This window comes from Streptomyces sp. BBFR102 (assembly GCF_051397025.1).
Lineage (GTDB): Bacteria > Actinomycetota > Actinomycetes > Streptomycetales > Streptomycetaceae > Streptomyces.
In genome coordinates this window covers 4,464,809-4,521,804 of sequence record NZ_CP195757.1, presented here as the reverse complement: position 1 = coordinate 4,521,804, position 56,996 = coordinate 4,464,809, and the positions used below count along the sequence as shown (strand labels likewise).

The following is a 56,996-nucleotide window of genomic DNA, read 5'->3' as shown; positions in this document are numbered from 1 at the left end:
ATGTCGGGGGCGGAGCCGTGGACCGGCTCGAACATCGACGGGAACGCGCCCGTCGGGTTGATGTTGCCGGAGGCGGCCAGGCCGATGCCGCCGGTGACGGCCGCGGCGAGGTCGGTGATGATGTCGCCGAAGAGGTTGTCGGTGACGATGACGTCGAACCGCTCCGGCTGGGTGACGAAGAAGATCGTCGCGGCGTCGACGTGCAGGTAGTCGGTGGTGACGTCCGGGTACTCGGCGGCGACCTTGTCGAAGGTGTTCTTCCACAGGTGGCCGGCGAAGACCAGCACGTTGTTCTTGTGGACCAGGGTCAGCTTCTTGCGCGGCCGTGCCTGGGCGCGGGCGAAGGCGTCGCGGACCACGCGCTCCACCCCGTACGCCGTGTTGACGCTGACCTCGGTTGCGACCTCGGCGGGGGTGCCGGTGCGCAGCGAGCCGCCGTTGCCCGTGTAGGGGCCCTCGGTGCCCTCGCGGACCACCACGAAGTCGATCTCCGGACGGCCGGCCAGCGGGGTGGCGGTGTTCGGGAAGAGCTTCGAGGGGCGGAGGTTGACGAAGTGGTCGAAGGCGAAGCGGAGCTTCAGCAGCAGGCCGCGCTCAAGCACACCGGAGGGGACCGAAGGGTCGCCGATGGCGCCGAGGAGGATCGCGTCGTGCTCCTTGAGCACCTCCAGCTCCGCGTCGGGCAGGGTCTCCCCCGTGCGGTGCCAGCGGCGCGCGCCGAGGTCGTACTCCTTGGTCTCCAGCTTCACGTCCTCGGGGAGGACCGCGTTGAGGACCTTCAGCCCCTGGGCCACGACCTCCTGGCCGATGCCGTCACCGGGGATCACTGCGAGATTGATGCTGCGAGACATGGTCGCACCCTACCCCTCGTCCCACGAGGTGACATGGATCGTCCGGGATGCGGACACCTGGCGCGCCGGGGCAGGCCGTGCGGGCCCGCCCGTGACCGGAGGGGCCGGGCGGGCGCGGACGGAGGGGGAGGCTCAGTGGCCGGTCGAACCGCCGTTGTCGCGACGGTCCAGGGCGCGCTGGAGCGCGGCGGCGGCGTTGCGGCGGTCGGCCTCGGTGGCCCCGTGGGCGCGGCGGGGGCGGCGGGCTGCGGAGGTCGTCTCTGCGGACATGGGCAGACTCCTTGGGGATCGCTGGGATCACTGGGGCCGGACGGTTTCGCCGTGCGCGACGGACGGCGCCGGACCTGGGGAGTGGGCACACGCTTCGGAGCGGGACGCTTCGGAGCGCGTCCGGGAACCGGTGGCCGCACCCCCCGCGACCCGCGGGCCGACGGCCGGGTGGGCCGCCGCAACGGATCGCGCGGGAGGTCGAGGCGCCGGAAGGGACAGGGCTCCGGGCCAGCAGGGATTGCCTGCTCCGGGCACGGAGGCACACCCGTCATTCGCTGGTTCCAGCGAGACGTTCGGCTCCCCCAAAGCTAGACCTGCGGCCCGCTCCTGTCTCCACGGTTACTCGGACTTCCTACTATCTGAGACGGCTTCCTCGGAACGCGCCCTCGAAGCGCCGCTTCCGCGCCCCCTCCACGCCAGCTCACGCCGGGTTTGCACCCGTCGGAGGGGTGGCCGCCGACCGGGTGACGCACCCCTTGCGTCCCGCCGCGCCCGACGCCCGGCACGCCCCGCTGATCGGCGCCGCAGCCGGCCGCTTGGGGCGTGGCGGCGCCGCACCGCTCCCGGTGTCAGCCGTGGGGCCGCCCCGTGGCCCGTGCCCGCAGGCGAGCGACGGTGGCCTCGCTCACCCCGCCGCCGGCGAGGTGGGCGGCGGCGTCGAACGAGCGGGCGACCTTGAGCATCTCCGCGTACGGGCTGGTGGCGTGGCGCCGGTAGGCGGCGGCCAGTTCGGCGGCCTCCTCGGCGCGGCCCATGGCGGCGAAGACGGGGGCCATCCGCTCCTCGCTGAGGGCGTAGTCGGCGGCGATCTCCTCGGGGGCGGCGCCGGCGAGGGAGAGGAGGAGCAGGGAGACGAGGCCGGTACGGTCGCGTCCGGCGGCGCAGTGGAAGGCGACGCCGCCCGGCGCGGCGGCGGCGAGGGCCTGGGCCACAGCGGCCGTCCGCTCGGGGAAGTGGCCGAGGAAGGGCCGGTAGTAGAGGGGGGTCCCCCAGCGCCAGTCGGTGAACCAGGGCTCCCAGAAGGCGGTGTCCTCGATGCCGTCGAGCGGGACGCGCACCGTGGTGATCCGGTCGGGGCGGGGCGCGGCGTCGGTGCCGAGTTCGTCGTCGTTGCGCAGGTCGAGGACGGTGCGTATGCCGTGGGCGCGGGCGGCGGCCCAGCCGTCGGCGGTGAGCTTCTCCACCGAGTCGGCGCGGACGAACGCGCCGGGGGCGTGGCGGCCGAGGCCACCGAGGTCGCGGACGTTGAAGCAGCCGTCCCACTCCAGGTGGCGGTGGGTGTGCGGGCCGGGCGGCGCGGTGGCGGTCATGGCGGGGTTCCCCTCCCTCGTCACCGGGCGGCCCGTGCGGCGCCCGGACAGCCGCAGCGTAGGAGAAGTCGGCGCCGGGCATGACACCGCCCCCGGCCGGTCGGGGGAACCGGGCGGGGGCGGAGTGCGGGGGGACCGCCGCGCCGGGCGGCGGTCCGGCGGGCGGAGGTCAGCCCATGTGCGGGTAGCGGTAGTCGGTCGGCGGGACCAGCGTCTCCTTGATGGCGCGGGTCAGCGTCCAGCGCATCAGGTTCTGCGGGGCGCCAGCCTTGTCGTTGGTGCCGGAGGCACGGCCGCCGCCGAAGGGCTGCTGGCCGACGACGGCGCCGGTCGACTTGTCGTTGATGTAGAAGTTGCCGGCGGCGTAACGCAGCTTGTCCATCGTGTAAGCGGCGGCGGCACGGTCGCCCGCGATGACCGAACCGGTCAGCGCGTAGTCGGAGACCGACTCCATCTGGTCGAGCATCGCCTCGTACTGGTCGTCCTCGTAGACGTGGACGGCGAGGATCGGGCCGAAGTACTCGGTGGTGAAGACCTCGTTCTCCGGGTCCGTGCAGGCGATGACGGTCGGGCGGACGAAGTAGCCGACCGAGTCGTCGTAGGTGCCGCCCGCGACGACGGTGCAGGTCGGGTCGGCGGCGGCGCGGTCGATGGCGGCCTTGTTCTTGGCGAAGGACCGCTCGTCGATGACGGCGCCGATGAAGTTCGACAGGTCGGTGACGTCGCCCATGGTGATCGCGTCGACCTCGGCCGCGAACTCCTCCTTGAAGCCGTTGTTCCAGATCGAGGCCGGAACGTAGGCGCGGGAGGAGGCCGAGCACTTCTGGCCCTGGAACTCGAAGGAGCCGCGGGTCAGGGCGGTCTTGAGGATCGCCGGGTCGGCGCTCGGGTGGGCGACGACGAAGTCCTTGCCGCCGGTCTCGCCGACGAGGCGCGGGTAGGTGCGGTACTTCTCGATGTTGTTGCCGACCGTCTTCCACAGGTGCTGGAAGGTCTTGGTCGAGCCGGTGAAGTGGATGCCGGCCAGGTCGCGGTGGTTGAGGGCGACCTCGGAGACGGCGAGGCCGTCGCCGGTGACCAGGTTGATGACGCCCTTGGGCAGCCCAGCCTCCTCCAGCAGCCGCATGAGCAGCACGGCGGCGTGGGTCTGCGTCAGGGACGGCTTCCACACGACGACGTTGCCCATCAGCGCGGGCGCGGTCGGCAGGTTGGCGGCGATGGCCGTGAAGTTGAACGGCGTGATCGCGTAGACGAAGCCCTCCAGCGGGCGGTGGTCCATGCGGTTCCACACGCCCGGGGAGTTGGCCGGGGGCTGCTCGGCGAGGATCTGGCGCGCGTAGTGCACGTTGAAGCGCCAGAAGTCGACCAGCTCACAGGGGGTGTCGATCTCGGCCTGCTGGGCGGTCTTCGACTGGCCGAGCATGGTGGAGGCGGCCAGCGTCTCGCGCCAGGGGCCCGACAGCAGCTCGGCGGCGCGCAGGATGATCGCGGCGCGGTCGTCGAAGGACATGGCGCGCCAGGCCGGGGCGGCGGCGAGGGCCGCGTCGACGGCGTCCTGTGCGTCCTGCTCGGTGGCGTTGGCACCGGTGCCGAGGACGGCCTGGTGGTTGTGGGGCTGGACGACCTGGAACTTCTCACCGGCGCCGAGGCGCTTGACACCGCCGATGGTCATCGGCAGCTCGATGGGGTTCTCGGCCAGCTCCTTGAGCTTGGCCTCCAGACGGGCCCGCTCGGGGGAACCGGGGGCGTAGCCGTGGACCGGCTCGTTGACCGGGGTGGGGACCTTGGTCACTGCGTCCATGGGTCTCGTGACTCCTTTGGTGCGGTTGGGATCTGCCGTCGGGAGGGACTCAGCCCTTGGTGAGCGTCGAGCGGAGGAAGAAGAGGAGGTTGGCGGGCTTCTCGGCGAGGCGCCGCATGAAGTAGCCGTACCAGTCGGTGCCGTACGCGGTGTAGACACGCATGCGGTGGCCCTCGGCGGCGAGGCGGCGCTGCTCGTCGCTGCGGATGCCGTACAGCATCTGGAACTCGTAGTCGTCGAGCTTGCGGCCGGCTCGGTGGGCCAGCTCCTGCGCGATGGCGACCAGGCGCGGGTCGTGCGAGCCGACCATCGGGTAGCCCTCGCCCTCCATGAGGATGCGCAGCACGCGGACGTACGCCTTGTCGATGTCGGCCTTGTCCTGGTAGGCGACCGAGGCGGGCTCCTTGTAGGCGCCCTTGACGAGGCGGACGCGGCTGCCGGTGGCGGCCAGGCGGCGGGCGTCGTCCTCGGTGCGGAAGAGGTAGGACTGGATGACGCAGCCGGTCTGCGGGAAGTCCTTCCGCAGCTCCTCGTGGATGGCGAACATCGAGTCGAGGGTGGTGTGGTCCTCGGCGTCGAGGGTCACGGTGGTGCCGATCGCGGCGGCGGCCTCGACGACGGGGCGCACGTTGGCGAGGGCCAGCTCGTGGCCGTTCGGGAATCCGGCTGCGGCCCCTCCGCCGAGGGTCGCGCCGGGCGACGGGAGGCACTGGCCGAACATCGAGAGCTTCACCGACATCTCGGCCTTGGTGCCGAGGCCCAGCACCTTGAGGCGGTCGATCAGCTCCAGGTAGGCGTCGCGGGCCGCGGTGGCCTGCTCCGGCGTGGTGATGTCCTCACCGACCACGTCCATGGTCAGCTCCAGGCCGCTCGCCACGGCCTCCTGCACGATCGGCACGATCGCGTCGACCGTCTCGCCCGGGATGAACCGGTTGACGACCTGCTTGGTGACAGGGGCAGCCGACACGAGGCGGCGCATATTGTCGCTGCGCGAAGCGGCGAGGATCACGGGACCCAGCATCGGGCACCTCCACAACTTGCACGAGAGATGGGCCGCCCCCGGCCCGCGATCCACCCTTGTGGGGCATACGGCGCGGGTGCGCCCGCACGGGGCACATCGGGAACAGCATGTTCAACCACCCCGAATCTAAGGATGCCGCTCCCCGTCAGCCATCTACAGCTGTCACGCATCCTCGGCCGCGATCTCAGACATATGTATGAAGCGGGGCGCGCGCCGGGTCACAATGGGGGGGTGCGCAGCGACTACCAGGACCTGGTCGACGAGATCTCCGAGCTGCTCGGCGCCCCGGCCACACTGGAGAACCGGGACTTCGAGCTGATCGCCTTCGGCTCCCACGAGGGCGGCGGCGACCTGGACACCACCGCCCTGGACCCGGTCCGCACGCGCTCGATCCTCACCCGCCGCTCCACCGCCCAGGTCCGCACCTGGTTCGAGGCGTACGGCATCGCCCGCGCCACCGGCCCCGTGCACATCCCGGCCTCCCCGGAGGCAGGCGTGCTGCGCGGCCGGATCTGCCTGCCGGTACGCCATCGGGGGATCGTGCGGGGGTACGTCTGGCTGCTGGACACCGATCCGCGCCCCTCGCCCGAGCAGCTCGACGCGGCGATGGCGGTCACCACGCGCATCGGTACCCTCCTCGCCGACGAGGCGACCGCCGGGGAGGACGTCACCCGCGAGTTCCGGGCGGTGCTGACCGCGGCGCCCGGCTGGCAGCACGACCAGGCGCACGCCGCGCTGCGCGCCGCCCTCGGCTCCGAGGCCGACCGGCTGCACGCGGTGGTCTGCGTCGGCCCGTGGCCCTTCGAGGAGCAGCCCGGCGTGGGCCGCCTGCCCGGCGCGGCGGCGCTGTGCGTCCTGCCCGCACCGCCGGGGAGCGAGACGGCGTTCGGGGCCCCCGCCGCCGCCCCCGGGGCCGGACCGGGCGGCGAGCCCGGCTCCCCCGCACCCGTCCCGGCGGTCCTCGCCGCACTGGTGCGGCTGCGTACGCCGGGTGCGCTCGGCCCCGCCGAGACCGCCGCCGAGCGCCTGCGCGCGCTCTCCGGCGCTGCCGCCGCCGGGGTGGGCACGCCGCGCGGCGGTATGGCCCAGACGGCGCGCGCCTGGCGCGAGGCGGTCGCCGCGGCGCGCGCCGCCCACGCCGAACCCCGGCTGGGCCCGGTCGCCCACTGGTCCGCCCTCGGCCCGTACCGCCTGCTGACCGCGCTGTCGGCGCCGGCGGCGAACGACCCCGCCACCGCCCCGCTGCTGACGGCGCCGCACCGGGATCTGGCCCGCACCGCCGAGACGTACCTCGACCACGCCGGGCAGGCCGGCCGCACCGCCGCCGCCCTCGGCGTCCACCGCCAGACCCTCTACTACCGCCTGTCCCGCATCGAACAGCTCACCGGCCTCGACCTGGACGACGGCGAGGACCGGCTCCTGCTCCACATGGCCCTGAAGGCGGCGCGGCTCTGACGGCGGGGCACGGCCCGCACCGCGGCGGCCCGCGCCGGCGAAAGCCCAGGTCGCCCGCCCCGTACGGGGCGGCCCCGCGCCCCGATAGGCTCCCCCCGTGACCAGCGCGCACCCCACCCCCCGACCCGCCACCAGGAGCAGGACCGGCACCAAAGGGGTGGCCCGCGCCGACCGGGAGCGGCAGATCGTCCGCCTCGCCGTCGAGGAGTTCGGGGTGCAGGGGTACGCGCGGGCCTCGCTGGCGGTCGTCGCGGAGCGGGCCGGGATCTCCAAGCCGCTGATCTACACCTACTTCGCCTCGAAGGACGGCCTCGCCGCCGCGAGCGCCCACTACGCGGGGAGCCTGCTGGTGAGCGAGGTGGAGGCGGCGCAGACCGCGACCACCGCCGAGGTCCGGGCGCTGGACACACTGGGGGCGATCTTCTCGGTGATGGATCACTGCCGCCGTGCCTGGTCGGTGGTGCACGACCCGACGCTGCCAAGGGGCGGTGCGGCGCACGCCGCGGCGGCCGAGTACCGCGAGCGGCTGGCCGGGATGGGCTCGGTCGGCACCGCGGAGATCCTGCGCGTGGCGGGCGACGACGACCCGCTCGACCACGACCTGCTGAGCACGGTGTGGCAGCACGTCGTGACGGCGGTCGTCCAGTGGTGGCTGGACCACCCCGAGCAGACGGCCGCCGACATGTCGGCCCGCGCCGCCCGGATGCTCCACATCGTCCTGGGCTCCCGGGCCTGACCTGACCCCTCCTCCACACCGGCCGCGCGGCCTCGGGCGCCCCGGCTGCGCAAACCGTTGACCGCGAATTGACCTGTGAGTAACTTACTCCCGAGTCAAATTCCGGCAGGCCGACCCCCCGAGGAGCCGCGATGCTGTCCGACCTGTGGGACGTGATCAACACCCCGTTGCTCTACGCCGCCCCGTTCTTCGCCCTGTTCGCCGGCATCGAACTCGCCTCCTTCGCCCTGCTGGACCGCCGCGAGCCCTCCGCCGGACACCCGGCTCAGGACCGCCCGAAGGGCCACGCCTGGCCGGACTCCCGCACCAACCTGGTGATGGGCCTGGGTTCGCTCGTCTCCACCGCCGTGCTGAAGGCCGCCACCCTGGTCCTCTTCGTCTACCTCTACGCGGCCCTCGCCCCCTGGCACCTGCCCACCGGCGCCTGGTGGAGCTGGGTCCTGCTGCTGGTCGCCGTGGACCTCGCCTGGTACACCAACCACCGCTTCTCGCACCGGGTGCGGATCGGCTGGGCCGGGCACCAGGCGCACCACTCCAGCGAGTACTTCAACCTCACCACCGCCGTGCGCCAGAAGTGGAACCCCTGGTCCGAGGCGATCTTCTGGGCGCCGCTCCCGCTGCTCGGCTTCGCCCCGTGGACCATCTACGTGGCCTTCTCCTTCAACCTGATCTACCAGTTCTTCACCCACACCGAGGCGGTCGGCAAGCTCCCCCGCCCCGTCGAGTTCGTCCTCAACACCCCGTCGCACCACCGCGTCCACCACGCGAGCGACCCGGAGTACCTGGACAAGAACTACGGCGGCGTCCTCATCGTCTGGGACCGCCTCTTCGGCACCTTCCAGGAGGAGCGGCACCGACCCACCTACGGCCTGACCAAGCCGGTGGACACGTACAACGTCTTCAAGCTCCAGTACCACGAGTACGGCAGCATCCTCGCCGACGTCCGCTCGGCGAAGCGGCTGCGCGACAAGCTTGGCTACGTCTTCCGGCCGCCGGGGTGGAAGCCCGCGGCCCCGGCCGGGAGCGAGGGCGGCGGGGCGCTCGCGCCGGCCGGGGGGAGCTGAATTCTCCCCCGCCCGGTCGGCGTCCCGGTGGTACGGTGGCGCAGCCCGTTCCGGGCCCCGACCGAGGAGGTGAGACCGATCCCCGTGCGTATCCACCGGGTGCTCCCGTCCGTCTCGCCGTCGGCCTCACGCCGCTAGAGCCGCGCGGAAGCACACCGAAGGCTTCCGAAAGGCTGTCATGTCCGGCTCCTTCAGTACCGCCTCACCGCCTGACTTCCCCTCCGGAGCGGACTCCTCCGCTCCACGGCCCCCGCTCCCGCCCGCCGCCGTCGACGCGGCCACCGCCCGCCTGCGCGCCGCCGGCTGCGTCTTCGCCGAGGAGGAGGCGGCCCTGCTGGCCGAGGCGGCCACCTCGGGCGAGGGCGACCCCCTGACCACCATCGGCCGTCTGGTGGAGCGGCGGGCCGCCGGGCGGCCACTGGAACACGTCGTCGGCTGGGCCGAGTTCGCCGGACTGCGGATCGCGGTCGGCCCCGGCGTCTTCGTCCCACGGCGCCGCACCGAGTTCCTGCTCGCCCTCGCCCGTGACCTGCTGGCCCGCACCCCGGGCCCCGTCCCGGTCGTCGTCGACCTGTGCTGCGGCTCGGGCGCGGCGGCTGCGGCGCTCGCCGCCTCGGGCCGCCGCGCCGAGGTGCACGCCGCCGACATCGACCCGGTGGCCGTCGGCTGGGCCAGCCGCAACCTGGCGGGCGCGGGCGAGGTCCACGAGGGCGACCTGTACGCGGCGCTCCCCGCCGCCCTGCGCGGCCGGGTCGCCGTCCTCGTCGCCAACGTCCCCTACGTGCCGACCGCCGACCTCCCCCTGCTGCCCGCCGAGGCCCGCACCCACGAACCCCGGGTCGCCCTCGACGGCGGCGACGACGGTCTGGCGGTGCTGCGGCGGGTCGCCGCCGGGGCACCGGAGTGGCTCGCCCCGGGCGGCACCCTGCTGGTGGAGACGACCGGGCGGCAGGCGGAGACCGCCCGCAAAGTGCTGGCCGCGACGGGCCTGGCCCCGGCCCTCCACCACGACGAGGAACGCGCCGCCACCGTCCTCACCGGCACCCGCCCCGCCTGACCACACGCCGCAGGGCCCGTACCACCGAGGCGGTACGGGCCCTGCGGGCTGCTGCGGGGTGCGGTCAGTCGCTGAGGTCGACCGCGCGGGCCACCGACGCGCCGATCTCGCCGGCCAGTTCGGTGAGGACGGCCTGCGAGACGGTGTCGTCCACGGTCAGCACGGCCAGCGCCTCACCACCGACGGTGGCGCGGGAGACCTGCATGCCGCCGATGTTGACGCCGGACTCGCCGAGGACGCGGCCGACGGTGCCGACGACACCGGGACGGTCCTCGTACCGCAGGACGACCATGTGGTCGGCGAGGGAGAGGTCCACATCGTGCTCGCCGATGGCCACGATCTTCTGGAGGTGCTTGGGCCCGGCCAGCGTGCCGGAGACGGAGACCTCCTGACCGTCCGTGAGGGTGCCGCGGACGGTGACCACGTTGCGGTGGTCGGGCGACTCGCTGCTGGTGGTCAGCCGCACCTCGACGCCGCGCTCCTGCGCGAACAGCGGGGCGTTGACGTAGCTGACGGTCTCGTCGACGACGTCCTCGAAGACACCCTTGAGGGCGCTGAGTTCCAGCACCTTCACGTCGTGCTGGGTGATCTCGCCGTACACCTCGACGTCCAGGCGGGTGGCGACCTCGCCGGCCAGCGAGGTGAAGATGCGGCCGAGCTTCTCGGCGAGCGGCAGGCCCGGGCGGACGTCCTCGGCGATCACGCCGCCCTGGACGTTGACCGCGTCGGGGACCAGTTCGCCGGCGAGGGCGAGGCGGACCGAACGGGCCACCGCGATACCGGCCTTCTCCTGCGCCTCGTCGGTGGAGGCACCGAGGTGCGGTGTGGCGACGACCTGGTCGAACTGGAAGAGCGGGGAGTCCGTGCAGGGCTCCTTGGCGTACACGTCGAGCCCGGCGCCCGCGACGCGGCCCTCCTTGAGGGCGGAGGCGAGGGCCTCCTCGTCCACGATGCCGCCGCGTGCGGCGTTGACGATGCGGACGGACGGCTTCACCTTGTGCAGCGCCTCGTCGCCGATGAGGCCGAGCGTCTCCGGCGTCTTCGGGAGGTGGACGGTGATGAAGTCCGCGACCTCCAGCAGCTCGTCCAGGCTCAGCAGCTTGACACCCATCTGCGCGGCCCGCGCGGGCTGCACGAAGGGGTCGTACGCGACGATCTTCATGCCGAAGGCCGACATGCGCTGGGCGACCAGCACGCCGATCCGGCCGAGGCCGACCACACCGAGGGTCTTCTCGGCCAGCTCCACACCGGTGTACTTGGAGCGCTTCCACTCGCCGTTCTTGAGCGCCGCGTTCGCCTGCGGGATGTTGCGGGCGGTGGCGACGATCAGGCCGCAGGCCAGTTCGGCGGCGGTGACGATGTTGGAGGTGGGGGCGTTGACGACCATCACGCCGGCCTTGGTGGCGGCGGAGACGTCGACGTTGTCCAGGCCGACGCCGGCGCGGGCGACGACCTTCAGCCTCGTGGCGGCGGCGATGGCTTCCGCGTCGACCTTGGTGGCGGAGCGGACGAGGATCGCGTCGGCATCGGTGATGGCGGAGAGCAGCTCGCCTCGGTCGGCGCCGTTGCACTGGCGGATCTCGAAGTCCGGGCCCAGCGCGTCGACGGTGGCCGGCGACAGTTCTTCAGCGATGAGTACGACCGGTTTGGCGGGGTTCGAGCTCACGTGAGTCCTCACAAGTCCCATTGCGGACGGCCGTCCCGACGGCCGCATGCGGTGGAGGGTGCTAGCCGCGTGGAGAGACGCACGACGCTGTGGGCCTGCAAACGCGTATGTCTGTGCAGTGTAGTGGTGCCGGGATGGTCGCCATCCCGCCTCGGCGGAAGGATCACCCCTACGAGGCTGGACATCCTGTCCGAACCGCCGACGGCGTCCCGCGCACACTCCGGCAAGCCGCACCCGGCGGACGGGAACGGCGCGCGGCACCACCGTACGCCGGTGCGCCGGGGCGGTGCGAACGGGTCCGCACCGGCGTGCGCGGGGGCGGGCCGGGACGCTCCGGCCCGCCCCCGCGGAGGGCTTACGCCTCCTCGTCGACCCAGCTCATGAGCTTGCGCAGCTCACGGCCCGTGGTCTCCAGGAGGTGGTTCTCGTCGGCCTTCTTGTACTCGTTGTACTTGGGCAGGCCGGCCTGGTACTCGGCCATCCAGTTGTTGGCGAAGGTGCCGTCCTGGATGTCGGCGAGGACCTTCTTCATCTCGGCCTTGGTGGCGTCGGTGATGATCCGCGGGCCGGTGACGTAGTCGCCCCACTCGGCGGTCTCCGAGATGGACCAGCGCATCTTCTCCAGGCCGCCCTCGTACATGAGGTCGACGATGAGCTTCAGCTCGTGCAGGCACTCGAAGTAGGCGATCTCCGGCTGGTAGCCCGCCTCGACGAGGGTCTCGAAGCCGGCCTTCACCAGGGCGGAGGCGCCACCGCAGAGGACGGCCTGCTCGCCGAAGAGGTCGGTCTCGGTCTCCTCGGTGAAGGTCGTCTTGATGACGCCGGCACGGGTGCCGCCGATGGCCTTCGCGTACGACAGGGCGAGCGCGAAGCCGTTGCCCGAGGCGTCCTGCTCGACGGCGACGATGCAGGGCACGCCGCGGCCTTCCTCGTACTGGCGGCGGACCAGGTGGCCCGGGCCCTTGGGGGCGACCATGCAGACGTCGACGCCGGCCGGCGGCTGGATGAAGCCGAAGCGGATGTTGAAGCCGTGCCCGAAGAAGAGCGCGTCGCCGTCCTTGAGGTTGTCCTTGACGGACTCCTCGTAGACCTTCGCCTGGATCGGGTCCGGGACGAGGATCATGATGACGTCGGCCTCGGCGGCGGCCTCGGCGGGCGTCACCACGCGCAGGCCCTGCTCCTCGGCCTTGGCCTTGGACGTGGAGCCCTCGTGGAGGCCGACCCGGACGTCGACGCCCGAGTCGCGCAGCGACAGCGCGTGGGCGTGCCCCTGGCTGCCGTAACCGAGGACCGCGACCTTGCGGCCCTGGATGATGGACAGGTCGGCGTCGTCGTCGTAGAACAGCTCGGCCACTGGGTATCTCCTTGGTGTGCTGATGATGCGTCCCACCGTACGGCGGGCGGGGTGGTGGACGTGTCCGGGTCTCGCGATGCGGGCGGCGCGGGCCGCCCGTACCGGGCGAACGAGAGGTGTCCTCGCGGGGATGCGCGCGGGGCGTGCGCGCCGATGTGCGCGGCGCGGGGCGCCCGTTACGCGCTGCGGTCCAGCGCGCGCAGCGAGCGGTCCGTGATGGAACGCGAGCCGCGGCCGACGGCGATGGTGCCGGACTGGACGAGTTCCTTGATGCCGAAGGGTTCCAGCATCCGCAGCATGGCCTCCAGTTTGTCGCTGGAGCCGGTGGCCTCGATGGTGACGGCCTCCGGGGAGACGTCCACCGTCTTCGCGCGGAAGAGCTGGACGATCTCGACGATCTGCGAGCGGGTCTCGTTGTCCGCGCGGACCTTGGCGAGGACGAGTTCGCGGTGGATGGCCGAGCCGGGTTCCAGCTCGACGATCTTCAGGACGTTGACCAGCTTGTTGAGCTGTTTGGTGACCTGTTCCAGCGGGAGTGATTCGACATTGACCACGATGGTGATGCGGGAGATGTCGGGGTGTTCGGTGGTGCCGACGGCGAGCGAGTCGATGTTGAAGCCGCGCCGGGAGAACAGGGCGGTGATCCGGGCGAGGACACCGGGCTTGTTCTCGACCAGGACGGAGAGGGTGTGCTTGGTCATGGACGTCGTTCTCTCTCTGCGTTCGGCGCGGCTCAGTCGTCTTCGTTGTCGCCGAAGTCGGGGCGGACGCCGCGGGCGGCCATGACCTCGTCGTTGGAGGTGCCGGCGGCGACCATCGGCCAGACCATGGCGTCCTCGTGGACGATGAAGTCCACGACGACGGGCCGGTCGTTGATCGCGTTGGCCTTGGCGATGACCGCGTCCAGCTCGTCCGGCGACTCGCAGCGCATGGCGACGCAGCCCATGGCCTCGGCGAGCTTGACGAAGTCGGGGACGCGGGTGCCGGTGTTGGGCTGGTCGGCGCCCTCGGGGCCGGCGTGCAGGACGGTGTTGGAGTAGCGCTGGTTGTAGAAGAGGGTCTGCCACTGGCGGACCATGCCGAGGGCGCCGTTGTTGATGATGGCGACCTTGACCGGGATGTTGTTCAGCGCGCAGGTGGTCAGTTCCTGGTTGGTCATCTGGAAGCAGCCGTCGCCGTCGATGGCCCAGACGGTGGCGTCGGGGCGGCCGGCCTTGGCGCCCATGGCGGCCGGGACGGCGTACCCCATCGTCCCGGCGCCACCGGAGTTGAGCCAGGTGGCGGGCTGTTCGTACTCGATGAAGTGGGCGGACCACATCTGGTGCTGGCCGACGCCCGCGGCGAAGATCGTGCCCTCGGGGGCGAGCTGCCCGATCCGCTCGATGACGTGCTGGGGGGCCAGCATGCCGTTCGCCGACTGGTCGTAGCCGAGCGGGTAGGTCTCGCGCCAGCGGTTGAGGTCCTTCCACCAGGCGGCGTAGTCGCCGGTGCGGCCCTCGGTGTGCTCGGCCTGGACGGCCTGGACGAGGTCGGCGATGACCTCGCGGGCGTCGCCGACGATCGGCACGTCGGCGGCGCGGTTCTTGCCGATCTCGGCCGGGTCGATGTCGGCGTGGACGACCTTGGCGTACGGGGCGAAGCTGTCGAGCTTGCCGGTGACGCGGTCGTCGAAGCGGGCGCCGAGGGCGACGATCAGATCGGCCTTCTGGAGCGCGGTGACGGCGGTGACCGCACCGTGCATGCCGGGCATCCCGACGTGCTGCGGGTGACTGTCGGGGAAGGCACCGAGCGCCATCAGGGTGGTGGTGACGGGGGCGCCGGTGAGTTCGGCGAGGACCTTCAGTTCGGCGGTGGCCCCGGCCTTGAGGACGCCGCCGCCGACGTACAGCACGGGGCGCCTGGCGGCGGTGATGAGCTTGGCGGCCTCGCGGATCTGCTTGGCGTGCGGCTTGGTGACCGGGCGGTAGCCGGGCAGGTCCGTCTGCGGGGGCCAGCTGAAGGTGGTCTTCGCCTGGAGGGCGTCCTTGGCGATGTCGACGAGAACGGGCCCGGGGCGGCCGGTGGAGGCGATGTGGAACGCCTCGGCGATGGTGTGCGGGATGTCCTCGGCCTTGGTGACCAGGAAGTTGTGCTTGGTGACCGGCATGGTGATGCCGCAGATGTCCGCCTCCTGGAAGGCGTCCGTACCGATCGACTTGGCGGCGACCTGACCGGTGATCGCGACCAGCGGGACGGAGTCCATGTGCGCGTCGGCGATCGGGGTGACCAGGTTGGTGGCACCGGGGCCCGAGGTGGCCATGCAGACCCCGACCCGGCCGGTGGCCTGGGCGTATCCGGTGGCCGCGTGACCCGCGCCCTGCTCGTGGCGGACCAGCACGTGGCGCACCCGGGTGGAGTCCATCATCGGGTCGTACGCCGGCAGGATGGCGCCGCCCGGGATGCCGAACACGGTGTCGGCGCCGACTTCCTCAAGAGAGCGAATGAGGGACTGCGCACCCGTGACGTGCTCGACGGGCGCGGACTGCGGTCCGGAGGAACGGGGCCGCGGCGTCGGATGAGCCCCGGTGGCCTGCTCGGTCATCTGCGTGTCTCTTCTCGAAGCTGAGGGTGTGTGCGAGGTCTGGGCGGTTCTGTGCGGGTTTCCCCCCATCGCCCGGTGGGTTCTTTGCGGGCTTTTGGGGTCACCTGTGCAACAAAAAACCCCTCGTGCCGGGTGGCAAGCGAGGGGAGCGCGTCGGATACGTTCGCCGGACGGGTGTCCTGGCTTCAGCCGACGCGCTTTCCAAGTACGAGAATTCGGGTGCGCATGGCACTGACCCTCTCCCCGTCGCGTGGTGACTGTCAAGTAGGTGGGACAGGAGTCTCATGATGTGGGCCGACGGGGCGGGTACCGCGCGGCACCCCCGCCCCTGCCGCCTGGGCGATCACGGCCTGGGCACCGCGCCGTGTGACCAGGCTCGCACCGCTTCCGGACCCCTGCGGCTCGCTCCCGGGGCCGACCGGAGCCGCCGGGACGAGTGCCGCGTGCGGCGGCTGCGGGGCGGGTACGACCGGCCCCGTGGGGAGCGCGTAGGGACCGTGGGTGAGGGAGCGGCGCAGGCGGTACTCGTCCAGGTGCCCCGCGAAGGCCATGCCCTGGGCGTGGGTGCAGCCCATCGCCCGCAGCGCCACTACCTGCTCGGGCCGGTCGACGCCCTCGGCGACGCTCTGGAGACCGAGGTCCGCGGCGATCCGCAGGACGCCGGCGGTGATCTTGTGCTGGCGGGCCGACTCGACGACGCCCTCGACCAGGCTCCGGTCGAGTTTGAGTATGTCGACCGGGAGCCGTCGCAGGGCGTCGGCCGCCGCGTGGCCGCCGCCGAAGCCGTCCAGGGCGATGCGGACGCCGAGTCGGCGCAACGCGGTGAGGCGCTGCTCCAGGGCATCCTGCGGGATGCCGCTGTCACTGTCGGCCAGTTCCAGGACGAGACCGCCGGAGGGCAGCCCGTAGCGGGTCAGCAGCGCCTCGACGGCATAGGGGGGTGCCGCCCGGTCGAGCAGGCGGCGGGCACCGAGGCGGACGACGACGGGTGCGGCGTGGCCGGAGCGGTGGCGCTCGGCGGCCTGGGCGATGGCCTGCTCCAGGGTCCAACGGCCGAGCTCGGCGGCCCGGTCACCGTTGTCCGCGACGCGGAGGAACTCGGCCGGGGTGAAGAGTATGCCCTGGCCGGAGCGCCAGCGGGCCTGCGCGGCGACGGCGGCGACCTTGCCGGTGGCGAGGTCGACGACGGGCTGGTGGAGCAGGGCGAACTCGCCGGCGTTCAGCGCGGAGCGGAGCCGGGCCGCCAGTTCGGCCTTGCGGACGACGTCGGCCTGCATCTGCGGGGCGTAGAGCACGACCCGGTCCTTGCCGGCGGCCTTGGCGCGGTACATGGCGAGGTCGGCGTTGCGCAGGAGTTCTCCGGCGTTCTGGCCGGGCTCGGCGAAGGCGACGCCGATGCTGGCGGCGACGCGGACATCGTTGCCGTCGATGGCGTAGGGCTCGGAGAGGCGTTTGCGGAGGCGGTCGGCGAGCTCCTGGAGGTGGCCTTCACGGGCGGTGCGGTCGTCGCCGGTGTCGCCGAGGATGAGGGCGGCGAACTCGTCGCCGCCGAGGCGGGCGGCGGTGTCTCCGGCACGGACGGCCTCGTCGAGGCGGCGGGCGGCCTGGACGAGGAGTTCGTCGCCGGCCTGGTGGCCGATCGTGTCGTTGACCGCCTTGAACCCGTCCAGGTCGATGAAGAGGACGGCGGCACCGCGGTCTCCGCTGCGGCGGCCGGTGAGGGCCTGGCTGACGCGGCGGGTGAACAGGGCCCGGTTGGGCAGGTCGGTGAGCGGGTCGTGCTCGGCGCTGTGCTGTAACTGCGCCTGGAGGCGGACGCGTTCGGTGACGTCGCGGCTGTTGAAGATGAGGCCGCCCTGGTGGCGGTTGACGGTGGATTCGACGTTGAGCCAGGTGCCTCGGCCGGACTGGAAGCGGCATTCGATGCGAGTGGTGGGCTCGACCGCCGGGTCGGCGGCGAGGAAGCGGCGGACCTCGTGGACCACGCGGCCGAGGTCGCCGGGGTGGATGTGGGCGGAGAGCTCGGTGTCCTCCAGCTCGGAGGCGTCCCGGCCGTAGACCCCCGAGGCGGCGGGGCTGACGTAGCGCAGGGTGCCGCTGGGGTCGGCGATCATGATGACGTCGCTGGAGCCCTGCACCAGGGAACGGAAGTGGTTCTCCTGGTGGGCGAGTTCGCGGGTGAGGGTGATGTTGTCGATGAGCATGATGCCCTGCCGCACGACGAGCGCGAGGACGACGGTGCAGGCGGTGACCAGGACGACGCGGTCGACGCTGCGGCCGTTGACCACGTTGGACAGGATGCCGAGGGTGCAGACGGCGGCCGCGAGGTAGGGCGTGAGGGCGGCGAGCGAGCCGGTGATCGGGCTGGTGCGGTCGTGCCCGGGGGCCGCCGGGGAGTCGGCGGGGCGGACGGCGCCGGGCCGGGCGTCCTGGATCGGGGGCGCCTCGGGGGCGCCGCGCTCGCTCTCGCGGTGGCGGCCGACCCAGGGGGCGTAGGCGAGCAGGAGCGACCCGGCGAACCATCCGGCGTCGAGGATCTGGCCGGAGCGGTAGCTGTTGTGCAGGAGCGGTGAGGTGAACAGGGCGTCGCACAGCACCGTCAGGGCGAGGGCGCCGATGGCGGTGTTGAGCGCTGAGCGCCCGGCCGAGGAGCGCCGGAAGTGGAGCGCCAGGATCATGCTGACGAGCGCGATGTCGAGCAGCGGATAGGCGAGGTTGAGCGCGGCGTACGAGACGCTGCCGCCCTCGATGTCGGCGGTGTGGGCCAGCGCCAGCGACCAGGCGAGCGTCAGCAGGGAGCCGCCGATGAGCCAGGAGTCGAGGGCGAGGCAGACCCAGCCGGCGCGGGTGACCGGCCGCTTGGCCAGGACGAGCAGGCCGACGACGGCGGGCGGCGCGAAGCAGAGGAAGAAGAGGTCGGCGACGCCGGGGCTCGGGACCGCGGTGTCGAGGACCACCTCGTACCAGCCCCAGGCGGCGTTCCCCAGGGAGGCCATGGCGGAGGAGATCCCGAAGAGGACCCAGGCGGGGCGGAAGCGGCTGCCGCGGGTGCGGGCGTAGAGGAAGCAGGAGACGGCGGCGGCACCGGCGGCGATGCTCAGGCCGAAGTCCCCCATGGCCATGGAGAGCCGGGGCGACCCCCAGCCTAGGACGGCGCCGACGGCGTACCCACCGCAGACGAGGGCGAGGAGGAGCTGGCCGAGGGCTCCTGAGCCGACCGGGCCGCGGGTGGCCTCCGGGCCGGTGGCCTCCGTCCGGGCGGGCGGCGCGGTGGGCATGGCCCCGGGGCCGGTCACCGGGGGGCTCCCCGGCGGAGCGCGGAGCGACCGGCGGGCAGGAGCTCCGGCAGGCGGGGCCGGCCGCCTCGGCGGCGCCCGTGGGACCGGGCGGTCCGGTGTCGCGTCGGATCATGGGTGTCTGGGCCGTACAGCATCCGTCGCCCCCCTCGCGGTTCTTGGCTTTCTCTCCCCTGGCGCCTGTCGTCCTGGCGCCACCCCTGCCGCGACGATACACCAGGATGGTCACGCAGGGACAGGGGTCACCTACATACAGTGACCGAACGTGGCTGTTGACCACCCGTAGCGCCCGAATCGCTGCGGAGCGTGGCCGTTCAGGGCTCTCGGGAGCCCTTGCCCGGCAAGGCGCACCCCCCGGGCAAGGGGCTCCGTCCCGCCCGCACGTGCCAGTGGCAACTCTGCCACGCGGCGGCACGGTGCACGGAACACCAGGTTCCGCGCGGGGTTCAGGCCGTCGTGTGCACCACGTTGTCGAGCGGCTCGCCCGCCGTCCAGCGGGTCAGCTGACGCGCCAGCAGCCGCTTGGCCCGTGGCAGGAAGGCGGATGTCGAGCCGCCCACGTGGGGGCTGATGAGTACTCCCGGAGCGTGCCACAGCGGGTGGCCCGCGGGCAGCGGTTCGGGGTCGGTCACGTCCAGGGCCGCGGTCAGCCGGCCGCTCTCCACCTCGGCGAGGAGCGCCTTGGTGTCGGCGACGGGGCCCCGCGCGACGTTGACCAGGAGGGCGCCGTCCCGCATACGGGCGAGGAACTCGGCGTCGGCCAGCCCCCTGGTGGCCTCGGTCAACGGCGTGGAGAGCACCACCACGTCCGCCTCGGGCAGCAGAGCGGGCAGTTCGGCAAGCGGATGCACGGGCCCGCGCTCCGTGTCACGGGCGGAGCGCGCGACGCGCAGCACCCGCGCGCACTCGAAGGGCGCGAGCCGGTCCTCGATGGCCGAGCCGATCGAGCCGTAGCCGACGATCAGGACGGTCTTGTCGGCGAGCGCGGGGTAGAAGCCGGAGCGCCACTCCTCCTGGCGCTGGCCCTCGACGAAGCGGGGGATGCCGCGCAACGAGGCCAGTATCAGGGCGAGGGTCAGCTCGGCGGTGCTCGCCTCGTGGACGCCGCGCGCGTTGCACAGGCGCACGCCGGGATGGAGCGCCCCCATTCCGGCCTGGACGTGGTCGACGCCTGCGGAGAGGGTCTGCACGACCTCGGCCCGCGCCATCCCGGCCAGGGGGCGCACGGCGGTGTCCGCGCCCTTGAGATAGGGGACGACGTAGAAAGCGCAGTCGGCGGGGTCGGCGGGGAAGCTCTCGCCACCGTCCCAGAAGCGGTAGGTCAGGCCGTGGTCGGCTGCGGACGGCAGGCCCGGGATCTCCTCGGGGACGAACGGGAGCCACACATCGGTAGTCATGGTCAGGAGGCTATGCGAAGCGCTCGGAGGGCCAGAGGTTACGTTGGGGTCGCTCGGAGGCGCAGCGGGAGGGTCAGGCCAGGTGGAGCGCAGGACGATCGGCGCGACGGCGCTCGAAGTCGGGGCGGTGGGGCTCGGATGCATGCCGATGAGCTGGGCGTACGCCGCCTCGCGGCAGCGGGGCGAGGAGTCGCTGCGAGCGCTCAACACGGCGCTGGACGCCGGGGTCTCGCTGCTGGACACGGCCGACATGTACGGCCCCTTCACCAACGAGCTGCTGCTCGGCCGGGTGTTGCGGGGGCGGCGCCGGGAGGCGTTCGTGTCGACCAAGTGCGGTCTGCTCGTCGGCGACCAGCACATCGTGGCCAACGGCCGCCCCGGATACGTGAAGCGGGCCTGCGACGCCTCGCTGCGGCGGCTCCAGACGGACGTGATCGACCTGTACCAGCTGCACCGTGCCGACCCCGAGGTGCCGGTGGAGGAGACCTGGGGCGCGATGGCGGAGCTGGTCGCCGCGGGCAAGGTGCGCGCGCTCGGGCTGTGCGCGGTCGGTGCGCGGGGCGGGCGCCGCGGCGGCGGGCGGCTGGACGGCGAGGCGCTGTACGCGGGAACGATTCGCCAGCTGGAGCGGGTCCAGCAGGTGTTCCCGGTGAGCGCCGTCCAGGCCGAGTTGTCGGTGTGGTCGCGGGAAGCGCTGGCCACGCTGCTGCCGTGGTGCACCGCGCGCGGCGTGGGCCTGATGGCGGCGATGCCGCTGGGGAACGGTTTCCTCAGTGGCACACTCCGCCCCGGGGAGGGGTTCGAGCCCCAGGACCTGCGGGCCCGTCACCCCCGGTTCACCGCAGAGATGATGGCCTCCAACCAGCCGCTGGTGGCCGGGTTGCGGCGGGTCGGTGAGCGGCACGGCGCGACTCCGGCGCAGGTGGCGCTGGCGTGGGTGCTGGAGCGGTCGCCGCTGGTCGTGCCGGTGCCCGGGACGAAGCAGGCCCGCTGGGTCGAGGAGAACGCGGCGGCCGCCGGGCTCCGGCTGACCGCCCGGGACCTCGCGGAGATCGACGGGCTGCCGCCGGCGCTGGGGTCGTGGGACTGAAACTCTGCCCGGCCGGACGCCGCGGTGCGGGAGCTTGACGTCCTCCTGTGCCCCGGAAGGCTGAGAAACCGGGTGCAGGACGTCGCAGTTGGCCGCTGATCTGGGCCTTCCGCGCATTCTCCCGGGAGCGGCGGGTTAGGAACCAACCATCACCGTCGTGAAGGGACCGAAATGCCGACCACTCCGCCCGGCCACCGCATCACCCCGCCCCGCCCGGCACCACCGGGCAGGCCGTCCGGGCGCCGCCGGCCGCTGGGGGCCGTCACGGCGGCGGTGACGATGGCTGTCCTGGCTGCGGGCTGCTCCTTTGGCCCCACCGAGCCTGAGAGCGGGCCCTCCTCCCCGGGAGCGGCCAGTCCGTCCGGTTCGGGATCACCGTCGCCGGCCTCCGACGCGCCGCCCGACAAGGGCTCGGTGGACGTGGTCCGCACCGTGGCGACCGGCCTGAAGTCCCCGTGGGGTCTGGCCCCGCTGCCCGACGGGAACCTCCTGGTGGCCTCCCGCGACGAGGGCGAGATCGTCCAGGTCGACGGCGATTCCGGGAAGGTCAGCGAGGCCGGTTCGGTACCGGGAGTCGACGCCGAGGGCGAGGGCGGCCTGCTCGGCCTGGCCCTCTCCCCCGACTACGCCACGGACCATCTGGTGTACGCCTACTTCACCACCGCCTCGGACAACCGCGTCGCCAGCATGCGGTACGACCCGGGGAAACCTGCCGGCGAACGGCTCTCCGCGCCGAGCACGATCTTCAAGGGCATCCCCAAGGGCTTCACCCACAACGGCGGCCGGATCGCCTTCGGCCCCGACAAGATGCTCTACGTCGGCACCGGTGAGACGGGCGACAAGGGCCTCGCCCAGGACAAGGAGTCCCTCGGCGGCAAGATCCTGCGGATGACGCCCGAGGGCGAGCCGGCCAAGGGCAACCCCGGCCAGGACTCGGTCGTCTGGTCCTACGGCCACCGCAACGTCCAGGGCCTGGCCTGGGACGAGGACCGCCGGCTGTGGGCGTCGGAGTTCGGCCAGGACACCTGGGACGAGCTGAACCACATCGTGAAGGACGGCAACTACGGCTGGCCGGACGTAGAGGGCGAGGGCAAGGGCGACGGGGACGGTGACTTCCGCGACCCCGTGGAGCAGTGGCACACAGCCGACGCCTCACCGAGCGGCATCGCGGTCGCCGAGGGGTCGGTGTGGATGGCCGGACTGCGCGGCGAGCGGCTCTGGCGCATCCCGCTCTCCGGTGCCAAGCCGTCGGCCGAGCCCCAAGCGTTCCTGAAAGGCGAGTACGGCCGACTGCGCACCGTCGTCTCCGCGGGTGGCGACACTCTGTGGCTGGTGACCAACGAGACGGACGGCAGGGGTTCCCCGGAGAAGGGCGACGACCGGATCCTGGAGGTGCGCGTGCGCTGACCGTGGACCAGCCGCACCAGCGGCCCGCGTCATGGAGGTGGTCATGTGTTCAACCTCATCGAGCAGCTCTTCGCCCCCGGACGGCGCCACACCGCCGAGGAGAAGAAGCGCCTGGAACTGACCAGGGTCGACGCCGACACCGCTGACCCCGGCAAGGGCCCGATCGACCTTGCTTCGGGGCATGTGGTGATTCGGGTGACGGAGCGGCGACGGGGGGAGTGACGGGCGGGGGCGTTGGGTGGGGTGGGGGTGGGGCTGGGCGGGCGGGCGCGATGACGGTTCGTGTGTGGGCGGCCATGCCGGCGGACTTGGTCTGTCCGGTGAGTCCGGCGGCGGCGTCGGCGCTGAGCAGGGCCTCGTCCCAGCGGCCGAGGGAGGCCAGCGACTCGGCGTGGTCGGCGTGGATGAGGGTGGTGGTGAAGAGGAGGCCGTACCGGTGGCTCCCCTCCAGGCCCTGCTCGATGAGGGCGGCCGCCTCGGCGGAGCGGCCGATGTCCTCCAGGTGGGAGGGGGAGGTTGACGTGGCAGCGGCCTACCTGGTGGGGGCGTTCGCGGTGCAGGGCGTCGGCGAGGACTTCGCGGAGTTCGGCGAGGCCGGTGTCGATGTCGCCGGAGTCGACGCGCGGTCCGGCGAGGGTGCCTCGGGCGGCGAGTACGACGTCGGCGGCGGCGTCGGCCATGTGCGCGTACTGGATGGCGTGTTCGGCGGCGGCGTACGCCTCGGGTCCTGGGCGGTGGAGCATCCGCCAGGAGGCGACGCAGGAGAGCACCTCGGCGTGCATCTCGGTGGGCGGCAGTCCGCGGAGGAGTTCCTGGGCGGTGTGGAGTTCCTGCCAGCCGCCGCCCTGGCCGACGCTCTCGGCGACGCGGGAGCGCTGTACCCAGAACCAGGCGGCGAAGAGTGGTTCGTCCCAGCTCTGCTCGGTGCTCGTGGGTTCGCCGAGCATCCGGACGCGCCTTCTTGGCGATCTTGCAGGCGCGTTCACGCGGGCCGCAGAGGCGTCCCGCGACGGTGGCGTCGGCCATCAGGTGGAGGTAGCGCAGCGGCGCGTCGGGGCCTTCGCCGGTGCCGGGCCCCGGCGGGCCGTCAGGTGCGGGTAGCCCTCGGCGTGGTCGGCGCTGCGCAGGGCGGAGCGGATCTCCTCGGGTACGCCGTCCCAGAGTTCCATGACGCGTTCGAGCAGGGTGAACTGTTCGGCGTAGGCGTGTCGGCGGCGGGCCTCGGCGGCGGCGTGCAGCACGGCGGGCGGTGCTTCGGCGGCGTCATGGGCGCGGTACCGGTATCCGGCGAGCCGGGTGGCGTGCGCGTCGGGGGCGACCAGCGTGGGGTCGGCGGCCAGCGCTTCGGCGAACTGGCGGCCGATGCGGGTGCGTTCGCGCCGGGCAGCAGGTCGTCGGTGACGGCTTCGCGGACGAGGGCGTGGCGGAAGCGGTAGCCGTCGCCGTCCTCGCTGGGGAGCAGGATGTGGGCGCGGACGGCGGCCCTCAGCGCGTCGAGCAGTTCGGTCTCGGGGAGCCGGGCGACGGCGGCGAGCAGGGCGTACTCCGTGGCGGGTCCGCCTCCGGCGGCGATCCGGACGAGGTGCTGGCTGCGTTCGGGGAGGGCTTCGCCGCGGACGAGGAGGAGGTCGCGCAGGGAGTCGGTGAGGCCGGTGCGGCAGCCGGAGCGGGCGGCGACGGTGAGTTCCTCGACGAAGAAGGCGTTGCCCTCGGAGCGGGTGAAGACCTCGTCGGCGGTGGAGTCGTCGGGTTCGGTGGCCGTCGCACCTCAGGTCGCGGGCCACAGCGCCTTAGAGGCTGTCGACCGGTGGCCCGGGGAACGCCGTCGCCCCGCCCCGCGCCGGCGGGACGGGGCGGGTGGAGCGTGCGGGGTTCAGCCGGCCGACGGCAGTCCGAGGAGCAGCCCGGTGTACTTGGACAGGGCCAGGAGTACGCCGACGAGGCCGACGACGACGCCCGCCCAGGCGGCGGAGCGGACCCAGGCGGGGCCGGTCCGGGCGGGCCAGTAGGCGACGCGGAGCACCGCGCCGAGGCCGACGAGGAGCCCGACCGCGGCGAACGCGCCGGCGACGAGGGCGGCGGCCTCCCAGGAGTCTCCGTAGATGGCCTGGACCTGGTCGGCGACGCCGGCGCCGGAGGAGGTCTCCAGCTGGCCGATGAGGGAGGCGCGGGCGGAGGCGATGGTGCCGAGCCAGCCACCGGTCAGCGAGACGACGCCGAGGACGACGGAGACGATGGCTGCCGCTCCGGCGGCGATGCCGGTGGGGGGCGCGGCGGCGTCGGCCTCCTCCGCGTCGTCCGTACCGTCCTCGTCCACTGCCTCGGGCGTCTGCGTCCCGTCCTGCCGCTTCTCCTCGCCGGTGGTCTCCTCGCCGTGGGGCTTGCCGGGCGTGGCCTCGGGGGTCTCCTGCTGCTCGTCCTCCGCTCCGGTCGCCGGGCGCTTGCCGTCAGCCGTCTTGGTATCCATGTCGGGCACGGTACGGATGGAGTCTGAGAGTCCGCTTAACGGAGGACGGCCGGTCCGGTGGCGGCCCGCTCCGGGTCGGGTTCGGCGGCCGGTTCCCCGTCCGGGGTGCGGGGTGCGGGGAGGACCGCCGGGTCCGCGGCCCGGTGCCCGGGCGGCCCTTCGATGCTGATGCGGGGCAGGAGGCGGTCCAGCCAGCCCGGCAGCCACCAGTTGGCGCGGCCCAGCAGGTGCATGAGGGCGGGGACCAGCAGCGTACGGAGGACGAAGGCGTCCAGGGCGACGGCGACGGCCAGCGCGATGCCGAACATGGCGATGAGCCGGTCGCCGCTGAGCACGAAGGCGAGGAAGACGGAGATCATGATGACGGCGGCCGAGTTGATGACCCGGCCGGTCTCGGCGAGGCCGACGCGCACGGCCCGGGTGTTGTCGCCGGTGGCCAGCCATTCCTCGTGCATGCGGCTGACCAGGAAGACCTGGTAGTCCATGGAGAGCCCGAAGAGCACCGAGACCATGATCACGGGGAGGAACGGCTCGATCGGTCCCGAGCTGCCGAGGCCGAGGAGTTCGCTCCCCCAGCCCCACTGGAAGACCGCCACGATCACGCCGAAGGCGCCGGCGACGGCCATCACGTTCATCAGCGCGGCCTTGAGCGGGATGCCGACCGAGCGGAAGGCGAGCAGCAGCAGGACGAAGCCGAGGCTGATGACGACGCCGATGAAGAGCGGCAGTTTGCCGACGATCAGGTCGGCGAAGTCGTCGTAGGCGGCGGTCACGCCGCCGACCTTGAGGTCGAGTCCGGTGCTCGTCTCGGCGCGGGGCAGGACGTCGGTGCGGAGCCGGTCGACGAGGGCGCTGGTCTCCTCGGACTGGGGTGAGGAGGTGGGGACGACGGTGAGCAGGGCGGTGTCGGAGGTGTCGTTGAGGGCGACGGGGGTGACGTCGGCGATGCCGTCGGTCTGCCTCAAGGTCTGGGCCAGGCCGTCGAGGGCGAGCCGGTCCTGGGCGCCGTCGACCTCGGTGACGAGGGTCAGGGGGCCGTTGACGCCGGGCCCGAACTCGTCGGCGAGCAGGTCGTACGCCTGGCGGGTGGTGCTGGTGGCCGGGTTGTTGCCCTGGTCGGAGGTGCCGAGGTGGAGAGTGAGCATGGGCAGTGCGAGGACGGCCATGAAGACCGTGGCGAGGACGCCGAGGAGTCTGGGGTGGTGTTCAACGAAGCGGGACCAGCGGGCGGCGAACCCGGTGGGCTGCTCCGCCAGCGGCCCGTCGGCTGCCAGCTTGCGTCGTTCGCGGCGGCTGAGGGCGCGCGGTCCGATGTACGCGAGGAGGGCGGGCAGCAGGGTGAGGGAGGCGGCGACCGTCAGCAGCACGGTCAGGGAGGCGGCGATGGCGACGCCGTTGAGGAACTCCAGGCGCAGGATGAGCATGCCGAGGAGGGCGATGCAGACGGTGGCGCCGGCGAAGACGACGGCCCGCCCGGTGGTGGCGACGGCTCGCTCGGCAGCGGCTCGGTGGGTGAGGCCCTGTTTCAGTCCGGTGCGGTGCCGGGTGACGATGAACAGGGCGTAGTCGATGCCGACACCGAGGCCGATCAGCATGCCGAGCATGGGGGCGAAGTCGGCGACGGTCATGACGTGGCCCAGCAGCACGATCCCGGCATAGGCGATGCCGACGCTGACCAGGGCGGTGGCGATCGGCAGCAGGGAGGCGGCGAGAGAGCCGAAGGCGAGGAAGAGGACGACGGCGGCGACGGCCACGCCGATGAGTTCGGCGGTGTGCAGCGCGGGGGCCTCGGTGAGGGCGACGGCCGGGCCGCCCACCTCGACCTGGAGTCCGTCGCCGTCGGCGGCGTGCGCGGCGTCCACCACGGCCTGGGCCTGGGCGGGCTCGATGTCGCTGGTCTGTGCGGCGAAGGTGACGGCCGCGTAGGCGGTGCGGCCGTCCTCGCTGACACCGCCGCCGGGGCCGGTGCCCGCGTCGGTGTACGGTCCGGCGACGGAGGCGACGCCGGGCAGGCCGGCGATGCGGTCCAGGGTGTGGGTCATGGTCTGTTCGACGTCGGCGGCGTGCACCGAGCTGCCGGGGGCGTGCCAGACGAGGGTGTCGCTGTCACCGGCGAGGCCGGGGAAGCCGTGCTCGATGAGGGTGGTGGCGGCGCCGGCCTCGGTGCCGCCGGCCGCGTAGTCGTTGGTGTAGGCCGGTCCGGCGAGCCCGGCGGCGGTACCCGCACCGCCGAGGACGAGCAGCCAGAGCAGAACGGCCAGGAGGCGGTGGTGCATGCACCAGCGGGCGAGTGCGGCCACGGACGTGCTCCCTCGGGGGGGGTTGTGCTTCACCGGGGAGCCGTCGGGCAAGGGGATGCCCGGGTGGGTACGGCCCGCGAGGAAGCGTGAGCAGTGGTTTCACTCTCGCAGGCGAAAAAGATCGTTTGCCCCTTTCGTGCGCATCGTCACAGCCCCTTTCGCCGCCCTGTGACGGGCCGTTCCGGGCGCCGCACTCTCCGCGCCCTCCGCGCCCGGCCGGACCTCGTCGGGCGCACCGCCGGAACGCGCCGAGGGGCGCCCGAACCGCATGGGTACGGGCGCCCCTCGGGCGTGCCTGCGCGGCGGCGTCAGCCCTCGACGCCGAGCTGCGTGAGGATCAGCTCCTTCACGCGGGCGGCGTCGGCCTGGCCGCGCGTCGCCTTCATGACGGCGCCGACCAGGGCGCCGGCGGCGGCGACCTTGCCACCGCGGATCTTGTCCGCGATGGCCGGGTTGCCGGCGATGGCCTCCTCGACGGCGGTGGTGAGCGCGCCCTCGTCGGAGACGACCTTCAGGCCGCGCTTCTCCACGACGGTGTCCGGGTCGCCCTCGCCCGCGAGGACGCCCTCGATGACCTGGCGGGCCAGCTTGTCGTTGAGGTCGCCGCCCTTGACCAGCTCGGCGACCCGGGCGACCTGTGCCGGGGTGATCGGCAGGCCCTCCAGGGGACGGCCGGTCTCGTTGGCGTTGCGGGCCAGCTCGCCCATCCACCACTTACGCGCGGCGGAGGCGTCGGCACCCGCCTCGATGGTGGCGACGATCGGGTCGATCGCCCCGGCGTTGAGGATCGACTGCATGTCGTGCTCGGAGACGCCCCACTCCTCGCGGAGCCGGTTGCGGCGCACGCGGGGCGGTTCGGGCAGGGTGGCGCGCAGTTCCTCGACCCACTCGCGCGGCGGGGCGACCGGCACCAGGTCCGGCTCGGGGAAGTAGCGGTAGTCCTCGGCGTTGTCCTTGATGCGGCCGGCCGTGGTGGAGCCGTCCTCCTCGTGGAAGTGCCGGGTCTCCTGGACGATGGTGCCGCCGGCGGAGAGGACCGCGGCGTGCCGCTGGATCTCGAAGCGGGCGGCGCGCTCGACGGAGCGGAGCGAGTTGACGTTCTTCGTCTCCGAGCGGGTGCCGAACTCCTGCTGGCCCTTGGGGCGCAGCGAGAGGTTGACGTCGCACCGCATCTGGCCCATCTCCATGCGGGCCTCGGAGACGCCGAGCGCCTTGATCAGTTCGCGCAGCTCGGCGACGTACGCCTTGGCGACCTCGGGGGCCCGCTCGCCCGCGCCCTCGATGGGCTTGGTGACGATCTCGATGAGCGGGATGCCCGCGCGGTTGTAGTCGAGCAGGGAGTGGGACGCGCCGTGGATACGGCCGGTGGCGCCGCCGACATGGGTCGACTTGCCGGTGTCCTCCTCCATGTGGGCGCGCTCGATCTGCACCCGGAAGACCTCGCCGTCCTCCAGTTGCACGTCGAGGTAGCCGTCGAAAGCGATGGGCTCGTCGTACTGGGAGGTCTGGAAGTTCTTCGGCATGTCCGGATAGAAGTAGTTCTTCCGGGCGAAGCGGCACCATTCGGCGATCTCGCAGTGGAGCGCCAGGCCGATCTTGACGGCCGACTCCACGCCGACGGCGTTGACGACCGGCAGGGAGCCGGGCAGGCCGAGGCAGGTGGGGCAGGTCTGCGAGTTGGCGTCCGCGCCCAGCTCCGTGGAGCAGCCGCAGAACATCTTGGTCTTGGTGCCGAGCTCGACATGGACCTCCAGGCCCATGACGGGGTCGTACGCCGCGAGCGCGTCGTCGTACGGCACCAGGTCAGTGACAGTCACGGTGAAACTTTTCCCTCTCAGCCCAGCAGGACGTCGTCGTCGCCGAGGCGCTTGAGCTCACGTACGAGCAGGGCGACGCCGGTGACGATCCCGGCCGCGGTCGCGACCGCGTCGACCAGGCTCAGCGTGTCGTGATCGTGGCGGGCGGCCTTCATCTGCTTGTAGACGCTCAGGGCGCCGAAGGCGGTGGTGCCGATGGACAGGTACGTACCGGCCTTGGACTTCTTGAAACCCTTGGCCTTGGACAGTGCACTCACAGGGACGGAGCCTCCTCCAGCAGCGGATGACCCCACTGTTCCACGAAGGCGGCCTCGACGGCTGCCCCGACCTTGTAGAGCCGGTCGTCCTTCATGGCGGGGGCGATGATCTGGAGCCCCACCGGCAGGCCGTCCTCCGGGGCGAGGCCGCAGGGCAGCGACATCGCGGCGTTCCCGGCCAGGTTGGTGGGGATGGTGCAGAGGTCGGCGAGGTACATCGCCATCGGGTCGTCGGCCCGCTCCCCGAGGGGGAAGGCGGTCGTCGGGGTGGTCGGCGAGACGATCACGTCGACCTCCTCGAAGGCCCGCTCGAAGTCACGCGTGATGAGCGTGCGGACCTTCTGCGCGGAGCCGTAGTACGCGTCGTAGTAGCCGGAGCTGAGCGCGTACGTGCCGAGGATGACGCGGCGCTTGACCTCGTCGCCGAAGCCCTCCTCACGGGTGATGGCGGTGACCTCTTCGGCCGAACGCGTCCCGTCGTCGCCGACCCTGAGGCCGTAGCGCATCGCGTCGAACCGGGCGAGGTTCGAGGAGCACTCGGAGGGCGCGATCAGGTAGTACGCGGAGAGCGCCAGGTCGAAGGAGGGGCAGTCCAGCTCGACGACGGTCGCGCCGAGCTTGCGGAGCAGCTCGACCGACTCGTCGAAGCGCTGCACCACACCGGCCTGGTAGCCCTCGCCGCGGAACTGCTTGACCACGCCGACGCGCATCCCGGCGACCGAGCCGTTCCGGGCGGCCTCGACGACCGGCGGGACGGGAGCGTCGATGGAGGTCGAGTCGAGCGGGTCGTACCCGGCGATGGCCTCGTGCAGCAGCGCCGCGTCGAGCACGGTGCGGGCGCAGGGCCCGCCCTGGTCGAGGGAGCTGGAGAAGGCGACCATGCCGTAGCGGGAGACGCCGCCGTAGGTCGGCTTGACGCCGACGGTGCCGGTGACGGCGGCGGGCTGGCGGATGGAGCCGCCGGTGTCCGTGCCGATGGCCAGGGGTGCCTCGTAGGCGGCGAGCGCGGCGGAGGAACCGCCGCCGGAGCCGCCGGGGACGCGGGTGAGGTCCCACGGGTTGCCGGTCGGGCCGTAGGCGCTGTTCTCGGTGGAGGACCCCATGGCGAACTCGTCCATGTTGGTCTTGCCGAGGATCACCACGCCGGCGTCCTTGAGGCGCCTGGTGACGGTGGCGTCGTAGGGCGGAATCCAGCCTTCGAGGAGCTTGGAGCCGACCGTGGTCGGAACGCCCTCGGTGGTGAAGATGTCCTTCAGCGCCAGCGGGACGCCGGCGAGCGGGCCGAGCTTCTCGCCGGCCGCGCGCCGTGCGTCGACGGCGCGTGCCTGGGCGAGGGCGCCCTCGCGGTCGACGTGCAGGAAGGCGTGGACCTTCTCGTCGACGGCCTCGATCCGGGCCAGGTGGGCCTCGGTGACCTCGACGGCGGTGAGGTCACCGGAGGCGATCTTCGCGGCCGTCTCGGCGGCGGTGAGCTTGATGATGCTGTCCGACATGGCGGTCAGTCCTCCCCGAGGATCTGCGGCACCTTGAAACGCTGCTGCTCCTGGGCGGGCGCGCCGGAGAGCGCCTGCTCCGGGGTGAGCGAGGGACGGACCTCGTCCGCCCGCATGACGTTCGTCATCGGCAGCGGGTGGGAGGTCGGCGGTACGTCTTGTCCGGCGACTTCGGAGACGCGGGCGACCGCGCCGAGAATGTCGTCGAGCTGTCCGGCGAAGTGTTCGAGCTCTTCGGCCTTCAGCTCCAGACGCGCCAGCCGAGCGAGGTGAGCGACCTCCTCGCGCGTGATGCCAGGCATGCGGCGATCCTCAGGGTGAGAGTGGTGGGTGTGCGGACCCAATCCTATGGGGCCGCCCCACCCCCCGGCGAAACGCTCCCACGATCCACCAGCCGGGTGACCCCGGAACGGCCTGGCCGAAGACGCCCCGGCCGCCGTTCGAGCCCCTCCTGGACCGGCACGGACGACAACCGGCACAGCCGTACGGAGCCCGGAGCAAGCCCGGCCGAAACCGGCCCGGCCCAAGAAGGCCCGACCGGGCACTTGAGGCCACCGGCGACTCGGCAAAGCCGAAGCCGGCAGATTCGAGCCGAAGCCCAGCCAGGAATCAGCCCGGCCGGCGCTTGAGGCGACCAACGACCGACAGAGTCGAAGCCGGCGGAGTCAGGCCGACGCCCAGCCACAAACCAGCCCGGCCGACGCTTGAGGCCACCGGCGACCGGCCAGGCAGCCCGCACCCGCCCACCGCCCCGGGGAACGGGCGAACGTTACTGCGGAGGCCCGGACCGCACAGCCCGCCCAGCCTCCGCCGCCTCAGCGGCGATCTCGGCGGGCCGCCGCCACCCCCGTGCCCCCCGGGCCCGCAACCAGGCAGTGGTCTCATCGGCAGGCATGGCGGCAGCCACCAGCCACCCTTGCACCGCGTCGCATCCCAGGTCGCGCAGCCGCTCCCAGGTCTCGTCGTCCTCGACGCCCTCGGCGACGACGAGCAGCCCCAGCGAGTGGGCGAGGTCGACGGTGCACCGGACGATCTCCGCGTCCTCGGCGTCGACGGCGAGGCGGGCGACGAAGCTGCGGTCGATCTTCAGCTCGCTGACCGGCAGCCGCCGCAGGTGGACCAGGGAGGAGTAGCCGGTGCCGAAGTCGTCCAGGGACATCTTCACGCCGTGCCCGGTCAGCCCGGCGAGGGTGTCGGCGGCCCGCTGCGGGTCCTCCAGCAGCACGTGTTCCGTTATCTCCAGCTGGAGCGCCCCGGCCGGGACCCCGTGCCGGGCGAGCCGGGCCGCGACGGCGCCGGCGAAGCCCGGGCTGTGGACGTCGCGCGGGGAGACGTTGACCGCGACGGGGACGTTGAGTCCCTGGGCGCGCCAGCGGGCGACCTGGCCGAGGGCCGTCTCCAGGACGTACTCGGTGAGGTGCGGCATCAGCCCGGAGGACTCGGCGATGGCGATGAACTCGTCCGGGGGGACCCGGCCGCGCTCCGGGTGGACCCAGCGCACCAGCGCCTCCAGCCCGGCGACGTGGCCGTCGAAGCGGACCTTCGGCTGGTAGTGCAGCTCGACCTCGGACGCGTCCAGCGCGCGGCGCAGGTCGCCGAGGAGGCCGAGGCGGTCGGGGGTGTTGGAGTCCCGCTTGGACTCGTACACCTCGACGCCGGTGCGGTCCCGCTTGGCCTGGTACATCGCGACGTCGGCGCGGCGCAGGAGGCCCTCGGCGTCCTGCGCGTGGTCCGGGTAGACGGCGACGCCCGCGCTGGCCTCCAGGACGAGGGTGAGGCCGTCCAGGTCGAGCGGGGAGCCGAGTTCGGCGACGAGGCGGCGGGCGACGCGCTGGGCGGCGGTGGTGGAATCGGCCACGGGCAGCAGGACGGCGAACTCGTCGCCGCCGAGCCGGGCCGCCTCGGCGCCACGCGGCAGGGCGGGCCGCAGCCGTTCCGCTATCTGCAACAGGAGCCGGTCGCCGGCGAGGTGGCCGAGGGTGTCGTTGACCGAGCGGAACCGGTCGAGGTCGATGAGGAGCAGCGCGGAACGGGTCCCGGCCTGCTCGGCCTCGTCGAGGGCGGTCCAGATCCGTTCCAGCAGCCACTGGCGGTTGGGCAGGCCGGTGAGGGGGTCGCGCAGTTGCTCCTCCGCGCGGGCGCGGGCGATCCACAGCGTGGAGTCGAGGGCGATCAGGGGGATGGAGAAGAGCGGCAGCAGCACCGGCAGGGTGACGGCGACCGCGCAGATCAGCGGGGCGATGCCGAGCAGGGCGACGCCGACGAGGCTCTGCCGGATGAGGGCGGTGCGGGTGACGGTGGGCAGGGTGCCCGGGTTCGGGGTGTGGACCAGCCACAGCAGCAGGCGGGTCATCAGCAGGTATCCGGCGGCGGCGAAGAGGACGCCGGTGCCGGTCGCGAGGGTCCAGCTCCGCGGGTCCCAGGGGGTGTCGACGCTGGGGGTGACGCCGGTGAGGGTCAGCAGCAGGGCGGCGGCGGCGATGCCGAGGATGTCGACGGCGCCGTGCAGCAGGCCCTGGCGCCAGCGGTGCCGGCGGGCGGCGCCGACGAGGACGACGACGGTGATGCTGACCAGGCCGGCCGGCACCCAGCCGTAGAGCAGCAGGACGGCGAGGGTCAGGGCGGCGCCGGAGCCGGTCCCGCCCCACCAGCGGTCGCGGCCGAGGGCGACGAGGTGGCCGACGACGATGCCGGTGAGGACGGCGAGCGCCCAGCCGGCGGCACCCGCCGGGAAGAGGGCATGGCCGGTGGCGACGGCGCGGCCGATGCCGGTGGCGAGGAGGGCGGCGGCGATCGCGATGACGGCGGTGGGGAGCAGCGGGGAGACGCCTTCGGTGCGGGGGGCGTGCGGGGCCCGACCCGGGCCGGTGCGCGCGGCGCTGGTGCGGCGCAGACGCGGCCATGAGGCCGGTGCGGCGCTCTCGGTCGGTTCCATTCCGTCCCTCTCCGGGCCGACACGTGCCGCGGGTGCGGGGCCGACGGCCATCTCTGTCACCGCCCGGGTGCCCGGCCGGCCCCGTGAGCCGGCCGGGCACCGCGAGGCGCGTCCCCCAACAGTAGGCCGCTCAGGGCCTCCACGGGCACCGGTCGGGGACGGTTGCCCGAATGAGACCTGGCCACCCGGATGCGTCTGGTATGCGCCGAACGGGTGGCTCGCGGGGGTCACTCGGGAAGCGGAAGTGCCACTTCACGTGCGGCGTCGGGGCCTTGTTCGAGGAGGACGGCGAAGCCCGCCTCGTCCAGGACCGGCACCTTGGCCTGCATGGCCTTGTCGTACTTGGAGCCTGGATTGTCGCCGACGACCACGAACGAAGTCTTCTTCGAGACAGAACCTGTCACTTTGGCGCCCCGGTCCTGAAGGGCTTCCTTGGCGTTGTCCCGGGTGTGGTGTTCGAGGGTGCCGGTGACGACGACGGTGAGGCCCGCCAGCGGACGGGGGCCTTCGTCCTCGCCGGTGGACTCCTCCTCCATCCGCACGCCCGCCTCGCGCCACTTGCGGACGATCTCGCGGTGCCACTCCTCGGCGAACCAGCTCTTGAGGGAGGCGGCGATGGTCGGGCCGACGCCCTCGGTCTGCGCCAGCTCCTCCTCGGTGGCGGCCTCGATCCGCTCGATGGAGCGGAACTCGCGGGCCAGTGCCTGGGCGGCGACCGGGCCGACGTGGCGGATGGAGAGGCCGGTGAGGACGCGGGCGAGGGGGCTCTGCTTGGCCTGTTCGATGTGGTCGAGCATGGCGAGGGTGTTCTTCTTCGCCTCGCCCTGCTTGTTGGCGAAGAAGGTGACGATCTTCTCCTCGCCGGTCTTCGCATCGCGCTTGGGCAGGCCGCTGTCCGGGTCGAGGACGTAGGAGCGGATGGGCAGGAGCTGGTCGACGGTGAGGTCGAAGAGGTCGCCCTCGTCGCGCAGCGGGGGTTCGGAGGGTTCCAAAGGCTGGGTGAGGGCGGTGGCTGCGACGTAGCCGAAGTTCTCGATGTCGAGGCACTTGCGGCCCGCGAGGTAGTAGATCCGTTCGCGCAACTGGGCAGGGCAGGAACGGGCGTTGGGGCAGCGGAGGTCGATGTCGCCCTCCTTCATCGGCTTGAGCCCGGTACCGCACTCGGGGCACTCGGCCGGCATGGTGAAGGGGCGCTCGGTACCGTCGCGCAGGTCAGCGACGGGGCCGAGGATCTCCGGGATGACGTCGCCGGCCTTGCGCAGGACGACGGTGTCGCCGATGAGGACGCCCTTGGCGCGGACCACGTCCTGGTTGTGCAGGGTGGCGAACTCGACCTCGGAGCCGGCCACGGTGACCGGCTCGACCTGGGCGTACGGGGTGACGCGGCCGGTGCGGCCGACGCCGACGCGGATGTCGATGAGGCGGCTGTTGACCTCCTCGGGCGGGTACTTCCAGGCGATGGCCCAGCGGGGGGCGCGGGAGGTGGAGCCGAGGCGGCCCTGGAGGGGGACCTCGTCGAGCTTGACCACGACGCCGTCGATCTCGTGCTCGACGGAGTGCCGGTGCTCGCCGTAGTAGCGGATGAACTCGCGGACGCCGTCGAGTCCTTCGACCACCCTGTTGTGGCGGGCGGTGGGCAGGCCCCAGTCGCGCAGCAGGTCGTAGGCGTGGGAGAGGCAGTCGATGGTGAGACCCTCGCGGGCGCCGATGCCGTGGACGACCATGTGCAGCGGGCGGGTGGCGGTGACCCGGGGGTCCTTCTGGCGCAGGGAGCCGGCGGCGGCGTTGCGCGGGTTGGCGAAGGGCTTCTCGCCCGCTTCGACCAGGCGGGCGTTGAGCTTCTCGAACTCCTCCATCGGGAAGAAGACCTCGCCGCGGATCTCGACCAGGGCGGGGAGGCCGTCGCCGTGCAGGTGCTCGGGGATGTCGGAGATGGTGCGGACGTTGGGGGTGATGTCCTCGCCGACGCGGCCGTCGCCGCGGGTGGCGGCGCGGGTGAGGCGGCCGTGCTCGTAGGTGAGGTTGACGGCGAGGCCGTCGACCTTCAGCTCGCACAGGAAGTGGTAGCCGGGGGCGCCGACCTCCTTGGCGACGCGGTCGGCCCAGGCGGCGAGTTCCTCGTCGTCGAAGGCGTTGTCGAGGGAGAGCATGCGCTCGCGGTGCTCGACGGAGGTGAACTCCGTCTCGTAGGCGCCGGCGACCTTCTGGGTGGGTGAGTCGGGGGTGCGCAGCGGCGGGTACTGCTCCTCCAGCTCGGTGAGGGCGCGCAGCTGCCGGTCGAACTCGGCGTCGCTGACGACGGGCTGGTCCTTGACGTAGTAGCGGAAGCGGTGCTCCTCGACCTGTTCGGCGAGGTGCTGGTGGCGCTCCCGCGCGTCCGCGGGAACGTCTGCGTTCTGCTGTTCGCCGGCCACTGTCCTGTCCTCCCGTTTCGTCACTCCGGGTTGTCCGCGAGTGAGTTAGCCGCCCGGACGCAGTGGGCGAGCGCCGCGCGGGCGTAGCCGGGCGAGGCGCCGGCCAGACCGCACGACGGGGTGATCGCCACCGCTTCGGGGAGCAACCCGGGATTCAGCCCCAGCCTGCGCCACCACGTCCTGACCCCCATGACGCTACCGGCCGGGTCCGACAATGCGGTGTCGGTGCCGGGCACGACACCGGCGAGCAGCCGGAAGCCCGCCTCGACGCCCTCACCGAGCACCTCGTCGTCACCCTCGGTGAGCAGGGAGAAATCGAACGAGGCGCCCGCGAATCCGGCGCGGCGCAGCAGGGCGAAGGGGACGGACGGGGCACAGCTGTGCGCGATCACCGGGCCGTCGTGGACGGCTGCGACCTCGCGCAGCGCGGATTCCACGAGCTGCCGGTCGACGGCGCGGTAGGTGCGGTAGCCGCTGGCGGTGCGGACGGTGCCGGTGAGGACGGCGGTCAGGGAGGGCTCGTCGAGCTGGAGGACGAGGCGGGCGCCGGGGACGCGGCGGCGCAGCTCGGCCAGGTGGCCGCGGAGCCCTTCGGCGAGGGAGGCGGCGAGGTCGCGGCAGGCACCCGGGTCGCCGAGGCAGGCTTCGCCGCCGCGGGTCTGGAGGGTGGCGGCGAGCGTCCAGGGGCCGGTGGCCTGGACCTTGAGCGGGCCTTCGTACCCCTGGGTGAACTCTTCGAGGGCGTCGAGGTCCTCGCGGAGCCAGGAGACGGCGCGGCGCATGTCGCGGCCGGGGCGGTCGGCGATCCGCCAGCCGCTGGGCTCCAGTTGGGCGTGGACGTCGACCAGGAGTCCGGCGGTGCGGCCGGTCAGGTCGGCGCCGGGTCCGCGCGCGGGGAGTTCGGGGAGGTGCGGCATGCCCTCGCCGCCGGCGAAGGTGCCGGTCACGGTCTTGGCCGCCTCGCGGGCGTCGCCGCCGGGCATCGAGCCGATGCCGGTGGCGCGCGGGGTGCGGAAGTCGTCGGTGTCGCTCACGCCGACAGGCTACGGGCCCCGGGGGGCGCCCGGCCGCGGCAGGGCGGGCGCCGGGACGGCGGCCGGGCCGCCCCGGCGGGGCGGGTCAGCCGCGCGGGCGGACGCTGACGTCGTTGATCACGGCGTCGGCGGGCAGGTCGAGCGCGGTGAGCAGGGTGGTGGCCACCGATTCGGGGCTGATCCACCGGCCGGGGTCGTACTCCTTGCCCTCCTGCTGGTGGATCTTCTGCTGCATGGCGCTGGCGGTGCGGCCCGGGTAGACGGAGGTGACGCGGACGCCGTGGGGCTGCTCCTCCTGGCGCAGGGCGTCGGCGAGGGCCTTGAGGCCGTGCTTGGCGGCGGCGTAGGCGGCCCAGCCGCTGTTGGCGCTCAGGCCGGCGCCGGAGTTGACGAAGACGACGTGCCCGTGGGTCAGGCGCAGTTGCGGCAGGAAGTGGCGGGTGAGTTCGGCGGGGGCGAGGAGGTTGACGTCGATCTGGTGACGCCAGGTCTTGGGGGTGAGTTCGCCGACGGTGCCGAGGTCGACGACGCCCGCGATGTGCAGCAGGGAGTCGATGCGGTCGGGCAGGGTCTGGTGGGAGAGGGCCCAGGAGATCCGGTCGGGGTCGGCGAGGTCGGCGACGAGGGTGTCGGCGCCGGGGTGGGCGGCGGCCAGTTCGCGGGCGCGGCCGGCGTCGCGGGCGACGAGGACGAGGTGGTCGCCGCGCTCGTGGAGGCGGCGGGCGACGGCGGCGCCGATGCCGGAGCCGGCGCCGGTGATCACATGAGTAGCCATGGCCCGCATGATCCCACCGGGCGCCGCCCGCGTCGCACCGCGCCCCTACCGGACGCCTGCACCCTCCTCCAGGTGCGCGAGGGCGCCGGCCGGCTCCTCGGCGAAGAGGACCAGTTCGGTCAGGGGTACCGGCAGGAACCCCTCGTCCTCCATCCGCTGGAACTGCTCGCGCAGGCCGTCGTAGAAGCCGGCCGTGTTGAGCAGGACGACGGGCTTGGTGTGCATGCCGTGCTTCTTGAGTTCGAGGATCTCGGTGGCCTCGTCGAGGGTGCCGGCACCGCCCACCATGATCACGAAGGCGTCGGCGCGGGCGAGGAGCTGGGCCTTCCGCTCGGCGAGGTCGGCGGTGACGATCATCTCGCCGGACCCGGCGGGGACCGGACGGGCCGAGTCGGCGAGGAATTCCACGGAGACGCCTAGGAGCTTGCCGCCGGACTGCTCCACGCCGTCCGCCACGACCTTCATGAGCCCCTTGTCGGAACCGCCCCACACCAGGGTGTGGCCGCCCTTGCCGAGGAGTCCGGCGAACTCGCGGGCGGGCCGGGTGTAGCGCTCGGGCAGGTCGGCGGCGGACAGGAAGACGCATATGTTCATGGCCGCAACCTATCGCCGGTCCCCGTCCCGTCCGGCCGGGCGGGAGTCGCGTACCGGGCGGCGGTGTCGGTGGCCGGGGGTACCGTCGCGTCCATGACTCAGGGACACGGAGACGACACGGCGCGCGGTCACCGCATCACCGTCGAGCGGGCCCCGGTGCACGTGCGGTTGGTGCGGGGCGGCCAGGTGGTGGCGGAGAGCCGCCGCCCGCTGCTGCTGCGCGAGACGGGGCTGCCCGTCCGCTACTACCTGCCGCCCGGGGACGTCCGCACCGACCTGCTGGCGCCCTCGGAGACGCGCACGGTCTGCCCGTTCAAGGGCACCGCCTCGTACTGGTCGCTGCCCGGCGAGCCCGATCTGGTCTGGGCGTACCCGGAGCCGGTCGAGGCCGTCGCGGAGATCAGGGACCACTTCTGCTTCTACGGGGCGGAGGTGGTGGAGGAGGGCGCCGGGTGAGCTTCGGGGCGCGGCCCGGGTGGTGAGGGGCGGCTGGTCGGGCGAGGCTGCCGGTATGGACACCGTGGTTTCCCGGGACGGCACACCGATCGCCTGCGAGGTGCGGGGCGAGGGCCCGGCGCTGGTGCTGGTCGGTGGCGCGATGACGACCGGGGAGCACGCGGCGCCACTGGCCGGGCTGCTCGCCGACGCCTTCACCGTGGTGACGTACGACCGGCGGGGGCGTGGCCGCAGCGGTGACACCCGGCCGTACGCGGTCCACCGCGAGGTGGAGGACCTGGCCGAGGTGATCCGCGCGGCGGGCGGGCCGGCGGCGCTGTACGGGGTCTCCTCGGGGGCGGCGCTGGTGCTGCGCGCGGCGTCGGCGGGGCTGGAGGTGAGCCGGGTGGCGCTGTACGAGCCGCCGTTCACCGTCGGCGGGACGGACCCGTCGCGGCGGGCGGCGTACCGCTCGCGGCTGGTGGCGCTGCTGGCGGCGGACGACCGGGGCGGGGCGGTGGAGCTGTTCATGACCCGTATCGGGCTGACGGCGGAGATGATCGCCGGGGCCCGCCGGTCGCCCGCCTGGCCGGGGCTTCAGGCCCTCGCGCCGACGCTCGCCTACGACGACGAGGTGCTGGGCGACGGGGCGCCGCCGCTGGACCGGATCGCCCTGGTGCGGGTGCCGGTGCTGGTGATGGCCGGGGCGGCGAGCCCGCCGGCGATGACCGAGGCGGCCCGGGCGGTGGCCGGGGCGCTGCCGGGCGCCGCGTACCGGGAGGTGGACGGGCAGGGCCACGACGTGGCGCCCGGGGCGGTGGCGGCGGTGCTGCGGGAGTTCCTGCTGCCCTGAGCGCGCACGGCGGGGCTCTCCGCACGCGCTCAGGCGGCCGTCAGACCGCCGGGGCGGCTCCGGCGCGCCGGGTGGCGGCGATGGTGGCGGAGCCGACGACACGGGTGCCGTCGTAGAGGACGACGGCCTGGCCGGGGGCGACGCCGCGGACCGGCGCGTCGAAGGTGACGGTCAGCTCGCCGTCGCGGAGCCCGGCGGTGACGGGGGTCTCCTCACCGTGGGCGCGCAGCTGCGCGGTGTACCGGCCGCTGCCCTCGGGCGGGGTGCCGCACCAGCGGGGCCGGACGGCGGTGAGCCCGGTGACGTCGAGGGCGGCGGCGGGGCCGACGGTGACGGTGTTGTCGACCGGGGAGATGTCGAGGACGTAGCGGGGCTTGCCGTCGGGGGCCGGGGTGCCGATGCGCAGGCCCTTGCGCTGGCCGATGGTGTAGCCGTAGGCGCCCTCGTGGGTGCCGACCTTCTGCCCGGTCTCGTCGACGATGTCGCCCTCGGCGGTGCCGAGGCGGCCGGCGAGGAAGCCGCGGGTGTCGCCGTCGGCGATGAAGCAGATGTCGTGGCTGTCGGGCTTCTTGGCGACGGCCAGGCCCCGCCGCTCGGCCTCGGCGCGGATCTCGTCCTTGGTCGTGAGGGTGTCGCCGAGCGGGAAGAGGGCGTGCGCGAGCTGCCGCTCGTCGAGGACGCCGAGGACGTAGCTCTGGTCCTTGGCCATGTCGCTGGCGCGGTGCAGCTCGCGGGAGCCGTCCTCGCGGGTGACGACGGTGGCGTAGTGGCCGGTGCAGACGGCGTCGAAGCCGAGGGCGAGCGCCTTGTCGAGGAGGGCGGCGAACTTGATCTTCTCGTTGCACCGCAGGCAGGGGTTGGGGGTGCGTCCGGCCTCGTACTCGGCGACGAAGTCCTCCACCACGTCCTCGCGGAAGCGTTCGGCCAGGTCCCAGACGTAGAAGGGGATGCCGATCACGTCGGCGGCGCGGCGGGCGTCGCGGGAGTCCTCGATGGTGCAGCAGCCGCGCGCGCCGGTCCGGAAGGACTGCGGGTTGGCGGAGAGCGCCAGGTGGACGCCGGTCACGTCGTGGCCTGCTTCGGCGGCGCGGGCGGCGGCGACGGCGGAATCCACACCGCCGGACATCGCGGCGAGCACCCTCAAGGGGCGCGACGGGTTCTCGGTGCGCGGGGAGGTCTCAGTCATAGCCCGTCCAGGGTACGGGGGCTCGGGAACGAATGTCCCTCGCGTAGGCGTTGGGGCAGGCGTGGGCAACGGGAATCACGGCGCGGGCGCCGACACGGGCGCGGACGGCGGGCAGGGCGCACGGCGCCGCAGGGTCCGGCGGCGGTCGGTGCTGATCGGCGCGGGGGTGGCGGCGGCCACCGGCGGCGTGCTGGCCCGGGAGCAGCTGGGCCGCCTGTGGTGGCGGGTGCCGGGGGTGTCCAGGCCCCGGGTGGAGGGGGCGGTGGACTACGGGAAGGCAGAGTGGGTCGCGGCCTCGGACGCGAACTGGCGCCGGGCGGACCGCCCCGACGACTTCACCGTCGACCGCGTGATCATCCACGTGGTGCAGGGCAGCTACGCGGTGGCGCTCAAGGTCTTCCAGGACCCGGCGCACCGCGCGGCCACGCACTACGTAGTCGGCGAGGACGGCCGCGTGGCCCAGCTCGTCCGCGAGCTGGACGTGGCGTTCCAGGCGGGGAACCGGGAGTACAACGAGCGCGCGGTCGGCATCGAGCACGAGGGGTTCGTGGACCGGCCGCAGGACTTCACCGGGGCGATGTACGAGAGCTCGGCGCGGCTGACCGCCGACATCTGCCTGCGCCACTCGATACCCGTCGACCGCGCGCACATCATCGGCCACGCCGAGGTGCCCGGCACCGACCACACCGACCCGGGCCCGCACTGGGACTGGGACCGCTATCTGCGGCTGGTCCGGGCGGCCAAGAAGCAGCTGGAGCGGAAGCGGGACGAGCGGTCCGGGCGGGCGTGAGCCACCCGGCGCGCGTGCCCGGTCAGCTCAGTCCGGCGTTGCGGGCCCGCTCCACGGCCGGGCCGATCGCCTGCGCGACGGCCTCGACGTCGGCGCGGGTCGAGGTGTGGCCGAGCGAGAAGCGCAGCGTGCCCCGGGCGAGGTCGGGCGGGGTGCCGGTGGCGAGCAGGACGTGGCTGGGCTGGGCGACCCCGGCGGTGCAGGCGGAGCCGGTGGAGCATTCGATGCCCTGGGCGTCCAGGAGCAGCAGCAGGGAGTCGCCCTCGCAGCCGGGGAAGGTGAAGTGGGCGTTGGCGGGGAGCCGTCCGGCGGGGTCGGGGTCGCCGCCGAGGATCGCCTCGGGGACGGCGTCGCGTACGGCCGTCACCAGGTCGTCGCGGAGCGCGCCGACCTCCTCGGCGAAGCGGGCGCGGCGTTCGGCGGCGAGCCGCCCGGCGACGGCGAAGGAGGCGATGGCGGGCACGTCGAGGGTGCCGGAGCGGACGTGCCGTTCCTGCCCGCCGCCGTGCAGCACGGGCACGGGGGTGTACTGGCGGCCCAGGAGCAGCGCGCCGATGCCGTAGGGCCCGCCGATCTTGTGGCCGCTGACGGTGGCGGCGGCCAGGCCCGACGCCCCGAAGTCCAGCGGCAGCTGGCCGAACGCCTGGACGGCGTCGGCGTGCAGCGGGATCTCGTACTCGGCGGCGACGGCGGCCAGGGGGGCGACGGGCTGGACGGTGCCGATCTCGTTGTTGGCCCACATGACGGTGGCCAGGGCCACGTCGTGCGGGTTCCGGGCGAGGGCTTCGCGCAGCGCGTCGGGGTGGACCCGGCCGAGGGGGTCGACCGGCAGGTACTCGACGGTGGCGCCCTCGTGCTCGCCGAGCCAGTGCACCGCGTCGAGGACCGCGTGGTGCTCCACCGGGCTGGCCAGGACGCGGGTGCGGCGGGGGTCGGCGGCGCGGCGGGCCCAGTAGAGCCCCTTGACGGCGAGGTTGTCGGCCTCGGTGCCGCCCGCGGTGAACACCACCTCGCTGGGCCGGGCGCCCAGCGCCTCGGCGAGGGTCTCCCGGGCCTCCTCGGCACTGCGCCGGGCCCGGCGTCCGGCCGCGTGCAGCGAGGAGGCGTTACCGGTGCGGGTGAGCTGGGCGGACATCGCCTCGACGGCTTCGGGGAGCATCGGGGTCGTCGCGGCGTGGTCGAGATAGGCCATGGTGGCCCCGATTCTACGAGCCCGCGCCGCACTCTCCGCAGCCAGGCGTCGGGGTCCGGCCACATCCGGGGCCGGCACGGGCGGTGTCCGGCGCCGGACACGGGGTACGGCAGGCCCCGAAAGCGGCCGTGCGGACCTCTCGTCGGGGTCCGGCCGCCTTCGGCGGGAAGGCGCCGTTCCCGGGGCTCAGCTCAGCCGTGCCCGTGCCAGCTGGCGGGACTGGGCGACGAGGCGGTCGGCGCTGTCCCAGACCTCGGCGTCCTCCTCCAGGAAGCCGCCGGCGAGGTTGCGGGTGGTGATGGCGACGCGCAGCGGGCCGGGGGCCGGGCGGCAGCGGATGTGGACGGTCAGTTCGACGGTGGGGACCCAGCCCTTGAGGCCCAGCTCGAAGGCGGTGGGCGGCAGGGCGTCCACCGCGAGCAGGAGGGAGAGCGGGTCGGCGTCGCGGCCGTCGGCGAGGCCGAACCACGAGCGCATCTCGCCCTTGCCGGTGGGTGCGCCGAGCGCCCAGCCGAGGGTGGCGGGGTCGATCTTCAGCCAGAGCCGGTCGGTGATGGCGGAGCTGCCCTCGATGGGCCGCTGGTCGGGGGCGTCCTGGGGGCCGAAGCAGTGCTCGACCGGCGGGAAGGCGGGCGGGGTGGCGGTGGTCCGCACGTCGTCGGGGAGGGCGTCGAGGTCGCCGTAGGAGGCGAGGACGCGGATGCGCTCGACCTCGTTGCCGTCGGCGTCCGTCTGGTAGAGGGACGCCTGGCCGGTGGAGAGGGTCCGGCCGGTGCGGATGGTCTCGGTGCGGATGGTGGCCGGGCCCGCCTGGGAGGCCGTGAGGTAGTACGCGGAGACCGTGAACGGGTCCGGGTGCGGCAGGGCGTCGGCCAGGGCGCGGCCGAGGGTCGCCAGCAGGTAACCGCCGTTGACGGCGGAGATGATCGTCCAGCCCGCGGAGAGGTCGGCGTCGTAGACGCCGGGGGCGCGGAGGGTGACGGCCGTGTCGCGGTCGAACTCGCTGTCACCGATGGTTGCCTGTGCTGCCTGAGCCATGGCGACCACGCTACACAACCGATGCTACTGATCGGTAGCTTTCTGGCGTGACATCTGTGTGACGTGCGCCGGCACCCCGGACGCGCCCGGTGCCCGCCGCGGCCGAGGGTCGCGACGGGCACCGGATGCCGGGCCGGGTCAGATGCCGCAGCTGGGCGCCGACCAGAAACGGCCGTCGCCACCCGCGACATGGGTGTGGTCGTCGTGGCCGGGGTAGCCCGGGCCGAGGATCTCGGTGAAGCCGTGGTCGCGGGCGGCCTCGGCCAGCGCGCAGAAGCCCTGCGAGCCGGCGCCCAGGTCGGCCGCGTGGCCGTACATGTGCCGGCTGTTGGCGGCCCCGCCGACCTTGCTGTTGCAGGTGGCGCTGCGGAAGCCGCCGTTGACGGTGATCGGCTTGTCACCCATGGCGTGCCGCATGGCCTGGAGCTTCCACATGGTGACCAGCGCGTTGGCGCGGGCGGTCGCGGCGGGGACCTTGCCGCCGGACCAGTCCGCGTTGCAGCGGTTCAGCTCGGCGTAGGCGAAGTTGACCGGCGTGCAGTCGTCGTCCTGCAACTGGTAGATCTTCTCGAAGGTGGCGGGCCCGGCGACGCCGTCGGCGGCGAGGCCGTAGGCCGACTGGAAGCGCTGCACGGCCGCCTCGGTGGCGGGGCCGAACTGCCCGTCTACGGCGAGCTGGCCGCCGGTCCCCGGGTAGCCGGCGACGCGGATCTGGAGCTGGCGGACCGCCTCGCCGGAGGAGCCCTCACCGAGGGTGCCGCTCCAGGTGTAGCAGCCGTCCAGGGCGCCGGCGGTCGCGGTGGCCGTGGCGGTGGGGGCGGCGACGGCGGAGACGGGGGCGAAGGCGAGGCCGGCCCCCACGAGGGCCGAGAGCAGGAGTCTGACGGGGCGTGGGCGCATGGGGGCCACCTCTTCTTGACCGTGATGCCGGGCGGGCCCCCGAGACTGTCGGCGCCCCGCCCGATTGTCAAGAACCCGTCAAAACTGGGCCCCGGCCGCCCGGTGGGGACCCGCCCCGGGATCGTCAGATCGCCCCCTCGTCCACCTCCACCCCGGCGGAACGCCGGTTCCAGGCCCGCGGCGCCCGCCAGTGGTAGCGCATCGCCAGCAGCCGCAGCACGAACGCGGTCAGCGCCGCGGCCCCGGCGGTGAACGGGTTGAGCGAGTCGAAGCGGATGCAGAGCACCACCATGGCCGCGCCGACCATGGCCGGCACCGCGTACAGGTCGCGGTCCCAGCGCAGCAGCGAGGGCACCTCGTTGGCGAGGACGTCGCGCAGGACTCCCCCGCCGACCGCCGTGGCGAGCCCGAGCGTGGCGGAGGCGGTCAGCCCGAGTCCGTAGGTGTACGCCTTGGTGGTGCCGATGACGCAGAACAGGCCGAGTCCGGCCGCGTCGAAGACGTTGACCGCGCTCTGGATGCGCTCGACCTGCGGGTGGAGGAAGAAGACCAGCAGGGCGGCGCCGAGCGGGGTGATGAAGTACCCGAGGTCGGTGAAGGCCGCCGGGGGCAGCGCGCCGATGACCACGTCCCGGAAGAGCCCGCCGCCCAGCGCCGTCACCTCGGCCAGCATGGCGATGCCGAAGATGTCGAAGTTCTTCCGGACGGCGAGCAGCGCGCCCGAGATCGCGAAGACGAAGATCCCCACCAGGTCGAGGGCGTGCTGGACGGTCGGGGTGAAGAATTGCTGGAACACCCTGTATTTGTACTGGGTCCCGGCCCGGCCCCGCGGACCCGCCCGTGGAAGGCAGTGCGGCGCCCGTCCCCGCTCGCGGGAGCGGGGACGGGCGCCACGGGGCGCGGTCGCGCGGGGACTACTCGGCCGGGGTCTCCACGACCCGGTCGGCCATCTCCTCGCGGGTGGCGGGCACCACCGAGGCGGCGGTGCGCTCCACGGTGCCCGCGGCGATCTCGGCCGCGAAGTGGCAGGCCACCTTGTGGCCGCCGCCCACGTCCTTGAGCACCGGACGCTCGGTGGCGCAGAGGGTGTCCTGCGCCCACGGGCAGCGGGTGTGGAACCGGCAGCCCGCCGGGGGGTTGGCGGGCGAGGGCAGGTCGCCGGTGAGCAGGATGCGCTCGCGGCGGTCCTCCACCTCCGGGTCGGGCACCGGCACGGCCGACATCAGGGCCTTGGTGTACGGGTGCTTCGGCTCGGCGTAGAGGGCGTCGCTGGGCGCCTCCTCGACCAGGGAGCCGAGGTACATCACGCCGATGACGTCCGAGATGTGCCGGACCACCGCGAGGTCGTGGGCGATCACCAGGTAGGTGAGGCCCAGCGACTCCTGGAGCTCCTCCAGCAGGTTGATGACCTGGGCCTGGATGGAGACGTCCAGCGCCGAGACGGGCTCGTCGCAGATGATGACGTCGGGCTCCAGGACCAGCGCGCGGGCGATGCCGATGCGCTGGCGCTGGCCGCCGGAGAACTCGTGCGGGTAGCGCGAGAGGGCGTTGGCCGGCAGCCCCACCTTGGCGAGGATGTCCCGGATCTTCTCGCGCCGCTCCTCACGGGTGCCGCCGATGCCGTGCGCGGCCATGCCCTCGGAGAGGATCGACTCGATGTTCTGCCGCGGGTTGAGACTGCCCAGCGGGTCCTGGAAGACCATCTGGAGGCGGCGGCGGTAGGTGCGCATCTCCTCGGCGGGCAGCTTCGCGAGGTCGGTCCCGTCGAAGTTGACCGAGCCGTCGGTGATGTCGACCAGCCGCAGCACGGAACGGCCCAGCGTGGTCTTGCCGCAGCCGGACTCGCCGACCAGGCCGTAGGTCTGGCCTTCCTCGACCGAGAGGGAGACGCCGTCGACCGCGTAGACGTGGCCGACGGTCCGGTCGAAGAGCAGCCCCTTCTTGACCGGGAAGTGGACCTTCACATCGTCCAGTTCGAGCAGGCTCATGACGCGTCCTTCTTCTTCTCTGCCTCGGGCTTCGCCTCCGGTGCGGCCTTCTTCCCGGACTCGGGCTTCGCCTCCGGCGCGGCATCGCCCTCGGCGTCGGGCTTCGCCTCCGGCGCGGCGTCACTCTCGGCAGCCTCCGGCTCGGCCTGCGCCGGAACCTTCGGCTCGGCGGCCTCGGCCGGCTCGTCGGGAGCCGTCGCCACCGTCGTGTCGACGGCCTGCTCGGCCGGGACGCCGAGGGTCTTGACCTCGACGCCGGTGAGTACCGGATTGACGCACCGCACGCCGTGGCCCGCGCCGACCGGCTCGGTCAGCTGCGGCGTGCCGCTCAGGCACTCCAGGGTGTAGTGGTCGCAGCGGGGCGCGAAGGCACAGCCTTCGGCCCAGTCGATCCGGTCGTTGATGGAGCCCCGGATCGGGCGCAGCGGCTCGCCCCGGGGGGCGTCCAGGCGCGGGATGGAGCCCAGCAGGCCGTGCGCGTACGGGTGGGTGGGCTGCGCGAACAGCTCGCGCCGCCCGGCCGACTCGACGGCCTTGCCCGCGTACAGGACGTTGACCTGGTCGCAGAGGCCGGCGACCACGCCGAGGTCGTGGGTGATCATCAGCAGCGCGGTGCCCTGCTGGTCGACGAGTTCCTTGAGGAGTTCGAGGATCTGCGCCTGGATGGTGACGTCCAGTGCGGTGGTCGGCTCGTCCGCGATCAGCATGCGGGGCGCGCAGGCCACCGCCATGGCGATCAGCGCGCGCTGGCGCATACCGCCGGAGAGCTGGTGCGGGTACTCCTTGAGGCGCCGGGTCGGGTCGGGGATGCCGACGCGGTCCAGCAGGTTGGCGGCCTCCTTGCGGGCGGCGGCGCCCTTCATGCCGCGGTGCCGCTCCAGGATCTCGGTGACCTGGCGGCCGACCGGGATGACCGGGTTCAGCGAGGAGAGCGGGTCCTGGAAGATCATCGCCAGGTGCTTGCCCCGCATGTCGCGCATGGCGTTCGGGGAGAGCGTCAGCAGGTCCTTGCCGTCGTACTCGGCGCGGCCGCCGAGCTTGACGCCCTTCTTGGGCAGCAGCCCCATCAGGGCGAGCGAGGTCACCGACTTGCCGCAGCCGGACTCGCCGACCAGGCCCACGACCTGGCCCTGGTCGACGTCGAAGGAGACGCCGTCCACGGCCCGCACGTCACGCCGGCCGCGGCCGGTGAAGGTGATGGACAGTTCGTCCACGGAGAGCAGGGGCATGGTCAACCTCGCAGCTTCGGGTCGAGGGCTTCGCGCATCGCCTCGCCGAGCAGGGTGAAGCCGAGTGCCGTGATGATGATGGCCAGGGCCGGGTAGACCGCCATCATCGGCGCGGAGTCGGCGTAGTTCTGCGCCTGGGTGAGCATGACGCCCCATTCGGGGTTCTTGGCGCTGTCCGGGTTGCCGAGACCCAGGAAGGACAGGGCGGCCGCCTCGATGATGGCGGTGGCCAGGGAGAGGGTCGCCTGGACGATCACCGGGCTCAGCGAGTTCGGCATGATCTGGGTGAGGACGATCCGGCGCTTGCGGATGCCCAGCGAGTGGGCGGCGAGCACGTAGTCCGAGCCGCCCTGGACCAGCATCGCGCCGCGCAGCAGGCGGGCGAAGACCGGGATCTGGACGACACCGATGGCGATCATCACGGTGGTGATCGACTGGCCCAGGACCGCGGCCACCGAGACGGCGAGCAGCAGCGAGGGCAGCGCCAGCATGATGTCGATGCAGCGCATGATGAACGAGTCGACGCGCTGGCCGGCCCGGCCGCCGAGGGTGGCGCAGGCGCCGGAGAAGCTGCCGATGACGGCGCCGACGCTGAGGCCGATCAGGGTGGAGATGACACCGAGGAGCAGGGTCTGCCGGGCGCCGACGAGCATCCGCGAGAAGATGTCGCGGCCCAGGTGGTCCAGGCCGAACCAGTTCTCGGCGCGGGCGCCGACGAACTCGGCCCGGTTGACGAAGACTTCACCGCGCCACTGCTGCCCGGGGGCGTAGGGCGCGACCCAGGGGCCGACGATGGCGAGAACCAGGAAGACCGCGATGATCCCGGCTCCGACCAGCGCCATCTTGCTGGCCCGCAGCCGCTTGAGGGCTTCCTTCCAGAGACTGGCGCCGCTGGAGCTCTCCTGCTGGGCCGTGAGTTCCGCGAGGCGGTCGATCTTGTCCGTCTTGGTGCTCATGTCAGTGCACCCGCACTCTCGGGTCGATCAGGCTGTAGGCGAGGTCGACCAGGAGGTTGATCAGGACGTACGCCATCGCGATGAACATGATGAAGCCGACGAGGACCGGATAGTCCCGGCCGTCGATCGCGGTCCGGATGAAGGAGCCGATGCCGCCGAAGGTGAAGACCGACTCGGTGAGCACCGCGCCCGACAGGAGGGAACCGGTGAGCAGGCCGACCGAGGTGATGACGGGCAGCAGCGCGTTGCGCAGGACGTGGCGGGTGCGGACGACGCCCTTGCGCAGGCCCTTGGACTCGGCGGTGCGGACGTAGTCCTCACCGAGCACCTCCAGGACGCTGGCCCGGGTCATCCGCACGATGACCGCCACCGGGATCGAGGCCAGCGCGATGGCGGGCAGGATCAGGTGGGTGAGCGCGTCCCAGGTGGCGTCGAACTCACCGGTGAGCAATCCGTCGAGGACCGCCAGGCCGGTCACTTCCGTGGCGTCGATGCCGGTGGTCAGCCGCCCGTAGCTGGGGAACCAGCCGAGGTTGACCGAGAAGACCGTCCGCAGCATGAAGGCGAGGAAGAAGACGGGGATGCAGATGCCGATCAGCGAGCTGGAGACGGCGGCCACGTCGAGCCAGCCGCCGCGCCGCTTGGCGGCGAAGTAGCCGAGCGGGACGCCGACGGCGACCGCGAGGATGATGGCCATCAGTGACAGCTCGACCGTTGCGGGGAATCGCAGGAGGAACTCGTCCAGGACCGGCTGGCCGGTCTGGGTGGACGTGCCGAGGTCGCCCTCGATCAGCCGCTTGATGAAGCGGCCGTACTGCACGTACACCGGCTGGTCGAGCCCCAGGGCCCGGTTGATACGTGCTACCTCGGCCTCGGTCGCTTTCTCTCCGAGAATCGCCGAGGCGGGTCCGCCGGGCAGCCGGTTCAGCCAGATGAAGAGCAGAACCGACAGGCCGAGCAGGGTGGGTATGAGTTGAAGCAGTCTTCGTACGACGAAACGCAACACCCCGCGATGCCCCTTTCTTGCGTAGTTCGTGGTGCGCCCGTGTTCGGGCCGGGTCGCGGCCGGGCGCGTGGGGGGTTTTGGGAGGGGTGGCGCACGGTGGTGACCGTGCGCCACCCCCGACCGTGCACGCGGCGGGTCCGCCCGGCCGCGAACGAGCCGTGGCCGGACGGACCCTGACGCACCGTGAGGCGCTGGTGCCGCATGGTGCGGTGCTTACTTGAACGTGACCTCGGAGAAGTTCTCCTGCGTCAGCGGGGAGACCAGCGGCGGGTTCACGTCCTTGGCGAAGGCGATCGCCGGGGGGGAAGCGGAGACCGGGACGCCGGGCAGGTGGTCCATGACGACCTCGTTGGCGTGCTGGTAGAGCTTGACGCGCTTGGCGTGGTCGACCTCCTTCGAGGCCTCCCCGATCGCCTCGAAGACCTTCTTGTCCTTGAAGCCCCACTGCTTGTCGTACTGGGCGAACCAGGTACCGATGAAGTTGTAGGCGTCGTTGAAGTCACCGGTCCAGCCGAACAGGTGCAGCTCGCAGCCGCCCGCCTCGGTGGCGTCGACGTAGTCCGGGGCCCACTTCATCGGCTTCGGGGTGACGGTGATGCCGACCTTCTCCAGGTCGGCCTTCATCAGCTCGAAGAGGTCACCCGGGGAAGGCATGTACGGGCGGCTGACCTCGGTCGGGTAGCAGAACTCGACCTTCAGCTTCTCCTCGCCGGCCTTCTTCAGCAGGCTCTTGGACTTCGCCGGGTCGTAGGCGTACTTGGTGACCTTGTCGGAGTAGCCCTCGACGGTGTCCGGGATGAACTGCGTGGCCGCGACGCCGCCCTCGGGCAGCTGCGTCTTGACCAGGTTGTCCTTGTCGATCGCGTGGGCGATCGCGGCGCGGACGTCCTTGTCCTTGAGCGCCTTGTTCTTCTCCTGGGTGAAGCCCAGGTAGAAGATGTTGAAGACGTCACGGGTCGGGACCTGGAAGCCGGCCTTCTCCAGGGTCTTCACGTCGGCGGGCGACACGAGGTCGTAGCCGTCGATGTCACCGGCCTGGAGGGCCGAACGGCGGCCTTCCTCGGTGTCGATGGTGCGGAAGACGAGGTTCTTGACCCCGGCCTTCTTGCCCCAGTAGTCGTCGAAGCGCTCCAGGGCGACTTCCTTGTTGCCCTTGTTCCACTTCGTGATCTTGTACGGGCCGGTGCCGGCGACCGTGCCGGCCTCCTGGCTGTACTTGGGGTAGGTGATGGCGTCGTCCTTGGCGGACGCCTCCTCCTTCGCGTACTCCTTCAGCGCCTTCGGCGAGTGGATCGCGAGGGCCTGGAGCGAGAAGCCGCCGGGCAGGTTGGCGGAGGGCTTCTTCACCTCGATGACGGCGGTGTTCTCGTCCTTCGCCGTGCAGGACTTGTAGTTCGCCTTGGGGGCGTCCTTGTCCTCGTTCTTGGCGAAGCCGCCCATGATGGTCTGCCAGTAGTACGACACGGCCGAGCTCTGGTACGCGCCCGTCCAGTTGAACCAGTGGTCGTAGTTGGCGCAGACCGCCTCGGCGTTGAACTTCTCGCCGTCGTGGAACTTGACACCCTTGCGCAGGTTGAAGGTCCAGACGGTGCCTTCGTCGTTCGAGTCCCACTTCTCGGCGAGGCCGCCGACGAGCTTCGAGCCGCCGGGCTCGTGCTCCAGCAGGGCCTCGAAAGCCTGGCGGGTGACGCGGAAGGTCTCACCGTCGGAGGCCAGCGCCGGGTCGAGGGAGCCGGGGTCGCCGGCGCCGGCGAACACGAAGGTGTCCTTGGCGCCGTCCTTGCCCTTCCCTTCCGTGGTGTCTCGCTCACTGGAGCACCCGGTGACGATCAGCGCGGTCGCAGCCGCGACCGTGATCGCCCGAGTGACTCGGGACTTGAAAATGCGCATGGGCCCACCCCGGTTCAGCATTCATACAGAGGTCTTGACCGACTGAACACTACCCACGTCTCTCACCGGGGAGAATGATCCGCATAGCGGTGATACCGACCTGAGACCCGGACGGACAACAAACCGCGCATATCCAGGACATCACTCCTTCCGGCGCCGTTTACCGGACAGAAGCGCCCCTTCAGGGGCGCCGCGACGGCGGTTCCGTACCATTCGCTGCCGCACGAACACGCTGCGCTACACCGGACTTTCACACCCCGTCAGCCGAACCTCCGCACCCCTTCGCCCCATTGGCCGGGCGAGCCCCCTTATGTCCCCTCGCGCCGGTGGGCACGCACGGAAGGGGACTGTCTCGAATGCTGGACGGCGAAAGTCGGTGGGCCCTCATTCCGCTCGCCTCATTCGTGTCCACCGGAAGGGCCCGCAAACCTCTGGCCAACGGAAGTGCCGACGGAATTGCGGGCGCCCGGAGCAGAAAGGGAGCGGGCGGGAGTGAAAGGGGAGCGAAAGGCGCGAAAAGGGGCGCCTGGCGAATGATGGGCAGAATTCCGGGCGGTTCACGCGCGGGCGCGGGCCGGGCTCACGCCGGCGTCCGGGTGGACGGCACCAGGCGAGGACGGCCGGGATCGCCGGCCGCACCGCATGGAGGGCCCGCCTGCGGCGGCCCGGCGGCCCTGAGCGCGCAGGTCGGGCTCAGCGGCCGTACGGCTGCGGGTACCCGTACCCCGAGGCGGGCGGGGCCGCGTGGGCGTCGCGGTCGTAGAAGGGGCGGGCGTGGGCGCGCAGCCAGAGGGCGACCGGGTCGTAGGGGTCGGACATGGCGACGGTGGAGACGGCGAGGCCGTCGGGGACCGCGCCGACCGACTGGCGCATCATCGCCCGCACCGACTCCACGGTCTGGGCGCCCGGGTCGTACACGTCGAGGCCGATCGCCAGGTACGGCACGCCGAGGGCGGGCTGGACCCAGGCACGGCGCAGCGAGCGGAGCGCGGGGGTGCGGTGCGCGTTCTGCGCCAGCAGGGCGTAGAACTGCGGGAGTTCGATGACCGGCTCGGAGATCCGCAGCGGGCCCGGCGGCTGGGCGTCGAGGCCGACGGCGAGGCGGCGCAGGTCCGCCCAGGGGACGCCGACACCGCCGCCCGGGGCGTGCGGGTTGATCCAGAGGCCGACCTGGTCCTGGTAGAGCCCGGCGGCGGCCTCATGGGTGGAGACCACCTCGTGGGCGCGGGTCCAGCCGCTGGCCGCCAGTTCCTGGGCGGAGGTGACGCAGGGCGCGTAGCCGAGGCCGTCGACCTCCATGGTGGCGTACTGGGCGTCGGGTGAGCCGGCCTGGCCGTGCCAGAGCAGCATCCAGACCTCCCCGCCGGGGTCGGCGAGCGCGTGCAGCAGCCCCTCGTAGGCGTCGTACCGCCCGGGGGCCACCTGGCGCAGCATGTGCTCGACCTGCCCGGCCGCGGCCGTGCCCGACGCACTCACCTGTTGACCGCCCCTTCGTCACTTCGTCCCCCGGGGCCTGCCCCCGTCACGCCGGGACCGGTTCCGTGTGTCACGGAACCGGCCAGGTCATGAAAACAGCTTAGGCCCTCTGCCCGTCGGTCAGAACGGGTCGGGCCGTGGTGCGCCGGGCCGCCTACGGCTCGCGCCGGTAGAAGGGGCGCAGCTTGTTCGCCATCCACTGGGCCACCAGGTCGTCGGTGGCGTCCAGCAGGACGAGGTTGACCGGCCAGGGCACCGGGGTGCGGCCCAGGGCGCGGCCGAGGGCGTCCATGGCGCGCTGTGCCGCGTCGTCGTCGCGGCGGTTCAGCGCGACGCCGATGAACAGGACCGGGTCCTCGCCCTCGACGCTGGCCAGGCAGCGGCGGGCGGTGGCGACCACGCCGGACTCCTCGAACTCCCCGGCGGCGACGCCGAGGAAGTCCACCGGGTCCTCCTGCCAGTCGGGCTCGTAGGTGCGCACCCGGCCGCCGGTGGCCGGCCCGTCCAGCGGGGAGCGGCCGGTGCGGCACAGCTCGGCCACGGCGAGCGGGGGCAGCGGGACGCCCACCGTGCCGCCCGGGTTGACCGCGATGCCCAGCTGCGGGGGCAGGCCGCGGGCGAACTCGGTGGCGGGGGCGACGGCGAAGGCCAGGTGGCCGCCGACGCAGGAGCGGAACTGCTGCTCGGAGCTGAACACCGGGACGTACGCGGCGCCGTCGATGTCCAGCGTCGGCAGGTCCAGGGAACCGCTCTCGGGGCCGCCGCCGTTGGGGAGCGGGACCCAGACACTGCTGCGGCCGAGGACCTCGACCAGCCGTCCGCCGGCCGACTCGGCGCCGAGGGACGCCGCCAGAGCCTCTTCCAGTTCGTTGCCGGGCCATCCGCCGTAGAGCCCGTGGGGGGCCTGGGCCGGGACGCTCATCTGCTCACCGCCTGATCACACATACCTCGCCTGCGCCCCGACCCTACCCGCGTCGGGGCCCGTTGGGGAGCGGGAGTCGGCTCACGCACGGAAGGTGAGCGTACGCAGCCGGTCGGCGGCGGCGCGGTCGAGGAGGACGGCGGAGCCGCAGCCCGGTGGCGGGGTGCCGGCGTCGAGGGCGGCGAGGAGGCGGGCCACGGCGCGGCGGTGGCGCAGGAAGGCGTACCGGCTGACCCCTCGGCCCCGGGTCCGCTGGCCGTCCAGGGCGGTGTCCGGATCGACATCGAGGAGGACCAGGTGCAGGGTGCGGTCGCGGCGGCGGGCCTGCCGGGCGAGCCAGTGGCGCACCCAGCGCTGGGTGCCGCAGTCGTGGACCACGACGCTTCGGCCCGAGCGGAGCAGGCGGCGCAGGGCGGCGTAGTGGGCGAGGCGGGCGAGGGGGCGGTACAGGGCGTAGGGCAGGGCGGCGGGGAGGCGGGCCTCCCACTGCTCGCGGGTGTCCTGGGAGTCGGCGCGGGCGGCGCGGACGGTGCGGCGGATCAGGGTGGACTTGCCGCTGCCGGGCAGGCCGGAGACGACGACGAGGTCGCCCTGGCCGAAGGTGAGGGTGTCGGGGGCGGGGCGGTCGCCGGGGCCCCGCAGGTCACGGACGGTGGCCGGAATCTGCCGGGTACCCGGCTGGGCGGGCAGGGCGGACAGGGCCATGCCGACGGCGGGCGGGGTGGGCCCGCCTTGAGTGTGGGGCGGCGCGGACACCGCCCGGCCGCTGCTGCTCTGCACCGTGGTCGGCTCCCCCCGTGCGGTCACGTGCGTCATCTCCCCCGAGTGTAAAGAGAAGGTAATGCGGCGCAAGCCGATTACCGGTCCCGTCGCCGCCGCGGGCGGTTCTCTGGCGGTCACGCCGGACGGGGCCGGTTGGTTCCGCCGGGTGGTGCGGGCGGGCCGGGGTTGGCCGGAAGCCGCCGCTCGCGTCGCCCACGGGGAGGGGTGCTGCCGGGCCGGGGTGCGTGCAATGATGGGCGCGAACTGCATACCGGCCGCTTGAATCCGCGCGGGAGAGTTCTGCTGGGCCTCGAAGCCCAGGTCAGGACGCCGAAGGAGCAAGTCCCTCCCTTGAATCTCTCAGGCCCCGTACCGCGCGGGCGAGGCACATCTGAAAAGCGGGCCGTTCCGTCGGTCCCACCCAAGGTGCAAGTCATGGCCGCCCCGGCCGCTCGTCGGGGTGGCCGCGGCGAACCTCTCAGGTTTCGATGACAGATGGGGAGGATCGATCCCCCTCGCCGTCATGCCCTGGGAGCGCCCGGATATGAGCCAGACCCCCCGTACGACCGCACTCGACGCCACGCACCGTGCGCTCGGGGCCACGATGACCGACTTCGCCGGCTGGGACATGCCGCTGCGGTACGGCAGCGAGCGCGACGAGCACCAGGCGGTGCGCACCCGCGCCGGGCTCTTCGACCTCTCCCACATGGGCGAGATCACCGTGCTGGGCCCGGACGCCACCCGCTTCCTCGCCTACGCCCTGGTCGGCAACATCGCCACGATCGGCCCCGGCCGGGCCCGCTACACGATGATCTGCCAGGAGGACGGCGGCATCCTCGACGACCTGATCGTCTACCGGCTCGGTACCGTCGAGGCCCCCGAGTTCATGGTCGTCGCCAACGCGGGCAACGCCCAGGCCGTGCTGGACGCGCTGACCGGGCGGGCGGGCTCCTTCGACGTCGAGGTCCGCGACGACCGCGACGCGTACGCGCTGCTCGCCGTTCAGGGCCCGGCCTCCCAGGCCGTCCTCGCCTCGGTCACCGACGCGGAGCTGGACGGGCTGAAGTACTACGCGGGGCTGCCCGGCACCGTGGCCGGGGTCGAGGCGCTGATCGCGCGCACCGGCTACACCGGTGAGGACGGCTTCGAGCTGTTCGTGGCGCCCGGCGACGCGGTGGCCCTCTGGCAGGCGCTGACCGCCGCCGGGGCCGACGCGGGCCTGGTGCCGTGCGGGCTCTCCTGCCGCGACACGCTGCGCCTGGAGGCGGGCATGCCGCTGTACGGGCACGAGCTGACGCAGGCGCTCACCCCCTTCGACGCCGGGCTCGGCCGGGTGGTGAAGTTCGAGAAGGAGGGCGACTTCGTGGGCCGCGCCGCCCTGGAGAAGGCGGCCGAGAGGGCCGCCGAACACCCGCCGCGCGTCCTGGTCGGCCTGGTCGCAGAGGGCCGCCGCGTGCCGCGCGCGGGCTACCCGGTGGTCGCGGACGGCCAGGTGATCGGCCTGGTCACCTCGGGCGCCCCCTCCCCCACCCTGGGCAAGCCCATCGCCATGGCGTACGTCGACGCGGCCCACGCGGCACCCGGCACGTCCGGCGTCGGCGTCGACATCCGGGGCAGCCACGAGCCGTACGAGGTCGTGGCGCTGCCCTTCTACAAGCGCCGGAAGTAGCGCGCGTCCCGCGTCCGAGGCGGCCCCGGCCGGGCGCCGGGCCCCAACGTGACGCGACGCACCCGGTCCGTCCCGGATCGCGAGACCCTCCGTTCACCAGCACACCCCCGCGTACAGGAGAATTCACCCCATGAGCAACCCCCAGCAGCTGCGCTACAGCAAGGAGCACGAGTGGCTGTCGGCCGCCGAGAACGGCGTGTCGACGATCGGCATCACGGAGTACGCGGCAGGCGCGCTCGGTGACGTCGTCTACGCCCAGCTC

47 protein-coding genes, 1 pseudogene and 2 riboswitches (2 of these 50 running past the window's edge) are annotated in these 56,996 nt (G+C 72.8%); of the genes and pseudogenes, 13 read left to right on the top strand and 35 right to left on the bottom strand.

Features of this window, described 5'->3' with window-relative positions; genetic code table 11:
• The 5 genes from ACSLIC_RS20145 to ACSLIC_RS20125 all read right to left on the bottom strand — a co-directional run.
• Nucleotides 1-851, bottom strand: the 5' portion of a protein-coding gene (locus tag ACSLIC_RS20145; RefSeq protein WP_436739114.1) for a 3-isopropylmalate dehydrogenase. Its footprint begins 190 nt before the window's first position; only the first 851 of its 1,041 coding nucleotides appear in the window; its start codon is at nucleotides 849-851; its stop codon lies beyond the left edge, outside the window.
• Between the two features lie 132 nt (nucleotides 852-983).
• On the bottom strand, nucleotides 984-1,121 hold the full coding sequence (locus tag ACSLIC_RS20140) for a hypothetical protein (RefSeq protein ID WP_436739113.1): 138 nt from the start codon (nucleotides 1,119-1,121) through the stop codon (nucleotides 984-986).
• Between the two features lie 569 nt (nucleotides 1,122-1,690).
• A complete protein-coding gene (locus ACSLIC_RS20135; protein ID WP_436739112.1) occupies nucleotides 1,691-2,431 on the bottom strand; it encodes a tyrosine-protein phosphatase in 741 nt (246 codons plus the stop codon).
• Between the two features lie 169 nt (nucleotides 2,432-2,600).
• The gene (gene pruA, locus ACSLIC_RS20130; RefSeq protein ID WP_436739111.1) at nucleotides 2,601-4,232 is read right to left on the bottom strand and encodes an L-glutamate gamma-semialdehyde dehydrogenase; all 1,632 of its coding nucleotides are present in this window, start codon (nucleotides 4,230-4,232) and stop codon (nucleotides 2,601-2,603) included.
• 49 nt (nucleotides 4,233-4,281) lie between these two features.
• Nucleotides 4,282-5,253 (bottom strand): proline dehydrogenase family protein, encoded by a 972-nt coding sequence (locus tag ACSLIC_RS20125; RefSeq protein ID WP_436739110.1) that lies wholly within the window; start codon nucleotides 5,251-5,253, stop codon nucleotides 4,282-4,284.
• Nucleotides 5,254-5,484: 231 nt separating this feature from the next.
• Here ACSLIC_RS20125 and ACSLIC_RS20120 point away from each other — a divergent pair, with 231 nt between their 5' ends.
• From ACSLIC_RS20120 to ACSLIC_RS20105, 4 genes are all read left to right on the top strand, one after another.
• On the top strand, nucleotides 5,485-6,708 hold the full coding sequence (locus ACSLIC_RS20120) for a PucR family transcriptional regulator (protein ID WP_436739109.1): 1,224 nt from the start codon (nucleotides 5,485-5,487) through the stop codon (nucleotides 6,706-6,708).
• A gap of 97 nt (nucleotides 6,709-6,805) precedes the next feature.
• On the top strand, nucleotides 6,806-7,444 hold the full coding sequence (locus ACSLIC_RS20115) for a TetR/AcrR family transcriptional regulator (RefSeq protein ID WP_436739108.1): 639 nt from the start codon (nucleotides 6,806-6,808) through the stop codon (nucleotides 7,442-7,444).
• Nucleotides 7,445-7,575: 131 nt separating this feature from the next.
• Complete coding sequence (locus tag ACSLIC_RS20110) at nucleotides 7,576-8,508, top strand: sterol desaturase family protein (RefSeq protein WP_436739107.1); 933 nt, start codon at nucleotides 7,576-7,578, stop codon at nucleotides 8,506-8,508.
• A 178-nt stretch (nucleotides 8,509-8,686) separates the two neighbouring features.
• Nucleotides 8,687-9,565 (top strand): putative protein N(5)-glutamine methyltransferase, encoded by an 879-nt coding sequence (locus tag ACSLIC_RS20105; RefSeq protein ID WP_436739106.1) that lies wholly within the window; start codon nucleotides 8,687-8,689, stop codon nucleotides 9,563-9,565.
• Between the two features lie 64 nt (nucleotides 9,566-9,629).
• On the opposite strand, the gene serA is transcribed toward ACSLIC_RS20105, so the two are convergent.
• The 6 genes from serA to ACSLIC_RS20075 form a co-directional block, all read right to left on the bottom strand.
• Entirely contained in the window at nucleotides 9,630-11,252 is a 1,623-nt protein-coding gene (gene serA, locus ACSLIC_RS20100; protein WP_436739105.1) for a phosphoglycerate dehydrogenase, read from the bottom strand.
• 334 nt (nucleotides 11,253-11,586) lie between these two features.
• Complete coding sequence (gene ilvC, locus ACSLIC_RS20095) at nucleotides 11,587-12,585, bottom strand: ketol-acid reductoisomerase (protein ID WP_436739104.1); 999 nt, start codon at nucleotides 12,583-12,585, stop codon at nucleotides 11,587-11,589.
• 176 nt (nucleotides 12,586-12,761) lie between these two features.
• A complete protein-coding gene (gene ilvN / locus ACSLIC_RS20090) occupies nucleotides 12,762-13,286 on the bottom strand; it encodes an acetolactate synthase small subunit (RefSeq protein WP_003951028.1) in 525 nt (174 codons plus the stop codon).
• A 32-nt stretch (nucleotides 13,287-13,318) separates the two neighbouring features.
• Nucleotides 13,319-15,166 (bottom strand): acetolactate synthase large subunit, encoded by a 1,848-nt coding sequence (locus ACSLIC_RS20085; RefSeq protein WP_436739103.1) that lies wholly within the window; start codon nucleotides 15,164-15,166, stop codon nucleotides 13,319-13,321.
• Nucleotides 15,167-15,426: 260 nt separating this feature from the next.
• Complete coding sequence (locus tag ACSLIC_RS20080; protein WP_436739102.1) at nucleotides 15,427-18,462, bottom strand: putative bifunctional diguanylate cyclase/phosphodiesterase; 3,036 nt, start codon at nucleotides 18,460-18,462, stop codon at nucleotides 15,427-15,429.
• Between the two features lie 446 nt (nucleotides 18,463-18,908).
• A complete protein-coding gene (locus ACSLIC_RS20075; RefSeq protein WP_436739101.1) occupies nucleotides 18,909-19,859 on the bottom strand; it encodes a 2-hydroxyacid dehydrogenase in 951 nt (316 codons plus the stop codon).
• 82 nt (nucleotides 19,860-19,941) lie between these two features.
• Here ACSLIC_RS20075 and ACSLIC_RS20070 point away from each other — a divergent pair, with 82 nt between their 5' ends.
• From ACSLIC_RS20070 to ACSLIC_RS20055, 4 genes are all read left to right on the top strand, one after another.
• Nucleotides 19,942-20,949, top strand: coding sequence for an aldo/keto reductase (locus ACSLIC_RS20070; RefSeq protein ID WP_436739100.1), 1,008 nt, complete (start codon nucleotides 19,942-19,944; stop codon nucleotides 20,947-20,949).
• A 279-nt stretch (nucleotides 20,950-21,228) separates the two neighbouring features.
• Nucleotides 21,229-22,356: a PQQ-dependent sugar dehydrogenase gene (locus tag ACSLIC_RS20065; protein ID WP_436740425.1), complete on the top strand. Its 1,128-nt coding sequence runs from the start codon at nucleotides 21,229-21,231 to the stop codon at nucleotides 22,354-22,356.
• 45 nt (nucleotides 22,357-22,401) lie between these two features.
• Complete coding sequence (locus ACSLIC_RS20060) at nucleotides 22,402-22,578, top strand: DUF6191 domain-containing protein (RefSeq protein ID WP_436739099.1); 177 nt, start codon at nucleotides 22,402-22,404, stop codon at nucleotides 22,576-22,578.
• A 50-nt stretch (nucleotides 22,579-22,628) separates the two neighbouring features.
• Nucleotides 22,629-23,792, top strand: a complete 1,164-nt coding sequence (locus tag ACSLIC_RS20055; protein WP_436739098.1) for a hypothetical protein — start codon at nucleotides 22,629-22,631, stop codon at nucleotides 23,790-23,792.
• A gap of 437 nt (nucleotides 23,793-24,229) precedes the next feature.
• Here the strand turns inward: ACSLIC_RS20055 and ACSLIC_RS20050 are convergent, their stop codons facing one another.
• From ACSLIC_RS20050 to ACSLIC_RS20000, 11 genes are all read right to left on the bottom strand, one after another.
• Nucleotides 24,230-24,823: a hypothetical protein gene (locus ACSLIC_RS20050; RefSeq protein ID WP_436739097.1), complete on the bottom strand. Its 594-nt coding sequence runs from the start codon at nucleotides 24,821-24,823 to the stop codon at nucleotides 24,230-24,232.
• A 35-nt stretch (nucleotides 24,824-24,858) separates the two neighbouring features.
• The gene (locus ACSLIC_RS20045; protein ID WP_436739096.1) at nucleotides 24,859-27,123 is read right to left on the bottom strand and encodes an MMPL family transporter; all 2,265 of its coding nucleotides are present in this window, start codon (nucleotides 27,121-27,123) and stop codon (nucleotides 24,859-24,861) included.
• Between the two features lie 308 nt (nucleotides 27,124-27,431).
• Nucleotides 27,432-28,940: an Asp-tRNA(Asn)/Glu-tRNA(Gln) amidotransferase subunit GatB gene (gene gatB, locus ACSLIC_RS20040; RefSeq protein ID WP_436739095.1), complete on the bottom strand. Its 1,509-nt coding sequence runs from the start codon at nucleotides 28,938-28,940 to the stop codon at nucleotides 27,432-27,434.
• A 17-nt stretch (nucleotides 28,941-28,957) separates the two neighbouring features.
• A complete protein-coding gene (locus ACSLIC_RS20035; RefSeq protein ID WP_023416869.1) occupies nucleotides 28,958-29,197 on the bottom strand; it encodes a hypothetical protein in 240 nt (79 codons plus the stop codon).
• Nucleotides 29,194-30,690, bottom strand: coding sequence for an Asp-tRNA(Asn)/Glu-tRNA(Gln) amidotransferase subunit GatA (gatA, locus tag ACSLIC_RS20030; RefSeq protein WP_436739094.1), 1,497 nt, complete (start codon nucleotides 30,688-30,690; stop codon nucleotides 29,194-29,196). The genes ACSLIC_RS20035 and gatA overlap by 4 nt, the downstream gene beginning before the upstream one ends.
• A 5-nt stretch (nucleotides 30,691-30,695) precedes the next feature.
• Entirely contained in the window at nucleotides 30,696-30,992 is a 297-nt protein-coding gene (gatC, locus tag ACSLIC_RS20025; RefSeq protein WP_003951011.1) for an Asp-tRNA(Asn)/Glu-tRNA(Gln) amidotransferase subunit GatC, read from the bottom strand.
• A gap of 467 nt (nucleotides 30,993-31,459) precedes the next feature.
• Complete coding sequence (locus tag ACSLIC_RS20020) at nucleotides 31,460-33,625, bottom strand: putative bifunctional diguanylate cyclase/phosphodiesterase (RefSeq protein WP_436739093.1); 2,166 nt, start codon at nucleotides 33,623-33,625, stop codon at nucleotides 31,460-31,462.
• A gap of 227 nt (nucleotides 33,626-33,852) precedes the next feature.
• Nucleotides 33,853-36,039 (bottom strand): NAD-dependent DNA ligase LigA, encoded by a 2,187-nt coding sequence (gene ligA / locus ACSLIC_RS20015; RefSeq protein ID WP_436739092.1) that lies wholly within the window; start codon nucleotides 36,037-36,039, stop codon nucleotides 33,853-33,855.
• A 20-nt stretch (nucleotides 36,040-36,059) separates the two neighbouring features.
• Nucleotides 36,060-37,073: a methionine synthase gene (locus tag ACSLIC_RS20010; RefSeq protein ID WP_436739091.1), complete on the bottom strand. Its 1,014-nt coding sequence runs from the start codon at nucleotides 37,071-37,073 to the stop codon at nucleotides 36,060-36,062.
• 85 nt (nucleotides 37,074-37,158) lie between these two features.
• Nucleotides 37,159-37,848 carry an SDR family oxidoreductase gene (locus ACSLIC_RS20005; RefSeq protein ID WP_436739090.1) on the bottom strand — a complete coding sequence of 230 codons (690 nt, stop codon included), beginning with the start codon at nucleotides 37,846-37,848 and terminating at the stop codon, nucleotides 37,159-37,161.
• Between the two features lie 45 nt (nucleotides 37,849-37,893).
• Nucleotides 37,894-38,442 (bottom strand): TIGR00730 family Rossman fold protein, encoded by a 549-nt coding sequence (locus ACSLIC_RS20000; protein WP_436739089.1) that lies wholly within the window; start codon nucleotides 38,440-38,442, stop codon nucleotides 37,894-37,896.
• 93 nt (nucleotides 38,443-38,535) lie between these two features.
• On the opposite strand from ACSLIC_RS20000, the gene ACSLIC_RS19995 reads away from it, so the two are divergent.
• Complete coding sequence (locus ACSLIC_RS19995; RefSeq protein ID WP_436739088.1) at nucleotides 38,536-38,898, top strand: DUF427 domain-containing protein; 363 nt, start codon at nucleotides 38,536-38,538, stop codon at nucleotides 38,896-38,898.
• 55 nt (nucleotides 38,899-38,953) lie between these two features.
• Complete coding sequence (locus ACSLIC_RS19990; RefSeq protein WP_436739087.1) at nucleotides 38,954-39,730, top strand: alpha/beta fold hydrolase; 777 nt, start codon at nucleotides 38,954-38,956, stop codon at nucleotides 39,728-39,730.
• Nucleotides 39,731-39,770: 40 nt separating this feature from the next.
• Here the strand turns inward: ACSLIC_RS19990 and mnmA are convergent, their stop codons facing one another.
• The gene (gene mnmA, locus ACSLIC_RS19985) at nucleotides 39,771-40,916 is read right to left on the bottom strand and encodes a tRNA 2-thiouridine(34) synthase MnmA (RefSeq protein WP_436739086.1); all 1,146 of its coding nucleotides are present in this window, start codon (nucleotides 40,914-40,916) and stop codon (nucleotides 39,771-39,773) included.
• A 61-nt stretch (nucleotides 40,917-40,977) separates the two neighbouring features.
• Here mnmA and ACSLIC_RS19980 point away from each other — a divergent pair, with 61 nt between their 5' ends.
• On the top strand, nucleotides 40,978-41,706 hold the full coding sequence (locus tag ACSLIC_RS19980) for an N-acetylmuramoyl-L-alanine amidase (RefSeq protein WP_436739085.1): 729 nt from the start codon (nucleotides 40,978-40,980) through the stop codon (nucleotides 41,704-41,706).
• 22 nt (nucleotides 41,707-41,728) lie between these two features.
• Here the strand turns inward: ACSLIC_RS19980 and ACSLIC_RS19975 are convergent, their stop codons facing one another.
• The 12 genes and pseudogenes from ACSLIC_RS19975 to ACSLIC_RS19920 all read right to left on the bottom strand — a co-directional run bounded on the left by ACSLIC_RS19975 (nucleotide 41,729) and on the right by ACSLIC_RS19920 (nucleotide 55,110).
• Nucleotides 41,729-42,898 (bottom strand): cysteine desulfurase family protein, encoded by a 1,170-nt coding sequence (locus ACSLIC_RS19975; protein ID WP_436739084.1) that lies wholly within the window; start codon nucleotides 42,896-42,898, stop codon nucleotides 41,729-41,731.
• Nucleotides 42,899-43,084: 186 nt separating this feature from the next.
• On the bottom strand, nucleotides 43,085-43,936 hold the full coding sequence (locus ACSLIC_RS19970; protein ID WP_436739083.1) for a thioesterase family protein: 852 nt from the start codon (nucleotides 43,934-43,936) through the stop codon (nucleotides 43,085-43,087).
• A gap of 138 nt (nucleotides 43,937-44,074) precedes the next feature.
• On the bottom strand, nucleotides 44,075-44,836 hold the full coding sequence (locus ACSLIC_RS19965; protein ID WP_436739082.1) for a D-Ala-D-Ala carboxypeptidase family metallohydrolase: 762 nt from the start codon (nucleotides 44,834-44,836) through the stop codon (nucleotides 44,075-44,077).
• A 124-nt stretch (nucleotides 44,837-44,960) separates the two neighbouring features.
• On the bottom strand, nucleotides 44,961-45,632 hold the full coding sequence (locus ACSLIC_RS19960) for a trimeric intracellular cation channel family protein (protein ID WP_436739081.1): 672 nt from the start codon (nucleotides 45,630-45,632) through the stop codon (nucleotides 44,961-44,963).
• Nucleotides 45,633-45,750: 118 nt separating this feature from the next.
• Nucleotides 45,751-46,824, bottom strand: a complete 1,074-nt coding sequence (locus ACSLIC_RS19955) for an ABC transporter ATP-binding protein (RefSeq protein ID WP_436739080.1) — start codon at nucleotides 46,822-46,824, stop codon at nucleotides 45,751-45,753.
• Nucleotides 46,825-47,069: 245 nt separating this feature from the next.
• Nucleotides 47,070-48,053: pseudogene (locus tag ACSLIC_RS19950) on the bottom strand (ABC transporter ATP-binding protein); the annotation flags it as partial.
• A 2-nt stretch (nucleotides 48,054-48,055) separates the two neighbouring features.
• Nucleotides 48,056-49,009, bottom strand: coding sequence for an ABC transporter permease (locus tag ACSLIC_RS19945; protein ID WP_436739079.1), 954 nt, complete (start codon nucleotides 49,007-49,009; stop codon nucleotides 48,056-48,058).
• Between the two features lies 1 nt (nucleotide 49,010).
• Entirely contained in the window at nucleotides 49,011-50,015 is a 1,005-nt protein-coding gene (locus ACSLIC_RS19940; RefSeq protein ID WP_436739078.1) for an ABC transporter permease, read from the bottom strand.
• Between the two features lie 213 nt (nucleotides 50,016-50,228).
• Nucleotides 50,229-51,905 carry an ABC transporter substrate-binding protein gene (locus ACSLIC_RS19935; RefSeq protein ID WP_436739077.1) on the bottom strand — a complete coding sequence of 559 codons (1,677 nt, stop codon included), beginning with the start codon at nucleotides 51,903-51,905 and terminating at the stop codon, nucleotides 50,229-50,231.
• Between the two features lie 693 nt (nucleotides 51,906-52,598).
• Nucleotides 52,599-53,381 (bottom strand): enhanced serine sensitivity protein SseB C-terminal domain-containing protein, encoded by a 783-nt coding sequence (locus ACSLIC_RS19930; protein ID WP_436739076.1) that lies wholly within the window; start codon nucleotides 53,379-53,381, stop codon nucleotides 52,599-52,601.
• Between the two features lie 154 nt (nucleotides 53,382-53,535).
• On the bottom strand, nucleotides 53,536-54,303 hold the full coding sequence (locus tag ACSLIC_RS19925) for an enhanced serine sensitivity protein SseB (protein ID WP_436739075.1): 768 nt from the start codon (nucleotides 54,301-54,303) through the stop codon (nucleotides 53,536-53,538).
• Nucleotides 54,304-54,384: 81 nt separating this feature from the next.
• On the bottom strand, nucleotides 54,385-55,110 hold the full coding sequence (locus ACSLIC_RS19920) for an AAA family ATPase (RefSeq protein WP_436740424.1): 726 nt from the start codon (nucleotides 55,108-55,110) through the stop codon (nucleotides 54,385-54,387).
• 235 nt (nucleotides 55,111-55,345) lie between these two features.
• Nucleotides 55,346-55,450: riboswitch (glycine riboswitch) on the top strand.
• Nucleotides 55,451-55,570: riboswitch (glycine riboswitch) on the top strand.
• A 39-nt stretch (nucleotides 55,571-55,609) separates the two neighbouring features.
• Between ACSLIC_RS19920 and gcvT the strand changes: the two genes are divergently transcribed.
• Nucleotides 55,610-56,734: a glycine cleavage system aminomethyltransferase GcvT gene (gcvT, locus tag ACSLIC_RS19915; protein ID WP_436739074.1), complete on the top strand. Its 1,125-nt coding sequence runs from the start codon at nucleotides 55,610-55,612 to the stop codon at nucleotides 56,732-56,734.
• Nucleotides 56,735-56,864: 130 nt separating this feature from the next.
• Nucleotides 56,865-56,996 carry the 5' portion of a glycine cleavage system protein GcvH gene (gcvH, locus tag ACSLIC_RS19910; RefSeq protein WP_436739073.1) on the top strand. 246 nt of this gene lie beyond the right edge of the window, so the window shows 132 of its 378 coding nt (coding positions 1-132); the start codon lies at nucleotides 56,865-56,867; its stop codon lies off the right edge, out of view.

Coding starts and splice junctions, on each gene's coding strand:
- ACSLIC_RS20020 (WP_436739093.1), bottom strand. CDS start 33,625: ATGGAACCGACCGAGAGCGCCGCACCGGCCTCATGGCCGCGTCTGCGC.
- gatA (WP_436739094.1), bottom strand. CDS start 30,690: ATGTCGGACAGCATCATCAAGCTCACCGCCGCCGAGACGGCCGCGAAG.
- ACSLIC_RS19925 (WP_436739075.1), bottom strand. CDS start 54,303: ATGAGCGTCCCGGCCCAGGCCCCCCACGGGCTCTACGGCGGATGGCCC.
- ACSLIC_RS20050 (WP_436739097.1), bottom strand. CDS start 24,823: ATGGATACCAAGACGGCTGACGGCAAGCGCCCGGCGACCGGAGCGGAG.
- mnmA (WP_436739086.1), bottom strand. CDS start 40,916: ATGACTGAGACCTCCCCGCGCACCGAGAACCCGTCGCGCCCCTTGAGG.
- ACSLIC_RS20135 (WP_436739112.1), bottom strand. CDS start 2,431: ATGACCGCCACCGCGCCGCCCGGCCCGCACACCCACCGCCACCTGGAG.
- ACSLIC_RS20000 (WP_436739089.1), bottom strand. CDS start 38,442: ATGAACATATGCGTCTTCCTGTCCGCCGCCGACCTGCCCGAGCGCTAC.
- ACSLIC_RS19990 (WP_436739087.1), top strand. CDS start 38,954: ATGGACACCGTGGTTTCCCGGGACGGCACACCGATCGCCTGCGAGGTG.
- serA (WP_436739105.1), bottom strand. CDS start 11,252: ATGGGACTTGTGAGGACTCACGTGAGCTCGAACCCCGCCAAACCGGTC.
- gatC (WP_003951011.1), bottom strand. CDS start 30,992: ATGCCTGGCATCACGCGCGAGGAGGTCGCTCACCTCGCTCGGCTGGCG.
- pruA (WP_436739111.1), bottom strand. CDS start 4,232: ATGGACGCAGTGACCAAGGTCCCCACCCCGGTCAACGAGCCGGTCCAC.
- ACSLIC_RS19955 (WP_436739080.1), bottom strand. CDS start 46,824: ATGAGCCTGCTCGAACTGGACGATGTGAAGGTCCACTTCCCGGTCAAG.
- ACSLIC_RS20105 (WP_436739106.1), top strand. CDS start 8,687: ATGTCCGGCTCCTTCAGTACCGCCTCACCGCCTGACTTCCCCTCCGGA.
- ACSLIC_RS20065 (WP_436740425.1), top strand. CDS start 21,229: ATGGCTGTCCTGGCTGCGGGCTGCTCCTTTGGCCCCACCGAGCCTGAG.
- ACSLIC_RS19945 (WP_436739079.1), bottom strand. CDS start 49,009: ATGAGCACCAAGACGGACAAGATCGACCGCCTCGCGGAACTCACGGCC.
- ACSLIC_RS20055 (WP_436739098.1), top strand. CDS start 22,629: ATGACGGTTCGTGTGTGGGCGGCCATGCCGGCGGACTTGGTCTGTCCG.
- ACSLIC_RS20110 (WP_436739107.1), top strand. CDS start 7,576: ATGCTGTCCGACCTGTGGGACGTGATCAACACCCCGTTGCTCTACGCC.
- ACSLIC_RS19970 (WP_436739083.1), bottom strand. CDS start 43,936: ATGGCTCAGGCAGCACAGGCAACCATCGGTGACAGCGAGTTCGACCGC.
- ACSLIC_RS20075 (WP_436739101.1), bottom strand. CDS start 19,859: ATGACTACCGATGTGTGGCTCCCGTTCGTCCCCGAGGAGATCCCGGGC.
- ACSLIC_RS20085 (WP_436739103.1), bottom strand. CDS start 15,166: ATGACCGAGCAGGCCACCGGGGCTCATCCGACGCCGCGGCCCCGTTCC.
- ilvN (WP_003951028.1), bottom strand. CDS start 13,286: ATGACCAAGCACACCCTCTCCGTCCTGGTCGAGAACAAGCCCGGTGTC.
- ACSLIC_RS19995 (WP_436739088.1), top strand. CDS start 38,536: ATGACTCAGGGACACGGAGACGACACGGCGCGCGGTCACCGCATCACC.
- ACSLIC_RS19935 (WP_436739077.1), bottom strand. CDS start 51,905: ATGCGCATTTTCAAGTCCCGAGTCACTCGGGCGATCACGGTCGCGGCT.
- ACSLIC_RS20005 (WP_436739090.1), bottom strand. CDS start 37,848: ATGGCTACTCATGTGATCACCGGCGCCGGCTCCGGCATCGGCGCCGCC.
- gcvT (WP_436739074.1), top strand. CDS start 55,610: ATGAGCCAGACCCCCCGTACGACCGCACTCGACGCCACGCACCGTGCG.
- ACSLIC_RS20125 (WP_436739110.1), bottom strand. CDS start 5,253: ATGCTGGGTCCCGTGATCCTCGCCGCTTCGCGCAGCGACAATATGCGC.
- ACSLIC_RS19965 (WP_436739082.1), bottom strand. CDS start 44,836: ATGCGCCCACGCCCCGTCAGACTCCTGCTCTCGGCCCTCGTGGGGGCC.
- ACSLIC_RS19975 (WP_436739084.1), bottom strand. CDS start 42,898: ATGGCCTATCTCGACCACGCCGCGACGACCCCGATGCTCCCCGAAGCC.
- ACSLIC_RS20140 (WP_436739113.1), bottom strand. CDS start 1,121: ATGTCCGCAGAGACGACCTCCGCAGCCCGCCGCCCCCGCCGCGCCCAC.